Annotated in this window: 52 protein-coding genes and 1 tRNA gene; 28 read left to right on the top strand and 25 right to left on the bottom strand. The window is 44.1% G+C overall.

Features of this window, described 5'->3' with window-relative positions; genetic code table 11:
- Positions 1–97 precede the first annotated feature (97 nt).
- On the top strand, positions 98–721 hold the full coding sequence (locus K5Q92_RS15845; RefSeq protein WP_220769901.1) for a YchE family NAAT transporter: 624 nt from the start codon (positions 98–100) through the stop codon (positions 719–721).
- 105 nt (positions 722–826) lie between these two features.
- On the opposite strand, the gene K5Q92_RS15840 is transcribed toward K5Q92_RS15845, so the two are convergent.
- The 9 genes from K5Q92_RS15840 to K5Q92_RS15800 form a co-directional block, all read right to left on the bottom strand.
- Positions 827–2161: an anti-phage deoxyguanosine triphosphatase gene (locus K5Q92_RS15840; protein WP_220769900.1), complete on the bottom strand. Its 1335-nt coding sequence runs from the start codon at positions 2159–2161 to the stop codon at positions 827–829.
- Between the two features lie 17 nt (positions 2162–2178).
- Entirely contained in the window at positions 2179–2766 is a 588-nt protein-coding gene (gene yfbR, locus K5Q92_RS15835) for a 5'-deoxynucleotidase (protein WP_220769899.1), read from the bottom strand.
- A 121-nt stretch (positions 2767–2887) separates the two neighbouring features.
- The gene (locus K5Q92_RS15830) at positions 2888–4102 is read right to left on the bottom strand and encodes a pyridoxal phosphate-dependent aminotransferase (protein ID WP_220769898.1); all 1215 of its coding nucleotides are present in this window, start codon (positions 4100–4102) and stop codon (positions 2888–2890) included.
- 334 nt (positions 4103–4436) lie between these two features.
- Positions 4437–4997, bottom strand: a complete 561-nt coding sequence (gene efp / locus K5Q92_RS15825; RefSeq protein WP_202722126.1) for an elongation factor P — start codon at positions 4995–4997, stop codon at positions 4437–4439.
- Positions 4998–5041: 44 nt separating this feature from the next.
- Positions 5042–6235: an elongation factor P maturation arginine rhamnosyltransferase EarP gene (earP, locus tag K5Q92_RS15820; protein WP_220769897.1), complete on the bottom strand. Its 1194-nt coding sequence runs from the start codon at positions 6233–6235 to the stop codon at positions 5042–5044.
- A gap of 148 nt (positions 6236–6383) precedes the next feature.
- On the bottom strand, positions 6384–6911 hold the full coding sequence (fldA, locus tag K5Q92_RS15815; protein WP_220769896.1) for a flavodoxin FldA: 528 nt from the start codon (positions 6909–6911) through the stop codon (positions 6384–6386).
- 56 nt (positions 6912–6967) lie between these two features.
- A complete protein-coding gene (gene ybfE / locus K5Q92_RS15810; RefSeq protein ID WP_012155288.1) occupies positions 6968–7240 on the bottom strand; it encodes a LexA regulated protein in 273 nt (90 codons plus the stop codon).
- 11 nt (positions 7241–7251) lie between these two features.
- Positions 7252–7473, bottom strand: a complete 222-nt coding sequence (locus K5Q92_RS15805) for a DUF2788 domain-containing protein (RefSeq protein WP_012277330.1) — start codon at positions 7471–7473, stop codon at positions 7252–7254.
- 108 nt (positions 7474–7581) lie between these two features.
- Positions 7582–8340, bottom strand: a complete 759-nt coding sequence (locus tag K5Q92_RS15800) for an alpha/beta fold hydrolase (protein ID WP_220769895.1) — start codon at positions 8338–8340, stop codon at positions 7582–7584.
- Between the two features lie 276 nt (positions 8341–8616).
- On the opposite strand from K5Q92_RS15800, the gene seqA reads away from it, so the two are divergent.
- Together seqA and pgm are read left to right on the top strand one after the other, a co-directional pair.
- Positions 8617–9165: a replication initiation negative regulator SeqA gene (gene seqA, locus K5Q92_RS15795; RefSeq protein WP_220769894.1), complete on the top strand. Its 549-nt coding sequence runs from the start codon at positions 8617–8619 to the stop codon at positions 9163–9165.
- A gap of 92 nt (positions 9166–9257) precedes the next feature.
- Positions 9258–10904 carry a phosphoglucomutase (alpha-D-glucose-1,6-bisphosphate-dependent) gene (pgm, locus tag K5Q92_RS15790; RefSeq protein ID WP_220769893.1) on the top strand — a complete coding sequence of 549 codons (1647 nt, stop codon included), beginning with the start codon at positions 9258–9260 and terminating at the stop codon, positions 10902–10904.
- A gap of 83 nt (positions 10905–10987) precedes the next feature.
- On the opposite strand, the gene msrA is transcribed toward pgm, so the two are convergent.
- On the bottom strand, positions 10988–11467 hold the full coding sequence (gene msrA / locus K5Q92_RS15785) for a peptide-methionine (S)-S-oxide reductase MsrA (protein ID WP_220769892.1): 480 nt from the start codon (positions 11465–11467) through the stop codon (positions 10988–10990).
- Between the two features lie 263 nt (positions 11468–11730).
- Between msrA and astE the strand changes: the two genes are divergently transcribed.
- From astE to K5Q92_RS15750, 7 genes are all read left to right on the top strand, one after another.
- Positions 11731–12768, top strand: coding sequence for a succinylglutamate desuccinylase (gene astE / locus K5Q92_RS15780; protein ID WP_220769891.1), 1038 nt, complete (start codon positions 11731–11733; stop codon positions 12766–12768).
- A 182-nt stretch (positions 12769–12950) separates the two neighbouring features.
- Positions 12951–14129 (top strand): thiamine pyrophosphate-dependent dehydrogenase E1 component subunit alpha, encoded by a 1179-nt coding sequence (locus K5Q92_RS15775; protein ID WP_220769890.1) that lies wholly within the window; start codon positions 12951–12953, stop codon positions 14127–14129.
- A gap of 3 nt (positions 14130–14132) precedes the next feature.
- Positions 14133–15110 carry an alpha-ketoacid dehydrogenase subunit beta gene (locus tag K5Q92_RS15770; RefSeq protein ID WP_220769889.1) on the top strand — a complete coding sequence of 326 codons (978 nt, stop codon included), beginning with the start codon at positions 14133–14135 and terminating at the stop codon, positions 15108–15110.
- A 9-nt stretch (positions 15111–15119) separates the two neighbouring features.
- Positions 15120–16700, top strand: coding sequence for a dihydrolipoyllysine-residue acetyltransferase (locus K5Q92_RS15765; RefSeq protein WP_220769888.1), 1581 nt, complete (start codon positions 15120–15122; stop codon positions 16698–16700).
- Between the two features lie 129 nt (positions 16701–16829).
- The gene (nadA, locus tag K5Q92_RS15760) at positions 16830–17897 is read left to right on the top strand and encodes a quinolinate synthase NadA (RefSeq protein WP_220769887.1); all 1068 of its coding nucleotides are present in this window, start codon (positions 16830–16832) and stop codon (positions 17895–17897) included.
- Positions 17898–18087: 190 nt separating this feature from the next.
- Positions 18088–20082 carry a methyl-accepting chemotaxis protein gene (locus K5Q92_RS15755; RefSeq protein WP_220769886.1) on the top strand — a complete coding sequence of 665 codons (1995 nt, stop codon included), beginning with the start codon at positions 18088–18090 and terminating at the stop codon, positions 20080–20082.
- A 177-nt stretch (positions 20083–20259) separates the two neighbouring features.
- Positions 20260–20349 (top strand) — tRNA-Ser (locus tag K5Q92_RS15750).
- Positions 20350–20421: 72 nt separating this feature from the next.
- Here the strand turns inward: K5Q92_RS15750 and K5Q92_RS15745 are convergent.
- Together K5Q92_RS15745 and cls are read right to left on the bottom strand one after the other, a co-directional pair.
- Complete coding sequence (locus K5Q92_RS15745; protein WP_220769885.1) at positions 20422–21069, bottom strand: sulfotransferase; 648 nt, start codon at positions 21067–21069, stop codon at positions 20422–20424.
- An 80-nt stretch (positions 21070–21149) separates the two neighbouring features.
- Entirely contained in the window at positions 21150–22607 is a 1458-nt protein-coding gene (gene cls / locus K5Q92_RS15740) for a cardiolipin synthase (protein WP_220769884.1), read from the bottom strand.
- A 166-nt stretch (positions 22608–22773) separates the two neighbouring features.
- On the opposite strand from cls, the gene K5Q92_RS15735 reads away from it, so the two are divergent.
- The 4 genes from K5Q92_RS15735 to K5Q92_RS15720 all read left to right on the top strand — a co-directional run bounded on the left by K5Q92_RS15735 (position 22774) and on the right by K5Q92_RS15720 (position 28408).
- Positions 22774–23655 carry an endonuclease/exonuclease/phosphatase family protein gene (locus K5Q92_RS15735; protein ID WP_220769883.1) on the top strand — a complete coding sequence of 294 codons (882 nt, stop codon included), beginning with the start codon at positions 22774–22776 and terminating at the stop codon, positions 23653–23655.
- 69 nt (positions 23656–23724) lie between these two features.
- Entirely contained in the window at positions 23725–25665 is a 1941-nt protein-coding gene (locus K5Q92_RS15730; RefSeq protein WP_220769882.1) for an ATP-dependent DNA helicase RecQ, read from the top strand.
- Positions 25666–25801: 136 nt separating this feature from the next.
- Positions 25802–27574 carry a DUF885 domain-containing protein gene (locus K5Q92_RS15725; RefSeq protein ID WP_220769881.1) on the top strand — a complete coding sequence of 591 codons (1773 nt, stop codon included), beginning with the start codon at positions 25802–25804 and terminating at the stop codon, positions 27572–27574.
- Positions 27575–27724: 150 nt separating this feature from the next.
- The gene (locus tag K5Q92_RS15720; RefSeq protein ID WP_220769880.1) at positions 27725–28408 is read left to right on the top strand and encodes a response regulator transcription factor; all 684 of its coding nucleotides are present in this window, start codon (positions 27725–27727) and stop codon (positions 28406–28408) included.
- A 77-nt stretch (positions 28409–28485) separates the two neighbouring features.
- Here the strand turns inward: K5Q92_RS15720 and ald are convergent, their stop codons facing one another.
- Positions 28486–29601 carry an alanine dehydrogenase gene (gene ald / locus K5Q92_RS15715; protein ID WP_220769879.1) on the bottom strand — a complete coding sequence of 372 codons (1116 nt, stop codon included), beginning with the start codon at positions 29599–29601 and terminating at the stop codon, positions 28486–28488.
- A gap of 180 nt (positions 29602–29781) precedes the next feature.
- Between ald and lrp the strand changes: the two genes are divergently transcribed.
- The 7 genes from lrp (at position 29782) to K5Q92_RS15680 (ending at position 38183) form a co-directional block, all read left to right on the top strand.
- On the top strand, positions 29782–30285 hold the full coding sequence (gene lrp, locus K5Q92_RS15710) for a leucine-responsive transcriptional regulator Lrp (RefSeq protein ID WP_220769878.1): 504 nt from the start codon (positions 29782–29784) through the stop codon (positions 30283–30285).
- A gap of 189 nt (positions 30286–30474) precedes the next feature.
- A complete protein-coding gene (locus tag K5Q92_RS15705) occupies positions 30475–33012 on the top strand; it encodes a DNA translocase FtsK (protein ID WP_220769877.1) in 2538 nt (845 codons plus the stop codon).
- Positions 33013–33079: 67 nt separating this feature from the next.
- Positions 33080–33706, top strand: coding sequence for an outer membrane lipoprotein chaperone LolA (gene lolA, locus K5Q92_RS15700; RefSeq protein WP_220769876.1), 627 nt, complete (start codon positions 33080–33082; stop codon positions 33704–33706).
- Between the two features lie 9 nt (positions 33707–33715).
- On the top strand, positions 33716–35047 hold the full coding sequence (locus K5Q92_RS15695) for a replication-associated recombination protein A (protein WP_220769875.1): 1332 nt from the start codon (positions 33716–33718) through the stop codon (positions 35045–35047).
- The gene (gene crcB / locus K5Q92_RS15690; protein ID WP_220769874.1) at positions 35040–35414 is read left to right on the top strand and encodes a fluoride efflux transporter CrcB; all 375 of its coding nucleotides are present in this window, start codon (positions 35040–35042) and stop codon (positions 35412–35414) included. The genes K5Q92_RS15695 and crcB overlap by 8 nt, the downstream gene beginning before the upstream one ends.
- 18 nt (positions 35415–35432) lie before the next feature.
- A complete protein-coding gene (serS, locus tag K5Q92_RS15685) occupies positions 35433–36719 on the top strand; it encodes a serine--tRNA ligase (RefSeq protein ID WP_220769873.1) in 1287 nt (428 codons plus the stop codon).
- Between the two features lie 270 nt (positions 36720–36989).
- Positions 36990–38183 (top strand): amino acid aminotransferase, encoded by a 1194-nt coding sequence (locus tag K5Q92_RS15680; RefSeq protein ID WP_220769872.1) that lies wholly within the window; start codon positions 36990–36992, stop codon positions 38181–38183.
- 71 nt (positions 38184–38254) lie between these two features.
- Here the strand turns inward: K5Q92_RS15680 and yvcK are convergent, their stop codons facing one another.
- Positions 38255–39166, bottom strand: a complete 912-nt coding sequence (yvcK, locus tag K5Q92_RS15675; protein ID WP_220769871.1) for a uridine diphosphate-N-acetylglucosamine-binding protein YvcK — start codon at positions 39164–39166, stop codon at positions 38255–38257.
- Between the two features lie 151 nt (positions 39167–39317).
- Here yvcK and K5Q92_RS15670 point away from each other — a divergent pair, with 151 nt between their 5' ends.
- Together K5Q92_RS15670 and K5Q92_RS15665 are read left to right on the top strand one after the other, a co-directional pair.
- On the top strand, positions 39318–40145 hold the full coding sequence (locus K5Q92_RS15670; protein WP_220769870.1) for a glucosaminidase domain-containing protein: 828 nt from the start codon (positions 39318–39320) through the stop codon (positions 40143–40145).
- Complete coding sequence (locus tag K5Q92_RS15665) at positions 40123–40746, top strand: DUF2987 domain-containing protein (RefSeq protein ID WP_220769869.1); 624 nt, start codon at positions 40123–40125, stop codon at positions 40744–40746. The genes K5Q92_RS15670 and K5Q92_RS15665 overlap by 23 nt, the downstream gene beginning before the upstream one ends.
- Positions 40747–40834: 88 nt before the next feature.
- On the opposite strand, the gene ttcA is transcribed toward K5Q92_RS15665, so the two are convergent.
- From ttcA to ccoN, 11 genes are all read right to left on the bottom strand, one after another.
- Positions 40835–41770: a tRNA 2-thiocytidine(32) synthetase TtcA gene (gene ttcA / locus K5Q92_RS15660; RefSeq protein WP_220769868.1), complete on the bottom strand. Its 936-nt coding sequence runs from the start codon at positions 41768–41770 to the stop codon at positions 40835–40837.
- A gap of 80 nt (positions 41771–41850) precedes the next feature.
- Positions 41851–42783, bottom strand: a complete 933-nt coding sequence (uspE, locus tag K5Q92_RS15655) for a universal stress protein UspE (RefSeq protein ID WP_220769867.1) — start codon at positions 42781–42783, stop codon at positions 41851–41853.
- Positions 42784–42875: 92 nt separating this feature from the next.
- Positions 42876–43628, bottom strand: coding sequence for an electron transport transcriptional regulator EtrA (etrA, locus tag K5Q92_RS15650; RefSeq protein ID WP_202722158.1), 753 nt, complete (start codon positions 43626–43628; stop codon positions 42876–42878).
- A gap of 57 nt (positions 43629–43685) precedes the next feature.
- Complete coding sequence (locus tag K5Q92_RS15645; protein WP_220769866.1) at positions 43686–44378, bottom strand: sulfite exporter TauE/SafE family protein; 693 nt, start codon at positions 44376–44378, stop codon at positions 43686–43688.
- Positions 44371–44583: a cbb3-type cytochrome oxidase assembly protein CcoS gene (ccoS, locus tag K5Q92_RS15640; RefSeq protein ID WP_220769865.1), complete on the bottom strand. Its 213-nt coding sequence runs from the start codon at positions 44581–44583 to the stop codon at positions 44371–44373. The genes K5Q92_RS15645 and ccoS overlap by 8 nt, the downstream gene beginning before the upstream one ends.
- Positions 44580–46964, bottom strand: a complete 2385-nt coding sequence (locus K5Q92_RS15635) for a heavy metal translocating P-type ATPase (RefSeq protein WP_220769864.1) — start codon at positions 46962–46964, stop codon at positions 44580–44582. Before K5Q92_RS15635 ends, ccoS begins: the two co-directional genes overlap by 4 nt.
- 66 nt (positions 46965–47030) lie before the next feature.
- Entirely contained in the window at positions 47031–47510 is a 480-nt protein-coding gene (locus tag K5Q92_RS15630) for a FixH family protein (RefSeq protein WP_220769863.1), read from the bottom strand.
- Positions 47511–47658: 148 nt separating this feature from the next.
- Positions 47659–48615 carry a cytochrome-c oxidase, cbb3-type subunit III gene (gene ccoP, locus K5Q92_RS15625; RefSeq protein WP_220769862.1) on the bottom strand — a complete coding sequence of 319 codons (957 nt, stop codon included), beginning with the start codon at positions 48613–48615 and terminating at the stop codon, positions 47659–47661.
- On the bottom strand, positions 48615–48791 hold the full coding sequence (locus tag K5Q92_RS15620; RefSeq protein ID WP_220769861.1) for a cbb3-type cytochrome c oxidase subunit 3: 177 nt from the start codon (positions 48789–48791) through the stop codon (positions 48615–48617). The genes ccoP and K5Q92_RS15620 overlap by 1 nt, the downstream gene beginning before the upstream one ends.
- An 11-nt stretch (positions 48792–48802) precedes the next feature.
- The gene (gene ccoO / locus K5Q92_RS15615; protein WP_220769860.1) at positions 48803–49417 is read right to left on the bottom strand and encodes a cytochrome-c oxidase, cbb3-type subunit II; all 615 of its coding nucleotides are present in this window, start codon (positions 49415–49417) and stop codon (positions 48803–48805) included.
- A 12-nt stretch (positions 49418–49429) separates the two neighbouring features.
- A complete protein-coding gene (gene ccoN, locus K5Q92_RS15610; protein WP_220769859.1) occupies positions 49430–50866 on the bottom strand; it encodes a cytochrome-c oxidase, cbb3-type subunit I in 1437 nt (478 codons plus the stop codon).
- A gap of 260 nt (positions 50867–51126) precedes the next feature.
- On the opposite strand from ccoN, the gene K5Q92_RS15605 reads away from it, so the two are divergent.
- The 5 genes from K5Q92_RS15605 to K5Q92_RS15585 form a co-directional block, all read left to right on the top strand.
- Entirely contained in the window at positions 51127–51591 is a 465-nt protein-coding gene (locus tag K5Q92_RS15605) for a hypothetical protein (RefSeq protein ID WP_259649593.1), read from the top strand.
- 189 nt (positions 51592–51780) lie between these two features.
- A complete protein-coding gene (locus K5Q92_RS15600; RefSeq protein WP_220769857.1) occupies positions 51781–52053 on the top strand; it encodes a hypothetical protein in 273 nt (90 codons plus the stop codon).
- 85 nt (positions 52054–52138) lie between these two features.
- Positions 52139–53431, top strand: a complete 1293-nt coding sequence (locus tag K5Q92_RS15595; RefSeq protein ID WP_220769856.1) for a site-specific integrase — start codon at positions 52139–52141, stop codon at positions 53429–53431.
- 328 nt (positions 53432–53759) lie between these two features.
- Complete coding sequence (locus K5Q92_RS15590) at positions 53760–54161, top strand: hypothetical protein (RefSeq protein WP_220769855.1); 402 nt, start codon at positions 53760–53762, stop codon at positions 54159–54161.
- 98 nt (positions 54162–54259) lie between these two features.
- A partial coding sequence (locus K5Q92_RS15585; RefSeq protein WP_220769854.1) for a hypothetical protein occupies positions 54260–54469 on the top strand: 210 nt, incomplete at its 3' end.

The raw sequence follows: 54469 nt of genomic DNA, 5'->3' as shown, positions 1-54469 counted from the left end.
GGATAGAAAATCTCATTTTTTGTTTTTAGGGGCATGAGTTAGAGTAGCGCCACATTTTATGAACAGATAACGCCTTGGGCGCGTTGAGGATACAACGGTGGATTTAACACTTTACGTTAAATTTTTTCTCGGCTTAGTTGCGATAATAAATCCTTTTGGTTTGTTGCCGGTTTTTGTTAGCTTAACTAGCCACCAGACTGAAGCAGAAAGAAATCAAACGGCTAAAGTCGCCAACTTTGCCGTTGTGGTGATTTTATTGGTGACGATATTCGCAGGTCAGCATATTCTAAACCTGTTTAGCATTTCACTTTCAGCCTTCAGAATTGCCGGCGGTACCCTTATTGCAATTATCGCCATGTCGATGCTTCAAGGTAAATTAGGTGAAGTTAAGCGCAATAAAGAGGAGGGGCGTGAAGCTTCTGCAATGGACTCTGTGGCTGTAGTGCCTTTGGCTCTGCCATTAATGGCAGGTCCCGGTGCAATCAGTTCGGTTATCGTCTCCTCTGCTGAACATGGTAGCCTACAAGATCTTTTAGGCATGTCACTCGCCGTGGTCGTGTTTGGTGTGTTGAGCTTTTTATTATTTAGAATGGCACCGATCATTTTCAAAATATTAGGCAATACCGGGATTAACGTGATCACCCGTTTAATGGGCTTGATAATGCTATCGATCGGTATCGAAGTGATTGCGGCGGGAGTGAAAGGCTTTTATCCAGGCTAACTGAAAGTCTAATATAAGGTTGTCTAAAGAGTTGGCAACGAGAATACGAGTGAAACAAAGGCACCAATCGGTGCCTTTGTTTTTATACTGGTTTACCTTGAACCCTTAGAAATCACCGTTAAAGTCCATCATAGAGTGAGTTTTCGCGCTAAATAGGTGCTGGTGTAGCCTTGCTGCAAATCCATCTGTCATGCCTGAGATATAATCGGCAATCACTCTGTGACTGTTTTCGCCCAAGCGTTCACTTGCGAGCCACCGCTCTTGAGTATTAAGAGGCAGCAGCCTTTCTGGATCTGAGATAAACGCCTCAAATAGCTCCATCACTATCTGTTGGCCTTTATATTCAAGCATCTGTATTTCGGGCTTGCGGATCACGTATTTATAGACAAACTGTTTTAATATACTAAGGGCGTCAGCAAAGGCGGTTTCCAATGCGGCGTTGTACTTTAATAATGGCTCATCGAAGCCTTCAACTTCGATAATTGAGATAGCGGTAACGAAGCCATTTACTAGGGTACCTATTGCGTCTTTACGCTCGTGATGTTTTGAAGAGAATAGCCGCTGGCTGATGGTGGAAAACTCCTTTTTGAGCCATGGATCTTGGCTATTGCAAAGCGGCCTAGATACATCGCATAGCCATTGCTGTTCACTGACAATACCCATCACTATGGCATCTTCTAAATCATGAACCGCATAGGCAATATCATCGGCCAGTTCCATGATAGAACAATCTAGAGACTTATAGCGAGTGCGCTTATGTTTTAGCTCTTTGGTTGTATGACTCGATAGGAACTGTTGTCTGTCTCGCTCAGAAAGAGGGTCTAATACCCATGCTAAGACGTCACTGTCGTCATCAAAAATGCCTTTCACGGGCGGCCACTTTGACGGCTTCAGTTGCCTAAAATCTTCGACCGTCGCGCTAGGTTCAGGACTATACAGTTGAGAATGGAGCGCTGGGTACTTCAAAATTCCCAATAGCGTACGACGACAGAGATTCATGCCGTAGTGTTCGGTATAGGGTTCAAGCTTGGTTAATATGCGAAAGGTTTGACCATTTCCCTCGAAGCCACCGTGGGCACGCATCATATAATTGAGCGCAACTTCACCACCATGGCCAAAAGGGGGATGACCAATGTCGTGGGCTAGACACAAGGCTTCGATAAGGCTCATTGACTCAATCAAGTGGCCGAATTGAGGCTGCTTTTGCTTGAGTTGTGCGCTGATCCCTGTACCAATTTGTGATACTTCAAGAGAATGAGTAAGCCGGGTACGATAAAAATCATTCATACCCACTCCTAACACTTGAGTCTTAGCCTGTAAGCGCCTAAATGCTGCGGAATGAAGTATCCGTGCACGGTCTCGCTGGTAGGGGCTGCGATTGTCGTTGCGCCTGTGTTTATCTTCGCCGTGACGTCTTTCATTCCACACTTGATGAGGCATAACCGTTCCTTTATCGCTTATAGCAGCTTATTGATATCGTCTAGATCTAGGGTAAAGCTTGGAATAAAGCACTCGATGAAATAATTGACTGCGGGATTAGGGTCATTCTTTAAACTTTGTTCTAGCCGTTTTTGCGCGGTATTAAATTCGGTATTGCCAGCTCGTTTCTCTTCTAAACACTTAAGGTAAGCACAAAGCGTATCCGCTGATTTTACCAATGCCTTGTATTCACTATCGGCATACTCGCTAGTCAGTAACGCTTGATAATCTTCTTTAAACTCTTCAGGCACCATTTCGAGTAGACGCTGCTCGGCAATCGCTTCAATTTTCTTGTATTCGGCTTCTATTTCTTTATTGAAGTACTTGACCGGGGTTGGGAGATCACCCGTTAGGATTTCACTGGCGTCATGAAAGATTGCGATGGTTGCAGCTTGATAAGGGTCGAAGTTGCCTTGAAATTTTTTGTTGCTAATTAAGGCTAGTGCATGCGCAACCATAGAGACTTGCAGCGAATGTTCTTGAACATTTTCAGTGCGAACATTGTACATAAGTGGCCAGCGTTGAATTAATTTCATCCTTGCTAGGTGGGCGAATAAGTGGCTCATTGCGGTCCTTTTGGCGTTAGGAGAGGGACCAATTGAGATTAGCATAGTTGTAATACAAAAAAACGACCCGAAGGTCGTTTTTATTAAATGCTAGCGAATTAACTACTTAGCAGGATTCTATCTATTGCTTATAGCTTCCTAGGAAGTCGCCAAACTCAGATAGTGCTTTAGTCAGCTCCTCTTTGTAAGGCAGGAACACAACACGTACATGATCGGGTTCCGGGTAGTTAAACGCAGAGCCCTGTACTAGTAAAATCTTGCGCTCCTTCAATAAATCCAACACTAAGCGTTCATCATCGCGTAGGTTAAATTTCTTTTGATCTAGCTTGGCAAAGGCATACAAAGCCCCTTTAGGTGTTTTCACGCTAACACCTGGAATCGAGTTAAGCATATCGACACAAGCATCACGTTGTACCCGTAGACGTCCGCCGGGCTGTACTAACTCATGAATGCTCTGGTAACCACCTAAGGCTGTTTGAATGGCGTGTTGACTCGGCACATTAGCGCACAAGCGCATAGAGGCAAGCATATCAAGGCCTTCAACATAACTCTTTGCTGCTTTCTTGTTACCAGTTAGCATCATCCAACCTACGCGGAATCCTGCAGCACGATAAACTTTAGATAGACCATTAAAGGTCACAGTTAAAATATCGTCTGATAGACTTGCAGCAGGAATATGCTCGGCTTCATCGAATAGGATCCGGTCATAGATTTCATCTGCGAACAGAATCATGTCGTTTTGGCGACAAAGTTCGATCACTTCGAGAATAAGCTCTTTTGAATAGACTGCACCAGTTGGGTTGTTCGGGTTGATTAACACGATACCGCGGGTTCTTGGCGTGATTTTACTCTTGATATCATCAATGTCCGGAAACCAATCAGACTCTTCATCACAACGATAGTGCTGTGCCTTACCACCCGACAAGTGAACAGCCGCCGTCCACAGTGGATAGTCCGGTGAAGGAACCAATATTTCATCACCGCTGTTTAGTAAACCTTGCATAGCCATAACGATGAGTTCTGATACACCGTTACCGATGTAAATGTCTTCGATATCGACACCAAAGATCCCTTGTGATTGGTAATGTTGCACAATCGCTTTACGGGCAGAAAATAGACCTTTTGACTCACAGTAACCTTGCGCGCTTGGCAGGTTCAAAATCACATCTCGTACGATCTCTTCTGGGGCCTCAAATCCAAATGGGGCAGGGTTACCGATATTCAGTTTAAGAATACGGTGACCTTCATCTTCTAGACGACGGGCTTCTTTATGTACTGGACCACGAATGTCGTAACATACAGAATCTAATTTGTTGGACTTGATAATAGGGCGCATCTACACCTCGAAAATGCATAAAACGTAGGTCAGAAATGACTTTAACTTAGTTGCAGGCACAATAACGAAATTTACGGGACAAATAAAGGATTAATTCACTGATTAGGCGGGCTTTTGGAGATGATCCTGCCGACAAAGTTCGGTATGAACCCCTACTTTAGATGTTTGTGCTGTTTGGCTTTGGGTGGATAGTTGTTAGTATTGCGATTCTTATATTGGCACTATTTAAGTCTAAATCGCTTTTTTGCTAACAAGATCGCTTTTTTAAGGCATTACTAATACGGCAATAAAAAAAGCCAGCGTTAACGCTGGCTTGATAAGGCAGTTTAAAAACTTAAACGCGCTTCTTGAATTCGTTTGTGCGAGTATCGATTTCGATCATATCGCCAGTCTTAACGAAGTCAGCAACACTTAGCGTACCGCCGCCAGTGATAGTAGCAGGCTTCATTACTTTACCTGAAGTATCGCCACGAGCTGAAGGCTCAGTGTAAGTTACTTCACGAACAACTGAAGTTGGTAGTTCTACTGAAATTGCTTTGCCTTCGTAGAAAGTTACTTGGCAGTTCTCTTCCATACCGTCAACGATATATGCAGCAGCATCACCTAGGTTTTCAGCTTCAACGTCATACTGGTTGTATTCTGCATCCATGAATACATACATAGGATCAGCGTAGTATGAATAAGTACAGTCTAGACGCTCTAGAATGATATCTTCCATCTTGTCTTCACCTTTAAAGGTGCTTTCAGTAGTAGAATCTTGTAGAACGTGCTTAAGTTTTAATTTAACGATTGCAGCGTTACGGCCTGAACGAGTTGTTTCAGTTTTTTGAACAACCCATGGGCTGCCATCTAACATGATCACGTTACCAGGACGGAGTTCATGAGCAGTTTTCATTACACAATTTCCTATTTTAGGTTTTTCTATTTAAACGTAGTATCTTAGCTATTTTTGACGAATTGAACTAGTCGAGAAACAAGATCTACATCATTTATCGCATCGATTGGCCACTGTTTTGCGTGGTGCAATAGTGGCAAATCGATTAAATTTAGTTTTTGCCAATGGCTAGTCGTTAGCTCTTGCTCTTCATTGTTAAAGGCAAGATTTAACGCTTTCCAGCTTTTCGCTAATGCTGGCGGCAGATTATTACAGTAAAGCTGCATAAAGGCATCTAATTTTATTAGATGATAGTCGTCTTCTTGAGCATATATGTGCCAAATGAAGGGTTTTGCTGCCCATTGGGCCCTTAAAAACGAATCTTCACCGCGAACAATATTAAAATCACAGCTCCAAAGTAACTTATCGTAGCCCTCTTGATCTGTCATTGGCAAAATATGGATGATCAAATTGCCAAGCTTAATCTGCATTCCTGCCGTGAGAGTATCAACTGAGCAGGGTAGTATCGATTGTAAACTATTAAGGCTACGGCCTTTTGGGAACAAAGCATGAATTGTTTGTTCACTATTTTGCCATGTTTCACAAAGTGCGAGCAACGCACTCGATTCATAGCTAAAAACGCTGACTACTTTGTCACCTATTTCGATGCCGCTCAGTCCAAGGCTTGAAAAAAGATCTAGGCGATTTTGTGGTTCTCGCTGCCAAGCATCACGTTTTTCAAATAGCGTATTTTCACAAATCAGCCCACCAGTTTTAGCCGTAAACCCTGGGAAGTAAAAGTACTTCTTTAGGCCACTGGGTTGCATAGAGGGCAGGCCATGGCATCCCTCAACCCAAGACTCAGCACTGAGATATTCAAGATTGAGCCACAAAGGTGGCTTTGCTGCATTTGAATCGAGTTTGAATGCCTGCTGCATTAAAATTAACTGGCTTTTTACTTGTTCGGGCAATTCACACGCAAATGCCTCAATAAGCACATTACCAGGTTGATAAGTAACGGCTAATGGCTCTGACCATCGATTAATGGTGACACCAAAATGGACCTGACTAAGGAGATTAGGATCTAATGCAGGTAGTATATGTGAGAAGCTATTTAAATCATCTACCCATAGGGTGATAGCAATGGATTGCTCAGCAGACAATTGTTTTGCGAGTCGCCAGGTAACGCCAATATCACCATAATTATCAACGACTACACAAAAGATATCCCAACGTTCAGGGGCTTTTTCACTTGCCATGTTACAAAAATCTCACTGTATCAGCTCAATATGAGGCGGTTAAATAGACGATTGACTCGCTTTGTTAATGAGACAAAAAAGCGGCATAAAAATATGCCGCTTTTACAGAAATGCGATAAAGCAAAAATTGGCTTTATATCGCTATTCGTTAGTCTTCTAGCTCTGCTAGACACATCTCTTCGTAGATCTGCTTAACCCATGCATCTACGCGCGCTTCGGTTAGTTCAGGTTGACGGTCTTCATCAATACCTAAACCGACAAAATGCTTGTCGTCTGCTAAACCTTTAGATTCTTCAAAGTCATAGCCTTCGGTAGGCCAGTGGCCAATCACTACAGCGCCACGAGCTTCAACAATCTCGTTAACCATGCCCATCGCGTCAAGGAAGTATTCAGCGTAATCTTCCTGATCACCACAACCAAAGATTGCGACTAATTTATCTTCAAAGTTGATCTGCTCAAGTTCTGGGAAGAAGTCATCCCAATCACATTGTGCTTCGCCATAATACCAAGTTGGAATGCCGAAAATAAGCAGATCGTAATCTGCAATCTGTTCCTTGGTACTTTTGGCAATATCTTTTACCTCAACCATTTTTTTACCCAGTTTCTTCTGGATCATTTTGGCGACGGCTTCGGTGTTGCCTGTATCAGACCCGAAAAAAAGACCTACTGTTGCCATTGTTGTTCCTTTAATATCTAGTTAACTATTAATGGTATGCGTGTTTTGAAAGTGGTTTAGTTACTAACCAGCTTTTGCAGTATAGATTCGATTAGTTGGCTGCGGCTGATATTACTGGCCAAAGCTTGTTCATTCAAGGCGTCGTATAAATCTTGTGACACCTTTAACTCTATTCGTTTTAATCCGTTCGCACGGTCACGCTGAATTTGGTTTCTTTTATTGATTTTTAGCTGTTGGTCTCGAGGCAATGGATTGCTGCGAGGCCGACCACGTCGCTTTTCTGTTGCGAACAGATCAATGGTGGTTCTATCTGATGTTTCTTTTGCCATTGAGTTCGTATTTACCCGATACCTGAGCTTTCCCAGGTCATCTGTATAATCCCTTTTGCAATAAACCCGGCGCAGCCGAGAAATAAAACAAGCCAAACGATGTTTCGTCCAAACGTAGGCACATTGCCTTGTTTGAGTACATCCCTAATGGCCATACCAATAAAAAAGAAAATGGCTGCAAAAAACAGGTTTAAGCCGAGTGCTTCAATCTGTTCCATATATTGCATTAACATACACCATTCCTTTCTAGGCTAAAAAAAGTTGCGCGAATATACCATATAAGTTTTCGAGCGGCTATATGCTTTACACCTTTGTATTGGGAAAATTCCCGTTGTTGTGTCTTAGTTGTTTGTAATAAATTCTTTAACTATTCGGTTGAAAATGGCAGGTTTTTGCGCATGTAGCCAATGCCCTGAACCCTCAATTGTTTTTGCTTTGACCTTTGGGAACTGAGTCATAATGGCTTGTCTGTGTTCGGCGGTAACATAATCAGAGTCTCCGCCGCGAATAAATAAACAGGGACCTTGGTAAGGCTGATGAAATGCAGGCCAATCTATGATGTTGGCGTAACTTGCCTTAAGTCCAGAAAGGTTCATCTTCCAGGTAAAACCCTGCTCAGCTCGGGTGAGGGACTTCAACAGAAACTGTGCGGTGCCATCATCGATATCGCAAGATTTCATATGAGCGAGTGCCTGACGGCGATCTTTGATCTCTGCAAGCGGCATAGACTCCAATGCTGCAAAGACATTATCGTGCCGGCTCTTGTAGGCTACAGGTGCAATGTCTGCGACCACCAGCTTACTGACCAAGTTGGGGTAACAAAGCGCCGTCGCCATCGCGATCTTGCCGCCCATTGAGTGACCAACGATTATGGCCTCTTTTTCTGGCAATTGTTCAATTAACTCTGCAATGCTACTCGCAAGGGAGCGGTAATCCATATTGGCTACTGAAGGACTCGCACCGTGATTAAGTACATCAACCCTGACTACAGAAAAGTTGTCTTCGAGTGTTTTGCCTAAGGCCTTTAGATTATCAAGATCGCCAAATAATCCATGGATCAGAATGACAACCGGGCCTTGACCACTTTTGACGTAATGCATTTTGCTACCGTTTGTTGCACTTAGATGGCGCAGATTGTGCCTAGGTTTTTGTCAAAATCCAAGATAGCGCTAAAAAACACCTTTGTTGTGATGGATTTTTATACATATAGGGCTTAGTAAATGGTCTCTTTCAACCTTTGATCGCAGTTTTCATTTATTGGCGCTTTATCAAGACCCTAAACCTCGCTACACTGAGCTGATAATTCGGGATAGTAATGCGATCCGATCGTATTTAAGAACACCGATCCGCTTTTCTACTTAAGGAAGATAACTGTTATGAAATATATCGAAGTTGATGAAGAGCTTTATCGACACATCGCCAGTAAGACTGAACATATTGGTGAGAGCGCTTCGGATATTTTGCGCCGTATATTGGGACTAAGAGTTGATTCAGTGGTACAAGAAGAACCCGAAGAGATAAGTCACCCAAGCCTAGATCAATCTGCGCCCAAATTGGAAAAGGTTAAGCCTGTTAAGGCTGAACCCGTTTCAGATTTTTTAAGTGTGCTCGACCTAGAACTGCTTGCGGCTCAGAAGGGGGCTGTTGGGCGTTTTCTATTTATTCTCGATACTGTCTATCAGGCGTCGACCACTCAATTTGAACAAGTTTTGCAAATCCAAGGTCGCGACCGCCTATATTTTGCTACTTCAAAAGAAGCCTTGTTAAAGGCGAGCAAATCGGCCAATCCGAAAGAGATCGGTAAGAGCGGTTTCTGGGTGACGACTAACAATAATACTGCAAAGAAGCGCACTATATTGTCTGAAGTGTTAACTCAGTTTGGTACTAGCGAAGAGCAGATTGAACAGCTAACCGCAAAGATTTAATTCAAGCAAGTGGCGCAACCTTAAAGACCCGCGCCACTCGTCGACCTAATAACATGAGTTGTTAGGCGATAGAGAAATGTAGGAGAGGGGACTTGGCGTTACACAAGAGAGCAGGATTGATTGCAGAGCAAACGGATTTGGTCAACATACCCAAACTCGTCAGTCTATATTACCGTTTATCTCCCAATGAAGCCGATGCAGCACAAAGAGTGACATTTGGCACATCCGGGCATCGGGGCAGTGCTACTAGTAAAAGTTTTAATGAAGCGCATATATTAGCCATCGCACAAGCGGTAGCCGATTATCGTAAAGGTGCAAATATCACCGGTCAGCTGATCCTCGGGATCGACACTCATGCCTTGTCTCAGCCTGCCGCAATGTCGGTTATTGAAGTACTTGTGGCAAATGAGATCTGTGTTGTTGTCCATCAAAATGATGGCTATACGCCGACTCCTGTCGTGTCTCATGCCATTATCAGTGCTAATTTAGGCAAAAAAACAGGTGATGCTTTAGTAGATGGTCTGATTGTCACTCCGTCCCATAATCCGCCTCAGGATGGTGGGATTAAATACAATCCACCTCACGGCGGCCCAGCTGAAGGTGAGATCACTACTTGGGTAGAAAATAGAGCTAACCAATACTTAGCCAATCAGTTAGAAGGCGTTAAGCGAGTCAGTTATGCTCAGGCTTTAGCAAGCCAGTACTTGCTAGAGAAAGACCTAATTACGCCTTATGTTGAAGATCTGAACAATGTTATCGATATGGAAGCTATTGCTAAGTCTAACATTCGTCTAGGCGTCGACCCACTTGGTGGTTCCGGCGTTCACTATTGGCAACCTATCGCTGAACATTATGGCATCGATATTACGCTGCTAAACGATAAGGTCGATCCAAGTTTTAGCTTCATGCCACTAGATAAAGACGGCAAGATCCGTATGGACTGTTCATCGCCCTATGCGATGGCTGGATTATTAGCGCATAAAGATAACTATGATCTCTGTTTGGGTAATGATCCTGATTTTGATCGTCACGGAATCGTCTGTCCAGGAAGTGGTTTGATGAATCCTAACCATTTCCTTGCTGTCGCAATCGACTATTTGGTGACCCATCGTCCAGAGTGGACCGAGGAGATGGTGATTGGTAAAACTCTGGTTTCCAGCGCGATGATCGATAAAGTTTGCCAGATGCATAACAAGCGCATGTCTGAGGTGCCTGTTGGCTTTAAATGGTTTGTAGAAGGGCTTGCTAACTGTGATTTTGCTTTCGGTGGTGAAGAGAGCGCTGGTGCAGCGTTTTTAAGGCGCGATGGCAGCACTTGGTGTACCGACAAAGATGGATTTATCCTTTGTTTATTGGCCGCTGAAATTTTTGCTGTTACTGGCAAAACCCCACAGCAGCGATACCAAGAGCTTGAAGCTCAGTTTGGTGAAAGCTTCTATCAGCGCATAGACAGCCCTGTGAGTCTCGAAGATAAGGCTAAGTTTGCTAATATTAAGCCAGAGACGATTACAGCTAAGAGTCTTGCGGGTGATGAGATCTTGCAAAAACTCACTCACGCACCGGGTAACAACGCTCCAATTGGCGGCATTAAGGTTGTGACGGCTAATGGATGGTTTGCTGCGCGACCATCAGGAACCGAAGCGTTGTTTAAGCTTTATGGTGAGAGTTTCGTTAACCAAGAACATTTGCAACTGTTATTAGAGGAAGCGAAGCGCATTGTCGCAGAAGCACTCAAATAGTCATTATGACGTAAGTAATAACGTTTAATTAGAAAAGGCACCTGAGGGTGCCTTTTTTATTGCCTAGACATTAGAGAATGTGATTAATAGCTGATATGACAGCTAGGTAAATTATTTTTCGTTAAATAATCTTGGTGGTAGGCCTCGGCCTGATGGAACTTCTGGCAAGGCACAATTTCCGTCACTATCTGTCTACTGCCCCATTTAGCACTTTTTATCAATGCAAGCTTACTCGCTTCAGCGACTAACTTCTGTTGTTTATCATGAAAGAAAACTGTGCTGCGATACTGACTGCCTATATCGCCACCTTGTTGGTTTAAGGTGGTAGGGTTGTGATTTTGCCAGAATACTTGTAGCAACTGTTCGAAAGTGACCTTGTCTGCATCGTACTCTACTTGAACAACTTCAGCATGTCCGGTGGTGCCAGTTTTGACCTCATTATAGCTGCTGTAACAGTCTTTTCCGCCCATATAACCACACGTACAGTCAATGACACCTTCAACTTTTCTAAAGAAGTATTCAACTCCCCAAAAACATCCTCCGCCGAATGTTGCTAATGCCATTGCTGTCTCCTTAATGGTTTATAAAATTAAATAGCCGTTTGGATGGCTAGATGGCTTTATCTTGTTTTATTTTTTTCCGTTACGCAAGTAAAAAAATGCATGGCTGCTTATTTGTTGTACTACACAGGCTAAAAAGGACACGAGATACATGAGTCAACTATGCTACTATCGAGCGAGAATTAGCGGCGCTAGGTGTTACAACTCCCCGTGGTAATTGTAATTTCTGCCAAAATAAAGCTGACATCGATAATAAGGAGTAGTTTGTGTTTCACGAATTGAAACAGTCTAAGGACTTTTTAGCGCTAACCTTGGCGCACCCGCAATGTTTACCTGAAAGTTTTTCGTTTGATCTCGCAAATCGAATCCATGTAGAGGTTTGGGATACTGGTGTGATTATGTTTGAGCCTATCGGGGGAACGCACACTAAGGATATCGTCTTATCCTGTGCCGTCCACGGTAATGAGACCGCACCAATTGAGTTATGTAATGATCTTATGACCCAACTGCTTGGTGAACAACTAGAGCTTAAGCAAAGGGTGCTGTTTCTCATAGGCAACCCACCGGCTATTCATAACGGAACCCGCTTTATTGATGAAAACCTTAATCGATTATTCAATGGCGCACATTCACTCGGTGACGGGCTTTGTAATCCTGAGAGAGTAAGAGCGAAAAAGCTTGAGCAGTATGTCGATAAGTTTTTCAGTGCCGTGTCTGGTGAACGCCATAGAATGCATTACGACTTGCATACTGCAATACGGGGCTCTAAGCATGAAAAGTTTGCTATTTATCCTTACAGAGGTAGCCGTAAATACAGTAAAGAGCAGATTATGTTTCTTGAGTCCTGCGGCGTAAATACCATTCTATTCCACCACGAACCCACAACAACCTTTAGTTACTTCTCTTCTGAAAATTACCATGCCGATGCCTTTACAATCGAACTCGGTAAGGTGTTCCCTATGGGACAAAATGACATGACCCGCTTTATTGCGATGAAAGAGATGTTAACGCTATTGATGAGTGGTAAATCGCTGCAACTGCCAGCCTTTGACATGAATCGTTTAAATCTCTACCAAGTTTGCCGCTCGGTAAACAAGCGATACGATGACTTTGAATTTACTTTTGCTAACGATGTTGAGAACTTTACCGCTTTCCCTAAAGGTTACACCTTGGCGAAAGAGGGGGGAGAAACGGTGAAAGTAGAGCATGAGTTTGAATCCATTGTATTCCCAAATGCTAAGGTGCCTGTAGGCCAGCGGACTGTTTTGTGCTTAAAGTCAGCCGATGAAAGTAATTTGGACTAAATTCAAACTGAATAACTGTGCATGTAAACCAATATATACATGCACACAGATGCTAAGTTATCGTTTCAATGATGGGAAGTATTGAGAGTTAGTTTACGTTAACGTAATGTTCTTCCCGCGTATTAAAATAGATAGGTGCTGAATTTGTCGTTTATCAGCACCATAAATAACAAGAGCACATTATGAGCAACGCAACAACGAATGCTGAAACAGTCCATCGCGTGAGCTTTTTAGATAAAGACTCACTAGCGATCCCAATTTTGAAAATTCTACAAGCGGACGGTACTGCGTACGAAGAAGCTGTATTACCGGTTATCGATGAAAAACTAGCAGTTAAAATTCATGATACCTGTGTGTTTACCCGTGTCTTAGACGAACGTATGTTGGGTGCGCAGCGTCAGGGGCGAATTAGTTTCTATATGACCTGTACTGGCGAAGAAGCGTCAATTGTTGGCAGTACAGCAGCCCTTGAAGAAGGGGATGTCATTTTGGCTCAGTATCGTGAGCATGCAGCACTTAGATACCGCGGTTTTACTACTGAACAGTTTATGAATCAGATGTTCAGTAATGAAAAAGATTTTGGCAAGGGCCGCCAGATGCCGATCCATTACGGCAGTGAAGCGCTTAACTATCAGACGATTTCATCGCCGCTAGCCACTCAGATCCCTCAAGCAACTGGCGTTGGCTATAGCCTAAAAATGCAAGGCAAACGCAATATCGCTATCTGTTATTTTGGTGAGGGGGCAGCATCAGAAGGCGACTTCCATGCAGGCCTTAATATGGCGGCAGTACTCAGTTCTCCTGTTATCTTCTTCTGCCGTAACAATGGTTACGCTATTTCAACGCCAACCGATGAGCAGTTCAAAGGTAATGGCATAGCGAGTCGTGGTGTGGGTTACGGCATGCATACCATCCGCGTTGACGGCAATGATATGTTGGCAGTACTTGCTGCAACTCAGCAGGCAAGGGCGTATGCATTAGAACACAATGCGCCAGTGCTCATTGAAGCCATGACTTACCGCTTAGGCGCACATTCATCTTCGGACGACCCATCGGGTTATCGTTCTAAAGATGAAGAAGCAAAATGGCAACAACATGATCCAGTGAAGCGCTTTAAACTTTGGATGATCAATAAAGGTTGGATGAATGAGCAAAAAGATGCCGATCTTTACGTTAAGTATCGTGAAGAGGTGTTATCTGAACTAAAAGTTGCAGAGAAAGTTCCTGCACCTCATATCGATTACATTATTGAAGATGTTTACGATACACCAACACCAATTCTGAAAAAGCAACTGGCGGATCTGAAAGATCACGTTAAGAAATATCCAGAATCCTACCCAAAAAGCGCAGGGAGAATATAAGCCGTGGCTCAAATGAATATGTTGCAAGCCATTAACCAAGCCCTAAGCTCGGAAATGGAAGCGGATAAGAAAATGATGGTGTTTGGCGAAGATGTCGGACATTTTGGCGGGGTCTTTAGAGCGACATCAGGTCTACAAGAAAAGTTTGGTCGTGAGCGTTGTTTCAACACTCCGCTGACCGAGCAGGGGATCGCTGGTTTTGCCAATGGTTTAGCATCTAATGGCATGACGGCCGTAGCTGAAATTCAGTTTGCTGATTATATCTTCCCGGCTATCGATCAAATCGTCAATGAGAGCGCCAAGTTCCGTTACCGTAGTGGTAATGAATTTAATGTTGGCGGACTGACTTTCAGAACGCCTTATGGCGGTGGGATTGCAGGTGGCCATTATCACTCTCAGTCGCCAGAGGCCTATTTTACTCAGACGCCCGGTCTTAAGGTCGTTGTACCAAGAAACCCAGAACAAGCTAAAGGCCTGCTTATCGCCTCTATTCGCGATAAAAACCCAGTGATCTTTTTTGAGCCTAAACGCTTATACCGCGCATCGGTTGGCGAAGTCCCCGAAGGCGATCATGTTATTGAGTTAGGGAAGGCCGAAGTCGTTAAACAGGGCACCGATATCACCCTATTAGGGTGGGGCGCTCAGATGGAGATCTTAGAAAATGCCGCCGAGATGGCAGCTAAGAAAGGGATCTCGTGTGAAATTATCGATTTGAGAACACTTTCACCATGGGATGTTGAGACGGTTGCCGCATCGGTTAAGAAGACTGGACGTCTTTTGATAAACCACGAAGCGCCGTTAACAGGTGGTTTTGCCGGAGAGATTGCTGCAACGATACAAGAAGAGTGTTTCTTGTACCTTGAGTCGCCGATTGCAAGAGTATGTGGTCTAGATACGCCGTATCCTTTGATCCACGAGAAAGAATATATGCCAGACGCCTTAAAGACGTTTGAAGCGATTAAAGCATCGGTTAAATTTTAGGAGCCAGCCATGATTAAAGATTTTATCCTTCCGGATATCGGCGAAGGCGTCGTCGAATGTGAGCTGGTTGAATGGTTAGTGCAAGAAGGCGATAGTGTTGTTGAAGATCAACCTATCGCTGACGTCATGACCGATAAAGCATTAGTGCAAATTCCAGCTCCTAATGCCGGTGTGATCACCAAGCTATATTACGCCAAAGGCGAAATTGCGAAAGTACACGCACCGCTATATTCTGTCGATGTTGAAGCCGATGACGGCTCTCTAGAGGCGAGTGTCCCTGTCAAAGAGCAAGAATCTAATGAACAAGCGCCGCAAAGCGTCAGTTCATCATCTGGCACTGTTATTGAAGAGTTCCTATTGCCGGATATTGGAGAAGGCATTGTCGAATGTGAGTTGGTTGAGTGGCTGGTAGCTGAAGGTGACACAGTTGTTGAAGATCAGCCCATCGCCGATGTCATGACAGATAAAGCACTTGTTCAGATCCCAGCAATTAAAAACGGCAAAATAGTCAAACTTCATGTCCGCAAAGGCCAGTTGGCTAAGGTCCATGCACCACTGTTTGCCATTGAGGTTGCCAGTGAAGCTGGGGAGCCTGAACAAGTCTCGGCTAAAGCTGCAAACGCCGAATCTACCCCAATAGGTTCAGAAAGCGTGCCACAAGGTAAAGCGCTAGCAAGTCCGGCTGTACGCCGATTAGCCCGTTCATTGGATATTGATATCTCGAAAGTTTCCGGTTCGGGGAAAAATGGCCGTGTTTATAAGGAAGACGTAGAGCGTTATCACGCCGGTCCAGCTAAAGCTGTTACCGTTTCGGCACCAGAAGCTGTCTCTTTAGAACCTGCAGCAGTTGAAACGATTGAATCGGCATTACCTCACAAACAGTCGGTAGACCGCGTTGAGCCAATTAAGGGCGTACGTGCGGTGATGGCGAAGATGATGACCGAGTCAGTATCGACAATCCCACACTTTACCTATTGCGAGGAGTTTGATTTAACTGAACTTGTTGCACTTCGCGAAAGCATGAAGAAAAAATACTCTACCGATGAGCTTAAGCTCACCATGATGCCTTTCTTTATGAAATCCATGTCATTGGCACTGTCGAAGTTCCCAGACATGAACAGCCGTGTCAATGCTGATTGCACAGAGCAAACCTATGTCTCGAGTCATAACATTGGGATGGCGGTGGACTCAAAGGTGGGCTTGTTAGTACCTAACGTAAAAGATGTTCAAGATAAAACTATCTTGCAGATAGCTGCTGAGATCACCCGCCTGACCAATGCTGCTCGCAGTGGTCGCGTGTCTCCGGCAGATTTAAAGGGGGGGAGTATCTCTATCTCTAACATCGGTGCATTAGGTGGAACAGTAGCAACACCAATTATCAATAAGCCTGAAGTCGCAATTGTGGCGCTGGGCAAGTTGCAGGTGTTGCCACGCTTTAATGATAAAGGTGAAGTGGAAGCACGGAAAATCATGCAAGTGAGCTGGTCTGGGGATCATCGAGTTATTGATGGCGGCACTATTGCTCGTTTCTGTAATCTTTGGAAGCTTTATCTAGAGCAACCGCAAGAGATGTTATTAGCGATGCAGTGATACCTAATGCAAGACTTAAAATGGCGCTAGATATGGCGCCTTTTTTTATGGGCAGTAGCTATAGGAGTTTTAAATTTGTGAACTATTCCGTATAATTCCGCTAATCTGTTATTGCCCTTTGGTTGTATTATGAGCGCGTTTGTACCAAGTATCGAGAATATTGAATATCCCTTTCCGCCAAAACCCGTTCCTTTGTCTGATCTAGAGAAAGCTGAATCTAAAGCAAAAATTAAGCAGCTTTTAAAAGAAAAAGATGCCGTGCTTGTGGCCCATTATTATACTGACCCTGAGATCCAAGCGCTGGCTGAAGAAACCGGTGGTTGTGTATCAGACTCGTTGGAGATGGCGCGTTTTGGTCGAGATCATAGTGCAAAAACATTAATCGTCGCAGGCGTTAAGTTTATGGGTGAAACTGCTAAAATTCTTAGCCCAGAAAAAACCATCCTAATGCCAACGCTTGAAGCCACATGCTCTCTGGACCTAGGCTGTCCTATCGAGACATTCAGTGAGTTTTGTGATGCACATCCAGATCATACCGTTGTCGTTTATGCCAATACTTCAGCAGCAGTAAAAGCGAGAGCAGACTGGGTTGTTACATCGAGTATCGCCCTAGAAATTGTTGAACACCTAGACAGCGAAGGTAAAAAAATTATCTGGGGCCCAGATCGTCACTTAGGCAGTTATATTGCTAAGCAAACTGGCGCAGATATGTTGATGTGGCAGGGCGAATGTATCGTCCACGATGAATTTCAAGCTAAAGCGTTACGCGAATTGAAGAAGTTACACCCTAATTCGGCAGTACTCGTCCACCCAGAATCTCCTGCGAGTGTGGTTGAACTCGCCGATGCCGTAGGCTCAACGAGTCAGCTTATCAAAGCGGCACAAACCATGGATAACGATACGTTTATCGTGGCGACAGACAAAGGCATCTTCTATAAGATGCAGCAAGCTGCACCAGATAAGAACCTGATTGCTGCACCAACTGGTGGCAACGGCGCAACCTGTAAGAGTTGTGCACACTGTCCTTGGATGGCGATGAACGGTCTAAAAGCTATCGAGAGTGCTTTAGAAAATATTGAACCTCAACAGCATGAGATTTTTGTAGATGATAGCCTTCGTTTAGATGCCCTAAAGCCACTGGACAGAATGCTAAATTTTGCCCAAACATTGAATATGCAGGTTAAAGGCAACGCTTAAAAATCAACCAAGAAGATCAAGTTTTTATGATTTGAAATAGATCACATATTCAAGGAAAACTTGATCTATAACAATAAGCCCGTTAATACGGGCTTTTTTTTTGTTTCAAGTTTAAAAAAACGTTTACCTCTATTTGGTTTCGACTATGCTAAGGCAACAAAAATAACATTTAAACAGGGTTGTTTAACATATGAAGCAGATCAGGATTGCTAATCTCACCTTAAAGCAAAAATTTCTTATTCTTATTCTCCCACCTCTTTTTACGTCAGTGATCTTCGGAGGCCTCTATGCTAAGACCCAATACCAATTAAAAAACCAATTAGCAGAAGTGCTTGTGTTAAGTCAACTTGCTGTAACTAATGGTAATGTGGTGCATGAATTACAGAAAGAACGGGGCATGAGTGCCGGGTTTATCGGTTCAAAGGGTCAAGCATTTACACAAAAATTACCGAATCAGCGAAATGAAACCGATGCTTCTCTTAAGGCTTATCGGCAGTTTATCAATAGCAATAAGTTGCCTAATACATTTTCAACACAGATAACTCGGGTTGACTCTCTAATGGCCCAAATCCCATCGATGCGGACTCGGGTTTCAGAGCTATCAGTTTCCGTTGCTGAAGAAGTGAGGTTCTACTCAGAACTCAATGCGCTGCTGCTCAGTATTGTCGACTTGACCGCGACGAATGCTGCAAACCAGGAGATAGCGATAAGAGCCTCTGCATTTTCGGCTTACCTCCAGATGAAGGAACGAGCCGGTATTGAACGCGCAGTCCTCAGCTCAACCTTTGGTAATCAAGGATTTAAAGATGGGGTATATCGCCGCTTTGTGACCTTAGTCGCCGAGCAGGCAAGTTATCAAGAGCGCTTTATGGCCTTGGCTGATGAACAAAGTAAGGGCGATTACCAAGCTTTACTAAATGCTAGAGCCGTACAAGACGTTACACAGTATAGAAACCTTGCTTTTAATCAGTCAGCCTCAGAAATAGCCAGTCAGGATGCAGAGCTGTGGTTTCAAACATCTACTCAACGTATCGAACTATTAAGAAAGTTTGAGCACGACCTGTCAAGTGCACTGGTCTTGGTTACAGAGCAGCGTTTATTGGCGGCTACACAAAGTTTCTATGTCACCCTTTTAGGGTTGCTGTTCGCAGCGAGTCTGGTTCTGACGCTCTCTTTATTTGTACTACGTTATATTCACCGAAGTGTTGCCAACTTACATAACAGCGTTACTCGAGCTAGGGCTAGTTTTGACCTGAGTATTCGGATAGATCAAAACAGTAAAGATGAGTTTGGAGAGTTAGCTGTAGCTTTTAATGAGATGATGTCTGACTTTGAACGCGTTATTGAGCATGTCCGTAAAAACTCTACTTCCTTATTAGCAGTCGTGTCACAAATGGAGCAGTACTCCACTCAGCTGCGTCAGGATGTGGAGTTAGGTCACGGCGAAGCTGAGCAGGTGGCCTCTGCTATGACAGAGATGAGTGCCACGGTGGCTGAGATTGCGATAAATGCTGAGCGAGCATCAGAGGCATCGACTAAAGCGAGTACCGAGGCGAAAGAGGGCAATGCCGAAGTCGGCCGTACAAGTGAGGCTATCGGTGTGCTTGCAGAGGATATTCAGGACTCGTCTAAGGCTTTGGAGCAACTAGAGCAGGATATTCAAAACATTGTTGCTGTGTCAGACGTCATTAGCGGTATCGCGGAGCAGACTAACCTTCTAGCACTCAATGCCGCGATTGAAGCGGCGCGAGCAGGAGAGTCTGGTAGAGGTTTTGCCGTGGTAGCCGATGAAGTGCGTGGTTTAGCTCAGAGAGCTCAAACTGCAACTGGTGATATTAAATCCATGACTGATAGGCTACGTAATGGTGCCAATACGGCTGTATCTGCCATGGAGCGCGGCACGAATCAAACAAATGAGAGTGTTATTGAAGCCAATAAAGCCAGTTGTGAACTCGACAAAATCGTTAATCATATCGATGTTATTGAGAGTATGAACGAGCAGATTGCCGCAGCCACCCATGAGCAAAGCGCAGTTGCAGAAGAGGTGAATAGGAACGCGTTAAAAATTAGTGAGATTTATCTGCAAACCCATGGGGTCGCCGACCAATTAAGCTCTCTCACGGAGAAGTTAGTTGAAGACACTGCCGAGATGTCTAAAGAGGTGAAAAAGTTCAAGTTGAGCTGATCCTAGGTATAAAAAGGCGTTAACTGGCTAGCAATTACGCAAACGCTTGAGAATACGGCTGTTTGGCTTGACGCAATAGGGGCTTTTCAGTAAAGTAGCGCTCCGTTGATAGCAAATGTCTGTGTTCGGGTGTTTAGCAGCAACCGTGATGATTATACACGTAAAATTAATTAGTTTGGTGAGCTGGCTGAGTGGCTGAAGGCGCACGCCTGGAAAGTGTGTTTAGGTTAACCCCTAACGAGAGTTCGAATCTCTCGCTCACCGCCAAATTCTAAAAAGCCCGTTATCGAGAGATAACGGGCTTTTTGCTGTCTGTTGTTTATCTATTTCAAACCTAATCTAAGTCGTTGCCCGCTTGCCAACGTAATCAAAGAATTTTCTGCGTAGCGGACCGCTGCTATTGGCACTAACCTTATTCGGATGTTTATATTCGTCCCAGCAGGCAACATTTCTGCCTATGTTCAGATGTGGAAACTGCGGGGTGCCTTTTACTTCTAGCCCAAGAAACGTAAGGAGCTTGGTTAAGCTCTGTTCATCACGGATGTTGATCCGAATCAAATCATCTCGACCATCAAAATAGCTTAGAACCTGCTGTCTATGATTTAAGTAACACTTCTCTAAATGTGTCAGCGCATCGGGGATATCTGTCTTATCCAACTCGAAAGTCTGGTTAAAGCTGCGCTTGAGTACTGGGTGAAATGTCCCTGTGTTTGGGTCTAACTGTGCTTTCATCTTATTTATCAGCATCTGCATGGAGGGCAGCCAGAGTGACAGATCGCGCTCCAGATAAACGAATTTAGATCCTGGGAACAGTTTGTCTAATTGTTGATAATCACTAAAACAAGGCGCATCAGATATGATATCGGCTAGGTTAAATGCCTCTTGTGTATAAGCCGTATGGGCGACCTTAAAACCATAATCTAGCATGGCCACACTTATACTGGTGGTGCCAGTACGTGGCAGTCCGATAATAAAAACTTTGTTCATAATGATCCAAGCTAAGTCGCATCGATATATTGATGCGACCTGTAGGTTAATTTTGAGATGATAAAACCTTGTTATAGTGGCTATAAAAGGGGGCTAAACAGATAGAAAATTCGTTCGGCTGCACGACTGGGTAATGAACGTTTTTGCCACTGCTCTAGGCAAACCTTGTCAGCGTCTTTAAGGTAATCTTGCTGTACTTGTTCAAGACGTTGGGTGAACTCTAGATTATCAACAGCCAGAGTGACTTCGAAATTGAGCCATAAGCTGCGCATATCCCAGTTTACCGTACCGATTAAACAGTGATTACTATCGATGACGACTGATTTTGTGTGCAGCAGGCCACCTTTAAAGCGGTGTATATTAACTCCGGCCTCTAATAACTCGCTAAAAAATGCACGGCTAGCCCACTCAACCATCACAGAGTCATTTTTATCGGGAACGATAAGGTCGACCTTCACATTCCGTTGGGCGGCGATAATAAGCGCCATATGCAAGTTGTCACTCGGTACGAAGTAGGGGGTTGTGATAACGATACTCTTTGAAGCCTGATAGATGCTTTGCAGCAATACGCGGTGGATCACTTCTTCGCGCATACCTGGTCCAGAGGGGATCACCTGCACTAAATCAGTGATCTCACTGTCCTCATGAGACAAACATTTTGGCTGTTCGGGTAAAAAGCGCTCGTTAGTTTCTACTTCCCAGTCCCAAGCGTGAATACTATTGAGTACCGGAACAGAAGTCCCAGTGATCCGGACCATCACATCGATCCATTCACCAACGCCAGCGTCTTGGTTAAAATACTTGGGATCAACAAGATTCATCGAACCCGTGTAGGCAATTTCGTTATCTATTACAACAATTTTTCGATGTAATCTGAGATCTAAGCGCCTAAAGAACATACGGAAAGGTGAAACTTGTAGGGCACTGATCACCTCAATGCCACTTTTTTTCATTAACTTTGGCCATGGACTCTTGAAGAAGTGTCGCGAACCTGCCGCATCCAGTAATAAACGGACTTTTACGCCTCTTTCTGCACTATTTATCAAAGCTTGAGCCACATCGTCGGCTCGACCGCCCGGATGCCAGATATAAAACTCAAGTAAAATTGTCTCTTGAGCCTGCTCAATGTCTTCAATTAGGTTTGCTAAGATCTCGTAAGTCTCACTGCATAGAGTCAGGTGGTTATCGGCTAGAGCGGGGATGCCAACCTGTTTCTCGCATATTGCACTGATAGACTGACCATATAGACTTGCGACATGGGGGCGGTATTGACGATATTCATAGAGCTTTTTAAACCATTCTCCGTAGGGTTTGAACATCAGCTCCGCACGTACGGCCCTTTTTTTGCCAAGGTTTAATTCACCAAACAGCAGGTAGGCAAAAGCGCCGCCTAATGGCACGATATAGATGATCATTAACCAAGCTAAAGAGACGCCAATAGAGCGCCTTTTAGCCACGACTCTTATGCTTATAGCAGCTATGATGAGCCAGTAAAGAAACACGCCAGCTATGGTCAGTAGCTGGTAAAATTCATACATGTTGTGTCTGATAGTCTTACCCTCAGTCGCTAAGGCCTAAAATCTGTCGTAAACAGTGAACTTAGCAAACCAACCTCTTGTTTGAATGATTATGTGACTAACACTAATAAGCCATTATAATGAAAAGATTACTTTAAATCTAAGTACAAGGTTGAATAAGTCCATTATGGCGAAAATTGTCCGCAAACTCCTTTTTCTTTTACTTATCGCAACCGTTGCAGTGGCTATATATGTGTATGACGCCTCTGTGATCCCGGCCGATGACACATTGGTAACAAACCTCAATCCGCCTAAAGAGTCGGCACAGTGTATGACACAGGCTTCAGACGGCGTTCTAGATAGATATGGCAAGCTCGATGTCACCACTTGGAACCTATATAAACAGAAAGGCGATGGTTGGCAAGAAACATTAAAGCAATTGGTTGACCGCTCAGATCTGCTATTACTGCAGGAGGCTCAATTGACCGTTGAACTCAATGATTTCGTCAATTCGCTCAAGCTAGATATGTTACTTGCCAAAGCTTTTAACTTTTCAGGTGTACCGGTTGGGGTGATGAACTTGTCTCGAGAGTCGGCGGTGAGCAGTTGTGTTTTCAGAAAAGCTGAGCCCTATATTAAATACCCTAAGTCAATGTTGATCTCATATTATTTATTATCTGATAGTAGCCAACTGCTGGTGATAAATATTCATAGCATTAACTTTACTTTTGGGACTGCAGACTTTAAGGCGCAACTTGGGGTAGTGGAGCGGGCCATTAAGGAGCATCAAGGCCCAATTATCTTCGCCGGAGATATGAATACCTGGAGTGATGAGCGAGGAGAGGTGATCAACCAGTTGGCACGTCAAACTGGACTTACCGAAGCGATCCCAAGTGTTGATTCTAGAAGTAAGGTTCTTGGTCACAATCTTGACCATATTTTTTATCGTGATTTAGAGCTGGTTAAAGCAGAGTCAATTTTAACCTCTAGCTCAGATCATAACCCGGTAAAAGCCTATTTCAGGCTTAAAAAACAGCATCCAGTAAAAAAACTTACCCCAGCAAACTAATGCAGAAAACGGGTTCAGAAAGCTTGTTGATATTGCACTCGAACCCACAAACTTAATACAGGAATAACTATGGATAACGCCCTTGCGTTACTAAATCGCTACTTTGGTTTTGACCAGTTTCGCGAGGGACAACAAGAGGTTGTCGAAAATATTTTAGCGGGTAATAGCGCAGCAGCAATTTTCCCTACAGGCTCTGGTAAATCTTTATGCTATCAACTACCCGCCTTAGCATTGCCTCATTTAACTTTAGTCGTGTCACCGCTGCTTGCATTGATGGATGATCAGTTACAGTTTCTTAAAAGTAAGGGCATTATTGCTGCGTCTATCGACTCAACTCAAACGAATGAGCAGGCAAGTGCCGTTATCGAGGGGGTGAAAGAGGGGCGAATTAAGATCTTAATGATATCGGTAGAGCGTCTAAACAATGAGCGCTTTAGACGTTTTATCGCATCCGTACCTATCTCTATGTTGGTGATCGATGAAGCACACTGCATTTCCGAGTGGGGGCATAACTTTAGGCCTGACTATTTAAAACTACCAGCCTATCAAAGACAACTTAAGATCCCTCAGGTCTTGCTACTGACGGCGACCGCAACACCTAAAGTGATCGAGGATATGGGCAAGAAATTCTCAATCGCGCAGCAATGTGTCACCTTGACAGGCTTTTATCGTCCAAACCTTAACCTGCAGGCCATAGGGATCCCATCTCGTGACAAATTGGGTTATCTCAATCAGTGGCTCGAGGCAAGAAAAGGCCAGAGTGGAATTGTCTATGTGACCCTTCAACAAACGGCTGAGTTTGTGGCAACCGAGTTAGTAAAATCAGGATATTCGGCGCTTGCTTATCATGCCGGGATGGATAGCGATAAACGCAAATCTATTCAGTCTCAGTTTATGAATGGTGAGGTACCAATTATCGTTGCCACCATCGCATTCGGAATGGGGATTGATAAGAGCGATATTCGCTTTGTAGCCCATTATGATCTGCCTAAGTCGATAGAGAATTACGCTCAGGAGATTGGTCGCGCCGGACGTGATGGTTTTAGCTCAGATTGTTTAGTGCTGGCTAATAGGGACAATCTTAACGTACTCGAAAATTTCGTCTATGGTGATACGCCAGAGCTAAGTGCTATCGAATTTGTGATAGAGGAGATTAAGCGTGACTCTCACAATAGCGGCGTATGGGAGCTAATGCTAAACCCCTTGTCTAGCGCTTCTAACATTAGGATCTTAAGCTTAAAAACGCTTCTGGTGTATCTGGAGATGTTACGAGTTCTTAAACCTAAATACAGTTACTTTGCTGAATATCGATTTAAGCTACTGTGTCCAATAGAAGCGGTTTTGGCTAAATTTGACCCAGATAGGCAAGTGTTTATCAACGCCGTTATTGATAGCTCCCAAAAGGCCAAGCTCTGGTATAGTGCAGATTTTGATGCCCTTGAGCAAAAAATACCAAACAGTAGGGACCGAGCAATCAAGGCGCTTGATTACCTCCATCAAAAGCAACTAATTGAACTACAAAGTAAGCAGTTAACTCAAGTTTATCAGGTCTTCAGTGCTAACCTTGATGATTCAATCGCGCTAAAGTTATTTAATCGCTTTAGCGTGAAAGAGCAGAGCGAAATAAAGCGTATTAATCAACTTGTGGATTATTTTGATAGTGAGTCTTGTTTAAGTCTCCAACTGGCACAATACTTTGCTGATCCTCGATTAACGCAACCCTGCGGTCACTGTAGTGTATGTCACGGCCATAGCGCTAAGCTGCCATCTCCGGTAGAGCTGACCCCCTTGAGCCAATTTGACTTCGATGAACTGTGTAAAGAGGCAATAACTAAACTCGGTAAGCATTTAACGCCTGTATTGCTTACGCGCTATCTATGTGGCTTAACAACGCCAATTTTTACTAAATTGAAGATGCGTCAAATGAAAGGTTTTGGCCAATTTGAACAGTATCGTTTTGCCGATGTCTTGTTATGGACCGAAGCGAAATTGCCTTTGTCCTCTTACTAACAGGAGCTTAGTCTCCATTGTGTAACAAAGCTTGTTATATTCGGTTTAGTTACTGAAATAAAGAGCAGAACATGATTTACTGAGTCGTTAAAAAAAGTGGCAAAGACCACGAACTTACAAATTAAGGGACGAAACCATGAAAAGAGCCATGCTGCCTTTGGCAATAGCGCTTTCTTTGGCGAGCTTAACGGCTTGCCAAAGCCAGCAAACAGTCGAACCCGTTGCCGCAGAGATCACCGATCAGAATGTGGCATTTTCCCAATTTAGTACCAACTTCATTGATGCCTTGTGGTTAGAATCACCGACTTGGGCATTGTACAGTGGCTTTCATAAATATGATGGCATATTGAAAGTACCTAATGCAGAGACTCGCCAAGCCAGTTTAGCCTTTGTTGAAGCTCAACAGGCGCTCTTGGCAAAGTTTGACACTCAGTCAATGACTCCAGCAATGGTTACCGATTACCGTCTTATCGAAAATTTGCTTGCTGAAATGAAGTGGGACATCGAAACCTTTAAGTCATGGCAGTGGGACCCATCCCGTTATAATGTCTCTGGCGGCTTTGCGCAGATCATTAATGAAGACTTCGCTCCACTGAGCGAGCGACTACGCTCTGTAATGACTAGAATGGAAAATGTTCCAGCTTACTACGCAGCAGCACGAGAGAATATTCAAAATCCTACACTTGAGCATACTCAGCTTGCCATTATGCAGAATCAGGGTGCATTCTCGGTTTTCTCAAAAGAGCTGCTCGATCAAGCTATTAAGTCTGATCTAACCAATGAAGAAAAGGCTTTATTTGCCAATCGCTTTAATAAAGTGACAATTGCTATTAACGAGCATATCGACTGGTTAAAATCCTTAGAGGCTAAGCTTGAGAAACAAGGGGCGAGAAGTTTCCGCATAGGCGCTGAACTTTATGAACAGAAGTTTGCCTACGACATTCAAGCTGGCATGTCAGGTAAGGCGCTTTATGAGAAAGCGGTAGCGGATAAAAATCGTGTCCAAGCCGAGATGGCAAAGATCACCGACAAGATTTGGGATAAATATTTCGATACAGCGAAACCTGAAAACGATAAAGTCGCAATAAAACTGTTAATTGATAAGCTGTCGGCTAAGCATGTTAAGCGTGACGATTTCGTAGATGAGGTGCGTGCCCAGATCCCTGAGCTTGTCGCTTTTGTAAATGAAAAAAATCTCGTCACTTTGGATCCAAACAAACCTCTGGTTGTCCGAGAGACCCCTGCCTATATGCGTGGTTATGCTGGCGCTTCTATTAGCGCACCGGGACCCTATGAAAAATCGGGGAATACTTATTACAATGTCACGCCCCTTGACGGCATGAGTGATGAGTCGGCTGAAAGCTATCTGAGAGAATATAACCACTGGATCCTACAGGTACTTAATATCCATGAAGCGATCCCGGGGCATTACACTCAACTTGTTTATTCAAATGAGTCCCCAAGCCTCATCAAGAGCTTATTTGGTAATGGTGCGATGGTTGAAGGCTGGGCGGTATACACCGAGCGCATGATGCTGGAAGAGGGCTATGGTAACTTCGAGCCGGAAATGTGGCTAATGTACTATAAGTGGAATCTTCGCGTAATTTGCAACACGATTCTGGATTACAGTATTCAAGTTAACGGCATGACAGAGTCTCAAGCGTTAGACTTGATGATGAATGAAGCCTTTCAGCAACGAGCAGAGGCTGAGGGTAAATGGAGACGCGCAACATTGAGTCAGGTTCAGTTGACTAGCTATTACTCAGGTTATCGTGAGATCTATGATTTTAGGGAAGAGTATAAGGCGAAAAAGGGCGATGAGTTCGATCTAAAGGCCTTCCATGAAGAGTTTTTAAGTTATGGCAGCGCACCCGTTAAATATATTCGGGAATTAATGTTAAACAAGTAGAAGCATAATCTGCTAGTCAAGGCCAGTTACGGTATGTAACTGGCCTTTTTATTAGTCGTCGTAAATAAACTTGTTTATACAAGGGGCTAGTCAAACCGTCTTACATACTGTAATCTTAATGGGAATTATTCGTATTTAGGCTGGTGTGTGATGAAACAGGTTTTATTGGTGGATATGGATTCTACCTCTAGGGGAGCCCTGCAACAGGTGCTTGTTGCCGAAGGTTATGATGTCGCAGTGGGAAATTGTTCAGAACAGCTTTTATCAAAAGCCACTTTCGTTTCAGCGGACTTGATCTTAATAGCACTCGATATAAATGATACCAGCGCACTAGAAAGCATCTCATCGATTGGGGGAAGTAAACCGATAATGGTGCTCTCTACGTCTGATAAAGAGGAAGACAGAATAAAGGCTTATGAGCTTGGCGCGGATGACTTTATGGCACGGCCGGTTAATCCACGGGAATTATCTATCCGAATGCAGGCATTGTGTCGCAGAGTAGACAGTACAATGAATAACGTCAGATTCGGCCACGATGCGTCCAATAAAATAGCCTTTGACGATAGTCGCTTCACTGTTTCGATTTCTGAAACGTCTGTCTCCTTAACCCAGACAGAGTTTAGCTTATTCAAGTACCTTTTTGAGCGGAAAGGGCAGGTAATAACTAAACAGGAGTTGCAACAGCGTATTTTACATAAAGAGTTGGGACAGTTTGACCGTAACCTCGATATGCATATTAGTAACACTCGGCGTAAATTAGCAGCTAAGGAGTTACCTAAGAGCCTAATTAATACGGTGAGGGGGAAAGGTTACAGTATTTCTTCTGTTTTTTAATTCTGGCGCCGCTTAATAGGTACAGCGTTTACGCATAAAAAAGGGAGCCCTTGGCTCCCTTTCTGATCATCCTGAATTTATTTCAGTAATATCATTGGGTCAACGAACTCAAAATTAAGCGCTTCAGCCACTTCTTCACAAGTGATCTTTCCATGCATGACATTCAAGCCGTTCAGTAGATGCTTATCTTGCAGTAATGCTTTACGGTAGCCAAGCTCAGCAAGCTTGATTATGTATGGCAGTGTTGCATTGTTTAGTGCAAACGTCGATGTACGCGCTACCGCTCCCGGCATATTAGCCACGCAGTAATGTACAACGTCGTCAACGATGTAGGTTGGATCTTGGTGAGTGGTTGCATGAGAGGTTTCAATACAGCCGCCCTGATCGATAGCGACATCGACAATCGCGGAACCAGGCTTCATGCGCTTGATGTGCTCTTTAGTGACTAGCTTAGGTGCTGCAGCACCAGGAACCAGTACGCCGCCAATGACAAGGTCTGCTTCAAGCACATGTTTTTCAATCGCGTCAGCAGTAGAGTAAATGGCTTTTACTCTATTATCGAACTGGGCATTCAAGCGACGAAGAGCATCGATGCTACGATCTAGGATAACAACGTCAGCGCCAAGGCCTACAGCCATTTGGGCTGCATTCGTGCCAACCATACCACCACCAATAATAACCACTTTAGCTGGCTCTACGCCTGGTACACCACCGAGTAACATACCGCGACCACCCATGGATTTCTCAAGAGCCATGGCACCAGCTTGAATTGACATGCGGCCAGCGACTTCAGACATAGGTGCAAGTAGTGGAAGAGCGCCACGATCATCGGTTACAGTTTCGTAGGCGATACAGACAGAGCCACTTTTAATAAGGTCTTCTGTTTGAGGGAGGTCAGGAGCAAGATGAAGATAGGTGAATAACAACTGATCTTCACGTAGCATTGCACGTTCAACGGCTTGGGGTTCCTTCACTTTCACAATCATTTCAGATTGTGCAAAAACCTCTGCTGCTGTGTCGAGGATTTTGGCACCCACATCGATATAATCTTGATTCGAAAAACCAATGCCAGAGCCAGCATTTGTCTCAATAAAAACCTCATGACCACGGAGGGTTAATTCACGTACACTTGATGGAACCATGCCAACACGATATTCGTGGTTTTTGATTTCTTTTGGAACGCCTATAATCATCTTCGAGCCTCAAATTCGCATAAAAACCCATTTTGTATGGGTGTAATTGTTATTTTATCTAGCCTGAACGTGAATGTTTCAGGGAAATCTAGTATAGTATTCATCCTGCAGTTTATGCTGCTGAAGTTTCCATAAAACTAGCAAATAATATCGTTGTAGTTGCCAATCAGGGTTATAAATATGGTTAATAATAAAAAGAGTCCTATAAAAGACTTAGATCGTATAGATAGAAATATACTTAACGAGTTACAGATTGATGGCCGAATTTCAAACGTAGAGCTATCAAAACGTGTAGGACTGAGTCCAACGCCTTGCCTCGAAAGGGTAAAAAGGTTGGAAAAACAAGGCTACATCAAGGGCTACACAGCGCTTGTAAACCCTCATTACTTGGGCGCATCGCTACTTGTTTTCGTTGAGATCACACTAAACCGCGATACAGCTGAAGTATTTGATAAGTTTAATAAAGCCGTTCAATTACTCGATGATATTCAAGAGTGTCACTTAGTTTCTGGTGATTTCGACTACTTACTGAAGACACGAGTGTCTGATATGTCTGCATATCGCCGCTTATTGGGTGAAACACTACTAAAACTTCCAGCAGTTTCAGATACTCGTACTTACGTAGTAATGGAAGAGGTTAAACAAACAAATCGCGTTGCTATCAATACGGTTTCAGAGCTTTAATCCGGTGGTAAATCGAAAAAGGAGCCTAAATGGCTCCTTTTTTTATACAAAATACAAAATGATACAAAATGATGCAAAATCAAAAGTTGCATAATTATGCGCGTGGCTGCATTCGTTTCAAACGCTGCATAAACTCTTAATTTCTGGTATCTTGTAGCTAATTAACGTTTTTTTAGTGTAGGTTTTCCATTGTCTAAGGGAAATAGTGTTAAAACGCTTTCAGGCGTACAACGGCTATTAGAAGGTAGTCTCATCATCTGTTGCATGTTGGCAACATACGTTTTAATCGCATTAAGCAGCTTCCACTCCTCAGACCCAGGCTGGAGTCAGGCTAATTTTGACGGAGAAATTAATAACTTAACTGGTGCTGTTGGTGCTTGGTTAGCCGATGTATTATTTTATTTCTTCGGGTATTGTGCCTACATCATACCTATCATAATCGCCCTGACGGGATGGTTACTCTTTAAACGTACCCATAAGTTACTCGAAATTGATTATTTTTCAGTAGGTCTGCGCTTGATAGGCTTTCTGCTTATCGTCCTGAGTCTTGCAGCATTATCTAGCATGAATGCCAATGGTATTTACGGTTTCTCAGCCGGTGGCGTTGCGGGAGATGTGATCGGCCAAGCGATGTTGCCTTACTTTAATAAGCTCGGTACAACATTATTGCTGCTCTGTTTCGTCTGTGCTGGTTTTACACTCCTCACGGGGATCAGTTGGTTGACCGTTGTTGATTTAACTGGGTATGCGACGATATGGCTATTTAAGGCGGTTAGGGATCTGCCCAATAAGTTTAAGCCTGAACTGGGCGACACCGAAGACACCAGAGGTTTCCTATCCGTTGTTGAGCGCTTTAAGGAGCGCCGTAATAAGGCTGAATACGCAGAAGATGAGGATGACGATAGCCCTTATGAAGAAGAGCCTTCGCCTGAGCCGCTACTTAATAAGAAACAATCAAAAGATGAGTTCATGACAGCTAGGGTAGAACCTCAGATCATTGAACCATCATTGGATATGAGTCAAGTCAAAGAGATTGCCGTAGAGCCAAACATCGAAGCACCTTGGGTAAGTGACAACGCCGATGAAATTGAGTCCATCGATTTTAATAGTGATGCTTCAACGACTTCAGTTAATACGGTTAAACGTAAAGAAGAGGAAAAAGCCAAAGTTGTCGACGGTATTGTGGTTTTGCCAGGGCAAGAAGTTGAGCAGGCGCGTCCTCCAATGGCGCCTTTACCTTGTATCTCTTTGCTAGATGTGCCAAATAGAAAAGCCAACCCAATTAGCCAAGAAGAGCTTGAACAGATAGGTAAACTGGTCGAAGTGAAGTTAGCCGACTTTAATATTACCGCTAATGTTGTCGGCGTTTACCCAGGGCCTGTTGTCACCAGGTTTGAGTTAGAACTCGCTCCGGGGGTTAAAGCCTCAAAAATCACCAACTTATCTAAGGATTTAGCCCGTTCTCTTTTAGCTGAAAACGTGCGAGTCGTCGAAGTGATCCCTGGTAAAGCGTATGTCGGTCTAGAGTTACCAAATAAATTCCGCGAAACGGTGTTTATGCGCGATGTACTCGATTGCGAAGATTTCAGAGATAACCCATCACACCTTAGCATGGTGCTTGGTGCAGATATTGGTGGTAAGCCTGTCGTTGTCGATTTAGGCAAGATGCCGCACCTTTTGGTTGCCGGTACTACGGGCTCGGGTAAGTCTGTAGGTGTTAACGTGATGATCACCAGCTTGCTTTATAAGTCCGGACCAGACGATGTACGCTTTATCATGATCGACCCCAAAATGCTTGAGCTATCAGTATATGAGGGGATCCCGCATCTTCTTTGTGAGGTGGTTACCGACATGAAGGAAGCGGCTAACTCGCTGCGTTGGTGCGTAGGTGAGATGGAACGTCGTTATAAGCTGATGTCGGCTTTAGGGGTTAGAAACCTAAAAGGCTATAACGCTAAGATAAAAGAAGCGAAAGAGGCTGGCGAGCCAGTCTTCGATCCGCTTTGGAAGGCGTCAGAAAGTATGGATTCTGAAGCTCCAGAGTTAGATAAGTTACCTTCTATTGTTGTCGTTGTTGACGAATTTGCCGATATGATGATGATTGTTGGTAAGAAAGTCGAAGAGTTGATCGCACGTATCGCGCAAAAGGCGCGTGCGGCTGGTATTCACTTGATCTTAGCAACGCAAAGACCCTCTGTAGACGTTATCACTGGTTTAATCAAGGCTAACATTCCAACACGAATGGCATTTCAGGTATCGTCTCGAATTGACTCTAGAACCATTCTAGATCAACAAGGGGCAGAAACCTTACTCGGTATGGGTGATATGCTTTATCTTCCACCAGGAACGAGCGTGCCTGTACGTGTACATGGCGCTTTTATCGATGATCATGAAGTTCACAAGGTCGTTGCCGATTGGCATGCTCGTGGTAAACCGCAATATATCGATGAGATTTTACAAGGCTCTGCCGAAGGTGAACAAGTCTTGTTACCGGGAGAAGCCAGTGATAGTGAAGAAGAGATGGATGCTTTGTATGATGAAGCGGTCGCCTTTGTGACACAAAGCCGTCGTGGCTCTATCTCGAGTGTACAACGTAAGTTTAAAATCGGCTATAACCGCGCCGCTCGTATTATCGAGCAGATGGAACTTCAAGGCGTGGTCAGTGCCCAAGGGCATAATGGTAATCGTGAGGTGTTGGCACCGCCACCACCAAAAGATTACGTCTAGCATTATTAAAGAACACTAAAGATATTCTGCGTAAAGCCTCAGCCGAGGCTTTACCTTGGAGAGAAAAATGAAAAAAATCTTCACCTTGGTAGCATTCAGTTTGCCGTTGTTAAGCCACTTTCCCGCATTTGCAGACGCATCCGAAGACTTAAAGTTAAAGCTAACGGATATCCACACTTTAAAAGCCAACTTTAATCAAACTGTGACTGACATTAACGATAAAGTTATTCAAACTGGAGAGGGTGTATTTGCACTGTCACACCCCAACCAGTTTTACTGGCACTTAACCGCGCCTGATGAATCTTTAATCGTTGCCGATGGCACCGATGTATGGATTTATAACCCGTTTGCTGAAGAAGTGTCAGTAATGGATATCAACCAAGCGATTAATGCATCTCCCATCGCGCTATTAGTGCATTCAGACGATGCGACTTGGGCGAAATATAATGTCGTTAATGATGGAGACTGTTTTAAGATCAGCCCTAAAGAGCTGGACAGTGGCGTATCAAAAGTGGAAGTGTGCTTTAATCAGCAACAACTGACTAAAATGGTTTTGAAAGATCAGCAGGGTAATGTCAGTGATTTCACCCTGACGAATCAGAGTTCGATAGCTGAAAATGACAAGCAGCTTTTTAAGTTTATTGTTCCCGATGATGTCGATATTGATGATCAGCGTTTAAACGCACCTAATTAAGAGAAGTTTGTGTCTAGTTTAAGTTTTGATTTTGCTCCGGATTTTCGCCCTCTAGCCGCGAGAATGAGGCCGGAAACATTAGAGCAGTATATCGGTCAATCTCACTTGCTTGGGGAAGGGCAACCTTTGCGCCAGGCACTTGAGGCTGGGCGTGCACACTCGATGATGTTTTGGGGGCCGCCAGGCACTGGCAAAACCACATTAGCAGAGTTAGTCGCCCGTTATGCTAATGCCCATGTAGAGCGTATTTCAGCGGTGACTTCAGGCGTAAAAGAGATCCGCAGCGCCATTGAACACGCTAAAAACGTGGCTCAATCTCGTGGCCAGCGCACCTTGTTATTTGTCGATGAGGTTCACCGTTTTAACAAAAGCCAGCAGGACGCTTTTCTGCCATTTATCGAAGATGGTACGGTCATTTTTGTCGGTGCCACCACAGAAAACCCCTCTTTTGAGATTAATAATGCATTGCTATCTCGAGCTCGGGTTTATGTGATTAAACAGTTAGAGCCACAAGAGATAGAGCAGATCGTCCAGCAGGCGCTTCAAGATGAAGAACGGGGGTTAGGCAAGCGAAAGCTTACTCTACCCGCAGAGGTAGCGTTAAAGCTGGCGCAAACTTGTGATGGTGATGCGCGCAAGGCGTTAAACCTGATTGAGCTTATGAGCGACATGCTCAAAGATGGCGAAGCCTTTACCGAGGAGATGATTGTTCAGGTTGCAGGTCAGCAACTAGCAGGCTTTGATAAAAATGGCGATCAATATTACGACTTAATTTCGGCTGTACATAAGTCTATTCGCGGTTCGGCTCCCGATGCAGCACTTTATTGGTATTGTCGAATGCTTGAGGGAGGATGCGATCCCCTCTACGTAGCACGCCGATTGTTAGCTATCGCATCAGAAGACATAGGTAATGCAGATCCTATGGCAATGACTGTCGCCGTTAATGCTTGGGAATGTTTTCACCGAGTCGGTCCATCAGAGGGCGAGCGAGCGATAGCACAAGCTGTGTTGTACCTAGCTAGCGCTCCTAAGAGCAATGCGGTTTATACGGCATTTGCGCGAGCTCGGCAGCTTGCCAGAGAGACTGGGCATGAGCCTGTACCTAAACATCTATGTAATGCACCAACTAAATTGATGCAAGAAATTGGTAACGGCGAAGGCTATCGTTACGCACATGATGAGCCTAATGCTTATGCATCTGGTGAAAAGTATATGCCACCATCTTTAACTGAACAGCAGTTTTATTATCCAACAGAGCGCGGTTTTGAAAAGCGAATTAAAGATAAGCTGACTCAACTTAGGCAACTAGATGAACAAAGTAGGGTAAAAAGATATGAATAATGTTCTTTTTGTAGCCTTAGGTGGCTCAATTGGGGCGGTTTTTCGCTATCTTATCTCATTATTGATGCTTCAGGTATTTGGTAGTGGATTTCCTTTTGGTACACTGGTCGTCAATATCTTAGGTTCGTTTTTAATGGGTGTAATTTATGCACTCGGTCAAGTTAGCGAACTTAGCCCGGAGATTAAGGCGTTTATTGGGGTTGGCATGTTAGGGGCCCTGACCACGTTTTCTACTTTTTCCAATGAGACTCTGCTGTTGATACAACAGGGCCATTTGGTTAAAGCCGTATTGAATGTTGTTGTTAACGTCGGCGTATGTATTTTCGTCGTTTATCTAGGACAGCAATTGGTGTTTTCTCGTTTTTAACTATTAAGATAAAAAAATATGTTAGATCCAAAATTTTTACGCAGTGAATTAGAAGTGACCGCCGAGCGTCTTGCGACTCGTGGATTTATTTTAGATGTTGAGCGTTTAAGCAAGCTCGAAGAAACCCGCAAATCGTTACAAGTTGCGACCGAAGAACTACAAGCATCACGTAACGCTATCTCTAAGTCGATTGGTCAAGCGAAAGCGAAAGGCGAAGATGTTGCACCTATTATGGCTCAAGTGGGATCATTAGGCGCAGAGCTTGATGAAAAGAAGGCTGAACTTGCTGCCTTGTTAGAAGAATTAAACGCAATCGCAATGAGCGTACCTAACTTACCAGATGAATCTGTACCAGCGGGTGCTGATGAATCTGAAAATGTTGAGGTTCGTCGTTGGGGTACACCAAAAGAGTTCGACTTCGAAGTTAAAGATCACGTTGAACTTGGCGAAAACGTAGACGGTTTAGACTTTAAAAACGCCGTTAAGATCACTGGCTCACGTTTTATCGTGATGAAAGGTCAGATCGCTCGCATGCACCGCGCTCTAGCGCAGTTCATGTTAGATCTACACACTACTGAGCACGGTTACACCGAAGCCTACGTACCATTATTGGTTAACGAAGACAGTTTACTCGGTACGGGTCAGCTACCTAAGTTTGGTGAAGATCTATTCCATACTAAGCCGGCAACAGAAGAGGGTCAGGGGCTAAGCCTTATCCCAACCGCTGAAGTGCCGCTAACTAACCTTGTTCGCGATAGCATCGTCGACGAAGAAGAGCTACCAATTAAACTAACAGCGCATACGCCTTGTTTCAGAAGTGAAGCTGGTTCGTATGGCCGTGATACCCGTGGCTTGATCCGCCAGCATCAATTTGACAAAGTTGAAATGGTTCAGCTTGTTAAACCAGAAGATTCAATGCAGGCTTTAGAAGAGCTAACCGGCCATGCGGAAACCGTACTACAGAAGCTAGGTTTGCCATACCGTACAGTTGTTTTATGTACTGGTGATATGGGCTTTGGTTCGGCAAAAACATTCGACATTGAAGTGTGGCTACCAGCGCAAAACACTTACCGCGAGATCTCATCTTGCAGCAACATGCAAGACTTCCAAGCGCGTCGTATGCAAGCTCGTTACAAGGGTAAGGCAGATAAGAAGCCAAGCTTGCTGCATACCCTTAATGGCTCAGGTCTTGCTGTTGGCCGTACCTTAGTCGCTGTTATTGAAAACTACCAGAATGCCGACGGTTCTATCACGGTTCCAGAAGCACTACGTAGCTACATGGGCGGTCTAGAGAAAATCGGATAAGCGATTTTTAGCCAGCCAAAAAAGCCTTCACTTTTATGAAGGCTTTTTTATTTTCACAAAGAGTAAAAAGCACCCATTTTATAGATTATATAATTGTGAATATTGGACGCCGATATTGTCGAATATTTATATTTTTCAGTCTGAAATTGATAAAAGAAACGTTGAGCCTCAAAATTTACTAATAGTCGTAAATCTCTCTTTCTCAGAAATAGCTTCAATGTTATAAATACACCCGAAAACCCTACACTTCTAATATTTAGGAAAGCCATAATGATATTTTCCCAGGTTGAACTGGCCCCTGCAGATCCAATTCTAGGCTTAACAGACGCATTTAAAGCTGATGTTCGCGAAAACAAAGTGAACTTGGGCGTAGGCATATATAAAGACGAGTCAGGCCAGACACCTATTCTTAAGTCTGTAAAATTTGCAGAAGAGAAATTATTAGCCAGTGAAAGCAGTAAGAGCTACCTAGGTATGGAAGGCGTCCAAGCATACAACCGCGCCGTACAGACTCTGCTTTTTGGCAGTGAGCACAAAGTTGTTTCTGAGCAGCGAGCTTTGACTGCTCAGGCGCCAGGCGGAACTGGTTCTCTTAGAGTCGCAGCAGAATTCCTAGTTCGTCATACTAATTCAAAGAAAATTTGGATCAGTAACCCTACATGGGCGAACCATAATAATATTTTCAGCACAGCTGGATTAGAGATTGCAGAGTACCGTTATTACAAGCCAGAGACTCATGGCTTAGACTTCGATGCAATGATTGCTGATCTGAAAATGGCAGAAGAGGGCGATCTTGTCTTGCTTCATGGCTGCTGTCATAACCCGACTGGTATTGATTTAGACAATGCGCAATGGCAACAAGTCGCTGATCTTTGTTTAGCTAAATCCTTAGTGCCGCTGTTTGATTTTGCCTACCAAGGCTTCGGGGCTGGTGTTGAAGAAGATGCCCAAGGCTTACGTATTGTTGCTAATACGGTACCTGAACTGATTGTTGCTAACTCATTCTCTAAAAACTTTGGCCTATATAATGAGCGTATTGGCGCCGTCACGGTTGTAGCGGCTAACAGCGAAGAAGCGGTCAATGCATTTAGCCAGATAAAGAGCACCATTCGCGCTTCTTACTCGAACCCTCCTGCACATGGTGCATTAATCGTAAGCACCATCCTAGAAGATGAAGCGCTAAAGCAGCTTTGGCATGAAGAGTTACAAGAGATGCGTGAGCGTATCGCCGAAATGCGTACCCTGTTTGTCGAGTCACTTAAAGCAGCGGGTGTTGAGCAAGATTTCGAATTTATCTCTCGTCAGAATGGTATGTTCAGCTTCTCAGGTCTAACTAAAGAGCAGGTGAACCGTTTAAGAGATGAGTTTGCCGTCTATATCGTAGGTTCTGGCCGCATTAGCGTCGCAGGCATGACTAAGTCAAATATGCCAGTGATCTGTAACGCCATTGCAAAAGTACTTTAAGCAAACTTAATAACGATTTGCTTGTAATAAAAAGGACCTGTAAAGGTCCTTTTTTTTGGGATGCCATTTGGCTAAGCCTGCTTTAAATATGTCCTTTGGCTCACCATAATGGAGAGCGCATCGGCAAGTGCTTGTTTATCATGTAACCCAATGTGGTGTGAGCTACGAAGCGGATAATAACTGATATTAGCCGATTCATAACTGGTTTCACCATGGCAGAGTATTTTGTCGATAATTTTTAATCCTAACACCTGATGGCACCAATCGATCTTATTACTCACACTGCAATCCGCAATGGGTGAGGGCTCTTTTGTAAGATTATCGATAAGGATCACCTCGGCTTTAGATTGAGCAAGAGCTTTGGCAATCTTAGGTAGCAATAACGGCGGCATAATACTGGTTAAGAAGCTACCTGGGCCCAAAATGATTATCTCTGCATCGCGGATAGCTTCACATGCTTCACAAGTCGCCTGTACTTGCGGGTCGAGTGATAGGGCGATTGGTGTATCTTGCATTTTATCGACATTAGTTTCGCCGAAAACACTCTCGCCACTTGCTTGTAGCGCGACCAAGTGTGTTGGTTCCTCAGACATAGGGATCAAGCGAGTGTCGATATTGAGAAAGTTTCGAACCAAGTTAATTGCGTCAAGGGGGCGTACGCAGAGTTCATCCAGAGCCATCAGCATTAAGTTACCGAGATTATGCCCTGTCAGTTCACTGTCACCACCGAAACGATATTCAAACATTAATGAGCCAACTGAAGGACGTTTTGCTAACTGAGTTAAGCAGTTTCGCAAGTCTCCCCAAGCGATACACTCTTTCTCAGCTCTTAAACGGCCCGTTGAGCCACCGTTATCGGTTGTTGCGACAATCCCTGTCAGCTTAGGGCCTAAAAAAGAAAGCGCGGAAAGCACTCGTCCTAGTCCATGCCCGCCACCAATGGCTACCACATGGTTATATTGATTAAGGCTATTATGTTTCATTTAGGGTCTCCTTCCTGAATACCCGACACTGATATATAAAGAAGCCGACATTATACCTAGATAAACAAAAATTTTCGCGATGTATTCTCAGTTAAAGCTAGCTTATAATACCCAAAAACGAGTTAAACAAGAGATCAATAAAGGATAATGAGTGAAAACAGGTAAAGTAGGGCTGTTTACCATCGCCTTAGGTACGGTGCTTGGGCTATTGTTGGTCGTGAGATTGGTATTTATTCCCAGCAGTGAGCAGCAAACCCAGACACTGGGAAAAGCCGTCGTCAACGAAGAGATCGCCAATGTCGTGCCTGATTTCGCAGCAATTAAGGATGTTAGCGAAAAGAAGCGTGCATTTTTCAATTTTTTAAGACCGTCTATTAAGCACCAGAATGCAATTATTCAGGGTGAGAGAGACTTTCTTATTGAGACTAAGAAGCAGATCATTAATGGCAAAGAGCTTACAGAAGCCGACGAGTTTAGATTACAGCAAATATCTGAAAAGTATCAGTACACATTACGAAGTCTAACCCTTAGTAATCTTGATACCCTATTGATTCGAGTCGATATTATTCCAGAGCAGATGGTGTTAATTCAAGCCGCGAACGAAACTGGATGGGGCAGCTCTCGATTTGCAAAAGAGGGGCTTAACTTTTTCGGCCAGTGGTGTTTTAGAAAAGGTTGTGGTCTAGTGCCTCAGTCAAGAACCGAAGGCTTATCTCACGAGGTCGCACTATTTAAAACCGTCGAGGATTCGGTAGCCTCGTATATGCGTAACCTTAATTCCAACGCTGCTTACACATTATTGAGATCGATTCGAGCCGATCTGCGCGCGCAGAATAAAGTCCCTCAAGCACAAGACCTTGTTTATGGCTTGATCAACTATTCAGAACGTCAGGAAGCTTATATCGATGAGCTACTTGAAATGTTACGCCAAAACCAACGATTTTTAGTGGATAATAATGAAAAAACAACTGCTGCTTAGCTGTATCTTATTAGGAGTTTCCGCTGTGGGTCAGGCTCAGCCTATCTCACTGGAGTATCAAAGCTTTTATCAACGCCTCAAGCAGGTAAATAAAGGTAACTACCAATTAGTAGAGCTGGCATTCTCTGTCTCTAAGGCTAATGGCTGCAAGGTCAAAGATGGCACGATTACGACCGAAAACGATACGTTTCCGTTAACCATAACAAAAGACCAACGCTTATTTTTACCCTTTGATAGCCAGTTAAAGTCTGATCGAGCCTTAATTAACTTAAATGTAGAAGGCAGTGCGCAAACCTGTGCCATTGCAATGCAGGTTAGGGCAAAAAATACCAAGAAACACTATGACAAAGCCGAACTCAAGCAGGTAGAGCAAGAGATGAATGCATTGCTCAGCCGTATGCAAGGTTTCCCAATGCGTTATTTTGCAGAAGATATTGCCGGATTAAACCTCGAGTTTAATCAAGATGCGACTCTTACTATTGATGGTGAGGTGATCCCTGTATCGGGTACGTACAGGTTGGGTAGTGAACAGATAGATAAGCTCGAGACTCTGACCTCAAGCATTCAGCCTAACGTCATCAGTCCTTGGACGGTAAAATAGCGTTAAGCTTAGTTATTGCCACAAAAAAGCCCTGTTAATCAGGGCTTTTTTAGGTCTAGAAATTTTACACTAAAGATAGTTTGCCAAATTACTCAGGCGTATAAGTGCTGACGACGTCGATTCGAGCAGCCTTATCCAGATTGATATGGCCATTATTCGCTACATCTACAAAATCAAATGCAGGAAGGTCAGACTCAGCCACATCGCCTCTCATCGGTGCATCGGGATCGCGTTTAAGCGATAAGAAGTCAAACTGCTCTCTATCCACACCTTGCGATGGTGCGGTATTTTGCATAGCGGTAAAGATAGTTTCGATACGACCAGGATGCTGCTTGTCCCACTGTACTAACATGTCTTTGACTGCAGCACGCTTTAAGTTTTCTTGTGAACCACAAAGATTACAAGGAATGATTGGGAAATCTTTAAGCTTTGCGTATTCGGCAATATCTTTTTCGCGACAATAGGCCAGCGGACGGATGACCATGTTTGCCCCATCGTCAGACAACAACTTCGGCGGCATGGCTTTCATCTTACCTGCAAAGAACATATTCAGGAACATGGTTTCGATGATGTCGTCTCTATGGTGACCTAGTGCGATTTTGGTCGCGCCGATCTTCTGTGCGAAGCCGTATAGGGTTCCTCGGCGCAGGCGAGAACAAAGCGAACAGGTGGTCTTGCCTTCAGGGATCTTCTCTTTAACGATAGAGTAAGTATCTTTTTCGAGGATATGGTACGCCACGCCCAATGTATCTAGATAGGCGGGTAAAATATCTTCTGGGAAACCTGGCTGCTTTTGATCCAGATTTACGGCAACGATTTCAAATTTAATAGGTGCGCGTTGCTGAAGGTTCAACAAGATATCAAGCATGGCATAGCTATCTTTACCACCGGATAGGCAACACATAACGCGGTCACCATCTTCAATCATGTTGTAGTCACCAATAGCGCGGCCAACTTCAGCGCGTAGTCGCTTCTGTAGCTTTGCCATGCGGGTAACTTGTTTTGGGGTTAATTCTTCGGACATAAAAAAACGCGCCTAGTACACAAATGTTCAGGGCGCGTATTATTCCAGCTAAATGCCTTGGGGTAAAGCTTAGATAGTGCTTATAGCTCTTCTAAAGGCGATTTATAGCCATCGGGCTTAATTGCTAATAGGTCACAGTTGATGCTGTCGATGACATGTTCAGCAGTATTACCGATCAAAGCCGCCGAAAGGCCTGTTCGGCCAACGGTTCCAAGTACCACTAACTCTGCATCTAGCTCAGATGCAAGATCAGGGATAACATCTTCTGGCAGGCCTTCTTTTACATGGCAGAAATCTGGAGAGATCCCGTATGCATTAGCAAGATAGCAGATCCGCTCTTCGTGTTGCAGCCTAATCGTTTCGCTATAGGTGTGAGCATCAAAATCTGGAAGCTCGATTGCTAAATTAACAGGCGTGCCCGGGTAACCGTTGACGAGATGAACCTGAGCGTTAAATTGACTCGCTAGCTTGTTAGCATGGGAAATAATTTTGCCATTAAGCGTTGCGTTCGCATCATCGTCTGCACTGACATTGACTGCACAAACAATTTTACCTGCGACTGGCCACTCATCCGCTTTAACCAGAAGTACTGGGACTGGCGCCTTACGCAGCAAGTGCCAATCGGTTGGGGTAAAGATCACCGATTTAAGCTTGTCATGCTCGTGGGTCCCCTTAACGATGAGATCGTAATTACCTTCAATGGCCTGTTTAATGATGCTTTCGAAAGGGCGGTTATGCCAGATGACTTCGGTAGTGATCTTTATGCCATCTTTGCAGTAGGGTTCAATGATATCTTCTATCCAGGCTTTACGTTGATTAACAACGCCTTCTCGCATTGCTTCTCTTTCGTGACCAGACAGAATAGAGGTCATTTCATAAGAGAAATCAAAAATGGATAAAAATACCGTAATTTCGGCTTGGTTGTCAGAAGCGAGTTCAACGGCTCTCGCAAGAGCCGCCTGCTTGTCTGTCGTTGGGTCGATAACCACAAGGAGTTTCTGATAGTCCATCATTACTGTTTCCTCATCTAATATCGTCTAGTTTCATCTTGCATGATTGCGATGAATTTATATTGTTTTAGATCAAGCGGATTGCCGAATACTTCCTATCGCGCAATGTTACTGTTGCCAGATAGCTCGCTTAATGCATCTATATCCAATATGGTAATGTACTTTCCTTTAACTTCAATCAGTTCCGACTTTTGGAAACGGCCTAGCAAACGGCTGATCGTCTCTACCGTTAAACCAAGGTAATTACCGATATCACCACGGGTCATGGTTAATCTAAATTCTCTTGGTGAAAATCCACGGCTACCGAAGCGCTTAGCTAGGTTACTGATAAATGCAGCCAGTCTCTCTTCTGCATTCTTTTTGCTGAGGAGCAAAATCATCTCTTGATCGCTTTGAATTTCATTACTCATTAAGCGCATGATCTGCTGTCTTAGTTTAGGCATTTTTCCTGTAAGTTCGTCCAGAGTAGTGAAGGGGATTTCACATACCATAGAGGTTTCTAATGCCTGAGCAAAACTTTGGTGAAATTGTGAGTGAATACCATCAAAACCTATCACATCACCTGCTAAATGAAAGCCAGTGATCTGCTCATCACCTTGTTCGGTGATGGTGTAGCTCTTAATTGTCCCTGAGCGAATTGCGAATAATGATTTTAGCGGATCACCAGATTTGAAAATCGGTTCACCTTTTTGGATCGGCTTTTTACGTTCGATGATTTCATCAAGCTGGTCTAACTCGTTAGAGTTAAGCGTGAACGGAATACAAAGCGTACCCATGCTGCAATCATGACAATGAATCGCACATCCTGACGCCATTTGACGGCGGTTCTTATTGTTATCAGCTGACATTGTCTCTCTCAATTTTGACTGTTCACTTACTATGTTAAACTAATTTGATATTTGGAGCTAGCTAAGCTGGTTAATCGCCACATACAAGGTCTGTATTCCGAATACTACTAGGGCAATACCGCTTATTATTCGTACCGCCTTTTTTTGCACCCAGCGACTAAAAGTGCTTGCTGCTATCCCCGCACTCAACAGAGCTGGCAGCGTACCCAAGCCGAAACAAAACATGATTAAGCCACCATCGACGGCGTTACCAGCAGCAACGCTCCAAGTAAGCATGCTATAAACCAAACCACAGGGGAGCCAGCCCCAAAGCGCTCCGGCAATAAAGGCATGGGGGCGGTTCTTAATAGGAATAAATTTATTGGCGACAGGTGCTATGTATTGCCATAACCATTTTCCCACACGTTCAATTTGTACCACTCCAGCCCAGAGTTGTGCGATATAAAGGCCAGTAATGATCATCATAATGCCGGCAAAAATACGCAATACAAGAAGGTATGTATCAGCATCGAACAATAATCCAAGGGCACTGGTACTGCCGCCGATGAGGGCTCCTGCTATGGTGTAACTGATAATACGGCCACTGTTGTAGCTCAGTAGGTAACCGAGCTGGGACATCAGCACATTGCCCGACGTCTGTTTGGGTAAATTAGCCGATAGGGCACCAACGAGGCCGCCGCACATACCAATACAGTGCCCGGCTCCCATTAAGCCGACCAATAACGCTCCAATCAAGCTGTAATCATTCACGATTTAAGCTCACCGGCGTTTCGCCGTCCTGTTTATCAGTGCTTTGTGTTGTTTTATTTTTCTGGTCATCGTCTTCAAAAAGAATCGATACACTCTGTTTTTCTAAATCATCAAATTGATCAGACTTTACCGCCCAAAAAAACACGGCTACCGCAACAGCCACAAACAACATGGCGATTGGAATTAAGACATAAATGATACTCATAAACGAACCTTAAGAAGTCTTAGGCTATTGCTAACAACAATGAGTGAACTCGCTGACATGCCTAATGCAGCGATATAGGGAGCGACGTGCCCCGTAACGGCCAATGGAATTATAAACAGGTTATATCCCAGCGCCCAGAATAAATTCTGCTTGATGATCCGCCCAGTGGACTTGGCAACTTTTACCGCATCGGCGAAACGAGAGAGGTTATCACCGAGCAAGATAATATCGGCGCTATTTTTTGAAATGGCTGCGCCACTTCCCATCGCTATGGACAAATTGGCTCCGGCTAAAACAGGCGCATCGTTGATACCATCACCAAACATGGCGACTTGGCCCTGTTGCTGAAATTGGTCGATTAATGCGAGTTTATCTTTAGGTGAAAGGCCTTTATGTACATCATCAATACCAAGGCGCTGGCCCAAGGCGGCAACTTGCGTGGAATTATCGCCACTGGCAATACTGATTTTGCAACCCATCTCCCTCAACTGACTAACGGCTTTACTGGTTTCTGGGCGAACTTCATCATCGAGGGTTATTTTCGCTAACAAACGATCACCTTGACTGAACCAAACAATTGTTGAGGCTTCATCAATCGATGTGCCATTCACAAATTGCTGACTACCTACTCGATACGCTAGGCCATTTATCGTGCCTGATAGGCCGTTGCCGACAACGCTCTGCCTATTGCTGACCGAGAGTTCACCACTGAAGTAGGGGGCGAAGGCTTTTGCAATAGGATGTAAAGAGCCAGACTCTAGTGCAGCAATATGAGCGAGTACCTTGTCTTTTGACCAGTCAGCCGTCAGCTCTACATCACTGATAGACAAAGAACCTAAGGTGAGGGTACCGGTTTTATCAAATACCACATGTTGGATTTTTGGCAGCTTTTCAAAAATGCCAGAACGTCTCGTAATAATGCCGAGGCGCGTCATGATAGCGGTACCACAAGTCACAGCTGTTGGCGTCGCTAATGCTAAGGCACAAGGGCAGGTCGCGACCAAGACTGATAGGGTGACCCAGAACGCGTCTTCCGGTGAGTAGAAATACCAAAACAGATAGGTTAATGCGGCGATTAACAAAATGATGGCTGTGAAGTAATTTGAAAATCTGTCCGCATACAGTGCCACCTTGGGCTTATTATTTGAGGCAATCTCTTGTAAGCGAATGATCTCTGCAACCAGTTGGTCTTGGCCTAATGCTGTAACCTCGACCAAAATTGGTTGCTCGATATTGATCGTACCGGCAAATACCTCTGACTGTAACGCCTTTTGTAATGGCATCTGCTCGCCAGTTAACATGGCTTCGTTAACGGCAGATTCACCTTCAACGATAACGCCATCGGCGGCAATAACATCACCTGGTTTAACCAAAATAATATCGCCAATGGCCAAACGCTTGGCGGGGATCTCGTCAAATCCTTCGTCAGTCTTTAACTGAGCGGTTAACGGAACCAATTTATGCAGATTGCTGGAACTAACAGAAGCCTTTTGACGGGCATTTTGCTCAAAAAAACGCCCCAGTAAAAGGAAGAAGGTAAACATAGAAACCGACTCGAAATACACTTCGCCGGTACCGTTTACAGTTTCAATGCAGCTGGCGATATAGGCACCGCAAATTGCGATACTCACCGATACATCCATATTGACTCTGCCCATAAGCAGTGAGCGCACCGCACTAAAGTAGAATGGCTGAGCCGAATAAAACACCACGGGTGCGGCAAATAGCATACTCACCCAGCGGAAATAATCACGGTACTCTGTGTCGAGATCGGTAAAGTAACCAGAATAGAGGGCGAGGGCAAACATCATCACCTGCATGGTGGCAAAGCCTGCTAGACCCAGTCGTAGTAAAAACTTGCGTCCGTCTCGTTTACTCTTAATCTCTTGCTCATCGACTTGGAAAGGCGCTGCTTGATAGCCAATTTGACTGATTTGATTAAGAATCTCACTGAGCTTTATCTGAGTTGCATCCCAAGAGATCAGTGCTCGTTGAGTGGTAGAGTTAACCTGAACACTCGCGACACCTTGAAGTTTACTTATTTTATGCTCAATCAACCAAGCACATGCCGCACATGTAATACCGTCTACCGTTAACGACACTTCATTAAGCTGGTCTCTGTGTTGGATAAAGTCCTGCTGCACTTCGGGCAGATCATAAGCGCTGAAGTTAGACAACTCTTCAGGCACTAAAGCCGTTTGTTTGCTGCCTGGCTCGGTACGAAAACGATAATAATTAGTCAGTCCCGCATCGATAATCGCTTGCGATACCGCTTGGCAACCAGGGCAGCACATAAGCTGCTCAACATCATTGATACGGGTAATGAATTGCGAACCTGTCAATACAGGTTCGTTACAGTGAAAACAGCTTGGTTGACTCATACGGTAAGTTTCTTACTCTTATATTTCTAATAGCTTATTAGCGTCAATGGCAAAGAGCCTTAGGGATCAGTTTAACCAGTACTGTTGATCATCAACCAAAGTAACACGCTGCTGAATACGCCAGCTTTGATCAAAACCTTCGATACGTACTTCCCATGGGCCTTCAATAGCTTGAGTTAAATCGATGCGGTAAATACCGTTTGCATCTGCGGTCACTATTTGAGAGAAATCTCGCTCTTCTAGCGTTGGGTGGAAGAAGCTAACACTCAATGCCGCAAGGTATTTTTCACCACCTTGCTGTGAGATCTCAACATACTCGTCATCAAACTCTAGCAGGTAATTCATACCGAGCTGTTTAGCTTGCTTTATCTTGCGAAGGTCAATATTAATGCCTTTACCTTCTTTGTAATAATCTTCAGTGACCAGCGAGTCTTTAGTATCTATTGCTATCATCAGTAAATTGATACTCGCGAGTACAGCACATAGCGGTAATCCAAAGAGAAACCAAGGCCAGAACTGCTTATACCAGGCTTGTGGAGTAGACATTTTTATCACCTATAATTATTAGAATAGTTGTTAGAAACTTGGGAAAAAAGAACAGTTATTTTACCTTTAAAACTGTGATTTAGCACCTAAAAAAAAGGCCTCGTTGTTACGAGGCCTTAATATTACACTCAGTGTTAACTAGGTGTGATTACTTGTCAGACAAACTGTAAACGTAAGCTGTAATTACGTGAACTTTTTCTTCACCTAATACATCTTTCCACGCTGGCATCACACCAGTACGACCGTTCTTGATTGACTGCTCGATAGCACCACGGCTACCACCATATACCCAAGCGTTGTCGGTTAGGTTAGGGGCGCCCATAAACTTGTTGCCAGTGCCATCCATACCATGACAGGCGAAACAGCCTTTCATGAACGAACCTTGGCCTTGAGCAGCAAGCGCTTCGTCGTGATCGCGACCAGATAGCTTAACGACATATTCAGTCAGACCTTTAAGTTCACTGTCTTCAATCGGTAAACCACCTTTTGGCGGCATCATACCGTGACGACCGTCCATAATAGAGGTCTTAATCGTTTCAAGCTCTCCACCATATAACCAAGCATTGTCGGTTAGGTTAGGGAAGCCTTTACTACCTCGGGCGTCACTACCATGACACATGGCACAGTTTTGTAAGAACAGACGGCCACCCACTTTAAGGGCTTCTTCATTCTTAACTAACTCTTCCAATGGCGTGTCAGCGTAGGCCTTGAAGATAGGGCCAAACTTTTCGTCTGCGTGCTTGACTTCTTGGTCATACTGAACCCAGCGGCCTTCATTTTGAGCGTCAACAACTGCTTGCTTCGACTCTTCAATGGTGCGAACACTTTGGTTAGAACTCGTCCAGCCTAAAAAGCCTTTAAAGCTACCAAGACCTGGGTAAAGTGCAAGATAGATGACACTGAATATGATGGTGATATAGAACATATAACTCCACCACTTAGGTAGTGGGTTGTTCAGTTCTTCAATTCCATCGAAGCTGTGACCCATCGATTTGCCTTCTTCTACACCCGTGTCGTTCTTAGAACACGCACGTAGTAGAACAACGCAACCAATGATTACCACAACCGTGAGTACGATAATCCATATACTCCAGAAGTTACTCATCACTTTTGTTCTCCTGAGTCCTTCGAAACCGAGTTTTGCTCATCGTCAGAGAAAACTAGGTTAGCTGCATCGTCAAACTGTTGCTTACGACGAGAGCTATATGCCCAGGCAAATATACCGATGAAGGTCACCATTACAACGATAGTAATAATTCCACGTAATGTGCCGTAATCCATATTTTGCCTCCTTATTTAAGCGCGTGGCCCAGTGACTGCAAATATGCAACCAATGCATCCAGCTCTGTCTTACCCTTAACGGCATCTTTAGCGCCATCAATCTCTTCAGCTGTATACAGCTCATGAGTTGGGTGAAGGTTTTGCAGGATCTGCATCTTCTGACCAGTAAGATCACCCGTTAGAATGTTCTCAGCTAACCAAGGGTATGCAGGCATATTTGATTGAGGTACCACAGCGCGAGGGTCAATTAGGTGAACCTCATGCCACTTGTCACTGTAACGACCGCCAACGCGGGCAAGATCAGGACCGGTACGCTTAGAACCCCACTGGAATGGATGATCCCAAACTGACTCACCAGCTACCGAGTAGTGGCCATAACGCTCAGTTTCAGCACGCAAAGGACGGATCATCTGGCTGTGACAGCCATAACAGCCCTCACGAATATAGATATCACGACCCTCTATCTGCATTGCCGTATAAGGAATTTGACCTTCTAGTGGCTCAGTAGTGTCTTCTTGGAACAAAAGGGGAGTTATCTCAACCAAGCTACCAAAGCTGATGGCGATAACAGTGAAGATCCCTAATAGACCGATGTTTTTCTCAACAATCTCATGATTAAATTTCATCGTATCTACTCCTTAAGCTGCTTTTGCTTCAGCAATTGCTGGCAAAGAATCTTTAGGGGCCTTAACAGTACGGAATACGTTGTATGCCATTAAGAACATACCTGCAAGGAAGAATACACCACCTAGGAATCGTACAAAGTAGAACGGGTATGACGCTTCTAAGCTTTCAACAAAGCTGTAAGTCAATGTACCGTCAGAGTTAACTGCACGCCACATAAGACCCTGCATAACACCAGAGATCCACATTGAAACGATATAAAGAACAGTACCGATTGTTGCTAACCAGAAGTGAACGTTAATTAGGTTTGTGCTGTACATGCGGCCGTGGCCGAATAGAACAGGGATCAAGTGGTAAAGCGAACCAATTGAAACCATAGCAACCCAGCCCAATGCACCTGAGTGAACGTGTCCAACAGTCCAGTCAGTGTAGTGAGATAGAGCGTTAACCGTCTTAATTGCCATCATTGGGCCTTCGAAGGTAGACATACCGTAGAAAGACAATGAAACAACAAGGAAACGCAAAATTGGGTCTGTACGTAGTTTGTGCCATGCACCAGATAGGGTCATGATACCGTTAATCATACCACCCCAAGACGGAGCGAATAGGATTAGAGACATCACCATACCAAGCGACTGAGTCCAGTCTGGAAGTGCTGTGTAGTGTAGGTGGTGAGGACCAGCCCAGATATACAAAGCAACTAATGCCCAGAAGTGAACAATAGATAGACGGTACGAGTAAACTGGGCGGCCAGCTTGCTTAGGTACGAAGTAGTACATCATACCTAAGAAACCTGCAGTAAGCAGGAAGCCTACGGCGTTATGACCATACCACCACTGGACCATAGCATCGACTGCACCACTATAGAGTGAGTACGACTTGGTCATAGTCAACGGTACAGCCATAGAGTTAACTATGTGAAGTACGGCAACCGTGATGATAAACGCGCCAAAGAACCAGTTAGCCACATAAATATGCGACGTTGCTCGTTTCATGATAGTGCCGAAGAAAACCACAGCATAGGAGACCCATACAATGGTAATGGCGATATCGATTGGCCATTCTAGCTCAGCGTATTCCTTACCACTGGTGATACCAAGCGGTAAACTGATTGCGGCTGATAGAATGATGGCTTGCCAACCCCAGAACGTAAATGCGGCTAACTTAGGCGCAAATAGTCGAGTTTGACAGGTGCGTTGAACGATATAATAGGATGTGGCGAAAAGGGCTGAGGTACCAAACGCGAAAATCACGGCGTTCGTATGTAGTGGTCTTAGACGACTATACGTTAACCATGAAGTTTCAAAGTTTAGCTGCGGCCAGATTAACTGCGCTGCAATTAGTACACCTACCGACATCCCAACAATTCCCCATAACACGGTAGTTAGAGCGAATTGACGGACGATGGTGTAGTTGTAATCAGCGCCTTGAGGCTGGGAATGGTTCATCATATTGCTTCCACTGCTTATTACTTATACTTATTATTGTGTAGAGTAAAACTCTACCCGTTTATATGACGACAAATCATGTCTCCTATCGGAAACTTAGCTTCTGTGTCAATGTGTAACCTTACATTTCATGATGTAACGCAAGGCATGGCCATGATACTTGAGCTATATCAAAAAAGATAGGAATTAAGCCCCTTGATAAGTTGATCTAGATCAAAGTACTCACTAGAATGTTAACACTTCTAATCAAAAGGTTAATTAACGTGCAAGTTGCTCACAAACCAGCAGTATTATGTCTTGCGTGCAGCATATTATTGGGCACATTCTTACTGGGTTGCGAGCCTAGTCAACATGAGCCGCAAGCCTCTAGGGCAGTGGATCCGAGCCTTTGTAATTTCAAGTCTGGTCCTTGTGCTCAAAGTGTAGCCGATGTAGAGATCCAGTTAACTATTACCCCATGGCAAACCCCCAGTGAGCGGCCTTTGCAGCTTTCAATCCAAACTTCTCAGCCGCTGAGTAATATAAAGGTTAAAGTTCAGGGGAGAGATATGTTTATGGGCGTTATTCCGGTAAAACTCACCCAAATAGACGAAAACAACCATAAGGGAACCTTAATATACGGTTCATGCAGTAGTAACTATATGGTTTGGAGCGCCGTTGTAAGCTATGAACTCGATGGCATTGAACACTTTACCAACTTCGACTTCCTCGCCGATAACCCGGGATAAGCCGTAGGAATTGATCTTATAGCGAACCGGTGAGTAGGCCGATATTCCTACAAACGAATCCAAATGACTCGACAATGCAACTGATAATTATTATCATCTAGTTGCGTTGTTAAACTTAGCTAAGTAAAAAATATCGCGATGTCGATAGCTAAGAAATTGATAGGGTCATTATTGGTAAGGGAAGGGATTATGAGTGCCAACAAGCAATTAAATATTCGAATTTCAGAACAAAAACTAGCTCAACTGATTTCACAAGGCTTACTTTGTGCCGCAGACTTTAACTGTTTAGACTCCGAGACCAAGCAAGCGGTATGGCAACTGTGTCTTTGGAGCTGTCAGAAACGCATTCATTGTGACAAACAGTGTCAACAAGAGTGCCAAAGCCAATACCAAAGTCACTGCCAATACAAAAAACAAAGCCAAGAGTCAGTTAATGAGGCAATATCGGTTATTAATCGGTAAAACAATCCCATAAGGTTAATTAACGATACCGCTTTTTAACCTTACTGATTAGTATAGTCATATCGACCTTAATACTTTTCTCTCTATGCAGTTACCTCCGGTTATTCCACTTTTTGATTCCATCGATTTTATTCAAATTGGCAATCCATTAGTCAATCAACATATCACCCAATTAAGTCTTGGCGAACTCGATGAAGCTGGCCTTGTGTTTGAGCACGCCAGCGACTGGCTGTTTGAGCAGAAATACAATGAGAATAACTACAAAGCCTACCGAAGCGAGTTAACTACGTTCCTGCACTGGTGCTTTGACGTCATAAAGCTCAACGTCAGTACAGTTGGGCGCCGAGAAGTCGGCCTATATATAGAGTATTGTAAACAGCCCCCCAGTGAGCTTATCGGTTATTTCAATGTTGCCCAATTTAAGCAAGACAAAGCGACGGGCGAACGTACCCCCAATCCAAGTTGGCTGCCGTTTCGAGGCAAGAAAGTGGATGGCAAAACGTTGCCTTATGTGTTGAGTGATAGTGCACTAAAGACGAAAGTCGCGATCTTATCTAGCTTTTATAGTTACTTGATGGGGGAAGATTTCTGCGAAAAAAATCCCGCGCAGATGTGGCTTAATAAGAGCCGATTCTCTTCAAGACAAAAATACAGGCTCAACACAGATGATGATAATCAATTAGCCTTCACCGAGTTACAGTGGTCTTACATCGTTTCAACGGTAGAGAAATTAGCTAAAGCCCAACCAGAATTGCACCAGCGTAGCTTGTTTTTGATAAAGCTTATCTACTCTTGTTACCTGCGTGTCTCAGAGGTTTCAGCTAGGGCAGGTTACTCACCTGTGATGAGCCAGTTTAAGCAAAACAGACAGACTGGGATCTGGAGTTTTCATATTCCTAAGAGTAAAGGCGGCAAGAGCAGAAGCGTCGCCGTATCCAAGGCATTACTCGATGCATTAACCCAATATCGGAGCTATTTAAAACTGTCGCCATTACCATCGAGCGGTGAACAGCACCCATTGATTGTGCGGCAAAAAGCCCCTGGGCGAGGGCGTGAAGTCGGAAGCATTAATGCCAATTTAGGTATTCGTCAAATTCGAGAAGAAGTAGATAAGATCATCGAAATAGCGGCCATTAGTATCGAAAATGACGGCTTTGTTGAAGATGCACAGCAGATGCGACGCTTAAGTATCCACAATATTCGCCATACAGGCATCACTCACGACATTAATATTAACGGCCGGCCGTTGTCCCACGTACAAGCCGATGCCGGACACGAGAGTATCGATACCACCTCGCAATATCTGCACACTACTCAGATAGAGCGTCACGAGAGTGCCCAGAATAAACCCTTGGATTATCTGCAGGGGATTGAGTAAGAGAGCTATAGCCACCTAAATCAAAATCATTAGGTGGTTATCACCAATTAGGCTTAGCCCCAAATAAAACGAATGAAAGTTATGCAGCAGGCTATGTTTCAAGGCTTATAAGCTCTTTTAAACATGTCCATTGAAGTGTTGTACAAGCTTATGGTTCTGGAAATTCCAGTTACGTAAAGGCGGAGCTGAAATAGCTCAAACCCAAACGGCTTATTATCTGGGATCCAGTTGATGAATAGGGCGATATTGCCGATGTACGTATTACCAATCCAAAAGAGTTGGCCGATCTGCTTAAACGCTATCCCCAAGGCGGGGCTAAAAGTGCGCTTTGTCTCTGATAGTAAAACCATGTTTGAGTTTTGGGCGCGCTGCGCGTTCGCTTTTATCCCTTTACCAAGTGTGCAATGCTGCCGTTGTTGCCGAAGAAACCGCAGATGTTACCAGCCCAAGTAAAGCACCATACTGGTGGGGGCAACTTATCCGTAAAGGCCGCGCTCGTGGTTTATCATCCATTTTTGCATTAACTCAACGACCAGCCGAATCAGATAAAACCGCCATTGGTAATGCGACCCTATTCAGAACGGGGCGACTCAAGCGCGCCGATGACCGAAAGATGGTCGCCAAAGAGCTAGATGTGCATGTGTCAGAAGTGACAGGGCTAAAGCCGTTAGATTTTGTTGAGCGGGATGATGTGACGGGAAAAGTGAGGAAGGGGAATTTATGTAAATGATACTCGTATCATATAGGTAACAGCATGTAAAACTTACACATTATTTGAAAAACTGTATAATGCATCGAAAATTAATGATTATTCACAATGGGCTTCACATGACGGATGAAAATGGTTTTATCGATAGCATTATCACAGTCCTAGACAATAATATGACTGCACTGTTAGTTTTTTTTGCACTCATTTTCTTTAAAAAACCCATTTCAGACCTTTTATCTAGAGTTACATCTCTTATGTTTAAATCCTCTGACAAGGAATTTAAAATAGAGACTGAAGTTCCTCCTTATAAAAGTAAAATAACTGATGAG

This window comes from Shewanella sp. MBTL60-007, from assembly GCF_019654915.1.
Lineage (GTDB): Bacteria > Pseudomonadota > Gammaproteobacteria > Enterobacterales > Shewanellaceae > Shewanella.
This window is presented reverse-complemented; position numbering and strand designations above follow the sequence as displayed.

Bases quoted from the DNA above. Each gene is read 5' to 3' on its own strand.
- K5Q92_RS15840 (WP_220769900.1), bottom strand. From the start codon at position 2,161: ATGCCTCATCAAGTGTGGAATGAAAGACGTCACGGCGAAGATAAACAC.
- yfbR (WP_220769899.1), bottom strand. From the start codon at position 2,766: ATGAGCCACTTATTCGCCCACCTAGCAAGGATGAAATTAATTCAACGC.
- K5Q92_RS15830 (WP_220769898.1), bottom strand. From the start codon at position 4,102: ATGCGCCCTATTATCAAGTCCAACAAATTAGATTCTGTATGTTACGAC.
- efp (WP_202722126.1), bottom strand. From the start codon at position 4,997: ATGAAAACTGCTCATGAACTCCGTCCTGGTAACGTGATCATGTTAGAT.
- earP (WP_220769897.1), bottom strand. From the start codon at position 6,235: ATGGCAAGTGAAAAAGCCCCTGAACGTTGGGATATCTTTTGTGTAGTC.
- fldA (WP_220769896.1), bottom strand. From the start codon at position 6,911: ATGGCAACAGTAGGTCTTTTTTTCGGGTCTGATACAGGCAACACCGAA.
- ybfE (WP_012155288.1), bottom strand. From the start codon at position 7,240: ATGGCAAAAGAAACATCAGATAGAACCACCATTGATCTGTTCGCAACA.
- K5Q92_RS15805 (WP_012277330.1), bottom strand. From the start codon at position 7,473: ATGTTAATGCAATATATGGAACAGATTGAAGCACTCGGCTTAAACCTG.
- K5Q92_RS15800 (WP_220769895.1), bottom strand. From the start codon at position 8,340: ATGCATTACGTCAAAAGTGGTCAAGGCCCGGTTGTCATTCTGATCCAT.
- seqA (WP_220769894.1), top strand. From the start codon at position 8,617: ATGAAATATATCGAAGTTGATGAAGAGCTTTATCGACACATCGCCAGT.
- msrA (WP_220769892.1), bottom strand. From the start codon at position 11,467: ATGGCATTAGCAACATTCGGCGGAGGATGTTTTTGGGGAGTTGAATAC.
- K5Q92_RS15775 (WP_220769890.1), top strand. From the start codon at position 12,951: ATGAGCAACGCAACAACGAATGCTGAAACAGTCCATCGCGTGAGCTTT.
- K5Q92_RS15765 (WP_220769888.1), top strand. From the start codon at position 15,120: ATGATTAAAGATTTTATCCTTCCGGATATCGGCGAAGGCGTCGTCGAA.
- nadA (WP_220769887.1), top strand. From the start codon at position 16,830: ATGAGCGCGTTTGTACCAAGTATCGAGAATATTGAATATCCCTTTCCG.
- K5Q92_RS15755 (WP_220769886.1), top strand. From the start codon at position 18,088: ATGAAGCAGATCAGGATTGCTAATCTCACCTTAAAGCAAAAATTTCTT.
- K5Q92_RS15745 (WP_220769885.1), bottom strand. From the start codon at position 21,069: ATGAACAAAGTTTTTATTATCGGACTGCCACGTACTGGCACCACCAGT.
- cls (WP_220769884.1), bottom strand. From the start codon at position 22,607: ATGTATGAATTTTACCAGCTACTGACCATAGCTGGCGTGTTTCTTTAC.
- K5Q92_RS15735 (WP_220769883.1), top strand. From the start codon at position 22,774: ATGGCGAAAATTGTCCGCAAACTCCTTTTTCTTTTACTTATCGCAACC.
- K5Q92_RS15730 (WP_220769882.1), top strand. From the start codon at position 23,725: ATGGATAACGCCCTTGCGTTACTAAATCGCTACTTTGGTTTTGACCAG.
- K5Q92_RS15725 (WP_220769881.1), top strand. From the start codon at position 25,802: ATGAAAAGAGCCATGCTGCCTTTGGCAATAGCGCTTTCTTTGGCGAGC.
- K5Q92_RS15720 (WP_220769880.1), top strand. From the start codon at position 27,725: ATGAAACAGGTTTTATTGGTGGATATGGATTCTACCTCTAGGGGAGCC.
- ald (WP_220769879.1), bottom strand. From the start codon at position 29,601: ATGATTATAGGCGTTCCAAAAGAAATCAAAAACCACGAATATCGTGTT.
- lrp (WP_220769878.1), top strand. From the start codon at position 29,782: ATGGTTAATAATAAAAAGAGTCCTATAAAAGACTTAGATCGTATAGAT.
- lolA (WP_220769876.1), top strand. From the start codon at position 33,080: ATGAAAAAAATCTTCACCTTGGTAGCATTCAGTTTGCCGTTGTTAAGC.
- crcB (WP_220769874.1), top strand. From the start codon at position 35,040: ATGAATAATGTTCTTTTTGTAGCCTTAGGTGGCTCAATTGGGGCGGTT.
- serS (WP_220769873.1), top strand. From the start codon at position 35,433: ATGTTAGATCCAAAATTTTTACGCAGTGAATTAGAAGTGACCGCCGAG.
- K5Q92_RS15680 (WP_220769872.1), top strand. From the start codon at position 36,990: ATGATATTTTCCCAGGTTGAACTGGCCCCTGCAGATCCAATTCTAGGC.
- yvcK (WP_220769871.1), bottom strand. From the start codon at position 39,166: ATGAAACATAATAGCCTTAATCAATATAACCATGTGGTAGCCATTGGT.
- K5Q92_RS15665 (WP_220769869.1), top strand. From the start codon at position 40,123: ATGAAAAAACAACTGCTGCTTAGCTGTATCTTATTAGGAGTTTCCGCT.
- ttcA (WP_220769868.1), bottom strand. From the start codon at position 41,770: ATGTCCGAAGAATTAACCCCAAAACAAGTTACCCGCATGGCAAAGCTA.
- uspE (WP_220769867.1), bottom strand. From the start codon at position 42,783: ATGATGGACTATCAGAAACTCCTTGTGGTTATCGACCCAACGACAGAC.
- etrA (WP_202722158.1), bottom strand. From the start codon at position 43,628: ATGTCAGCTGATAACAATAAGAACCGCCGTCAAATGGCGTCAGGATGT.
- ccoS (WP_220769865.1), bottom strand. From the start codon at position 44,583: ATGAGTATCATTTATGTCTTAATTCCAATCGCCATGTTGTTTGTGGCT.
- K5Q92_RS15635 (WP_220769864.1), bottom strand. From the start codon at position 46,964: ATGAGTCAACCAAGCTGTTTTCACTGTAACGAACCTGTATTGACAGGT.
- K5Q92_RS15630 (WP_220769863.1), bottom strand. From the start codon at position 47,510: ATGTCTACTCCACAAGCCTGGTATAAGCAGTTCTGGCCTTGGTTTCTC.
- ccoP (WP_220769862.1), bottom strand. From the start codon at position 48,615: ATGAGTAACTTCTGGAGTATATGGATTATCGTACTCACGGTTGTGGTA.
- K5Q92_RS15620 (WP_220769861.1), bottom strand. From the start codon at position 48,791: ATGGATTACGGCACATTACGTGGAATTATTACTATCGTTGTAATGGTG.
- ccoO (WP_220769860.1), bottom strand. From the start codon at position 49,417: ATGAAATTTAATCATGAGATTGTTGAGAAAAACATCGGTCTATTAGGG.
- ccoN (WP_220769859.1), bottom strand. From the start codon at position 50,866: ATGATGAACCATTCCCAGCCTCAAGGCGCTGATTACAACTACACCATC.
- K5Q92_RS15600 (WP_220769857.1), top strand. From the start codon at position 51,781: ATGAGTGCCAACAAGCAATTAAATATTCGAATTTCAGAACAAAAACTA.
- K5Q92_RS15595 (WP_220769856.1), top strand. From the start codon at position 52,139: ATGCAGTTACCTCCGGTTATTCCACTTTTTGATTCCATCGATTTTATT.